Source organism: Janthinobacterium sp. AD80 (assembly GCF_002878455.1).
Classification (GTDB): Bacteria; Pseudomonadota; Gammaproteobacteria; order Burkholderiales; family Burkholderiaceae_D; genus Janthinobacterium.
Genome location: NZ_NRDQ01000062.1, coordinates 1 through 48,172 on the forward strand (window position 1 = coordinate 1; position 48,172 = coordinate 48,172).

Genomic DNA, 48,172 nt, shown 5'->3' on the forward strand with positions numbered 1-48,172 from the left:
AGCGCGCGCCGCGTGGCGGATGGCCTCGCGCATGGCGTGGATGGACGTCACGCCACGCACCTGCGCATCCTTGTGCTCGCGCGCCTGCTTGCGGGCAAGGGCCGCTTCGGGAGAGCTGAATTCGGCGGGCGGCCGGGGCGGCAAGGCGCGCGCCGGCATGGGGGCCGCCGCCAGCTGGGGCGGCAGATTTTTTTCTACGGGCATAAACCTTCTTTGCTAACAAGATGTCGCGCGGCATGGCGCGCCAGTGCGCTATTTTAAGCCAGCAAGGCCCGCTTGAGCAGCTCGGCCTGTTCGCCAGCCTCGCGCGCCTTGAGGCCATACTCGCTGGCCGTGCCCGGATGCAGCCAGGCCTGGGCCTTGGCGGCCAGGCTCAGGTACAGCTTTTCCTTTTCCTGCAGCGCCCGCACGGCGGCCCAGATGGCCTCTTCCGCCTTGTCATGCTGGAGTTCCCCAAGAATTTTTGCCGTGAAACTGTGGCCCGTATGGCAGCGAAAGCGCTGCGGCTGCTGGCCGTTCAACTCCCACAGGGTACCCTGGCATTCGGGACAGGTGAAGGTCGATGGCGTGGCGATCTTTTCCAGTTGTTCCATGTTTCCCACTCCCCTGGCAAAACGGTTTTCCACGGCGATCCAATGGGGGACAGGCTGTACCGGCTGTGCCTGCTGAAGGGCCAAAGGCTTGCCGCTGGCCAGCGCCAGCAGGGCCGGGGCGATTTCCGCCACCGGCAAACGCCAGTCCACCTCCACATGGTCGATCGCACTTTGCGGCATCGAGGGCGCGTGCGCCTCCTGCGGCTCCTGCACCAGTGCCTTGCCGCCGCAGGCCTTGATGGCCTGCAAGCCGGCCGTGCCATCGTCGAGATAGCCGCTGAGGATCACGCCCACCACCTTCGGGCCGAAAGCGGCGGCGGCACTGCGAAACAGGGGATCGATGGCGGGACGCGTATGGTTTTCCTTCGGCCCCCGCGTCAGTTCGATGCTGGGCTGGCCAGCCGTGTTGGCCACCAGCATATGCCGGTCCGGCGGTGCCAGCAGGATGCGCCCGGGACGCACGGGTTCGCGCTCCTCGGCGAAGCGCACGGGCAAGGCGGACGTCTTGCCGAGGATCTCGGGCAGCAGGCTCTTGCGCGCCCCCAGATGCGTCACCACCAGCACGGGCGCCGGCAAGCTGGCGGGCAGACCTGCAAAGATGGCGGACAAAACATCCATGCCGCCCGCCGAAGCACCAATCACTATCAACGCCTGCATCCCCGCCCCCGTCGCGCAAAGTCCCGCAACCATTCTGCGATGCAGCGCTGCACGCTTCCGTGCGCCGCTTAACATACGGCATCACTATGGCGCCGCGTCAAACATGCGCCGTATCGACACTTATCTTGTTGCGGCCGGCTCCATACGGTTATCGACACCTTGTTGCTGCATCAGACAGGCAACGTATCGACACCTGACAACACCGTAGCGAGCGGAAGGGAAAGCTGGCCGAGAAGCGCCTCCGTACTTGGTACGGAGGCGCCGAGCCAGTGCGCATCGCAGGCCGCCTATACCGACGCGCAGCAGCTTAGGCCATGCGTTCTCAGACAGGGGTTTTGAAGATGGGATCGACGATGAACTGCTGCGCCTTGATGCGCAAGGTGCGCTCCTCGTCCAGCTCGGCGCGCGTTTCGCCCAGCTCTTCGCGCTCCGCTTCCAGTTCCAGGCGCGCGGCGGCCAGTTCCGTTTCCACGCGCGTCAGGCTTTCCAGCTTCAGCTGGGCCTGGATCAATTCGGCACGCGCCGCTTCGGCAGCTTCTTCCAGGCGAGGAATGCCTTCGAGCTTGAATTGCGCCTTGGCCAGGTCCATGCGCGCCTGCTCGGCCGCCTCTTCCAGGCGCGGCAAGCCTTCCAGGCGCAGCTGCGCCTTGGCCAGGTCCGTGCGGGCCTGGTTCGCCACTTGACGCTCGCGCTCGAGTTCCTCGCGCAGGGTCTCCAGCTCGCCTGCCTGCAGGTCGAGCAGCTCTTGCTGGCGCTCGTTCTCGCTGGCCAGGTCCATCAATTCCTGTTGATTGTCATTCATCTCGGCTTCATGCGCGCTGTGGCTGGCGCTCAATTCCTGTCCTACATAATCGAGGATGGCTTGCTGCAGCACGGGCGACAGTTCGGCGGCAGCCGCGATCTGGCGCTGCGCACCGGCCTTGCGGCGTTGCAGGAGCTTGCTGATGGTGCCCAGGCAGGCGCCATTGCCCAGCCGCTCGCGCAGCGCGCGCACCGTGATGGCCAGGCCTTCGGCCGCCATCGCTTCCATTGCCGCATTGATCTGTTCCGCGCTTACTTTTGCCATGTTGTCTACTCTTGAATGTTGCCGGGGGCCATCTTGCTCAGGGGCATCATCTTATGCCAGCGGCGGCAAAGCGTAAAGTATTTCTCAATAGAAATTGCAATTACACAACGTGACATTGTGCAAACATGCGGCATGCACTGCTTCAGTCTTCCAGCAAGCCGTTTTCCGTCAGCATGTCCTGCACCAGTTCCAGGCGCAGCACGGGATTGTCCTGGCTCAGCAAAAGCTGCTTTTGCATGGCGTTCAGCGACAGCAGTTCGCACCAGCGGTTCGCCACCCAGCCGCACTCGTCGAGCCGGTATGGCGGCTGCAGCGGCATTTGCTCAGGCGGAATCTTTTGCTCCTGCAAGGTGCGTATCAGCGCGCCGAGCGCATCGGCCACGTTCTGCTGCTCCTGGGGAATGGGAATGGCCTTGTCGGGCGCCAAGGTTTCAATCTGCGCCGTCCACAGGCCGTGCTTCAGCTGTGCGCTGGAGACGATGTGAAAACGCTGCATGCCCATGCATTTGATTTGCAGCAAGCCCGACAGCGGCGCGGCCCAGTCGATGACGCGCGCCAGGGTGCCCACGGGTGCCAGCGTTTCCAGCTGGCCCGGCTTGCGCACTTCCGCGCCGTCCAGCAGCTGGACCACGCCGAACGGCTGCTCGCCCATGATGCACTTGCGTATCATGTCCAGGTAGCGCACCTCGAAGATCTGCAGGGGCAGATAGCCATCGGGATACAGCACCGTATTGAGCGGGAACAAAGGTATCGAGGTCATAGGCGCATGATGGCACGAATGGCATATCCGTGCTGCGCGCCTTGCACCTGCCGACTATTTGTAGAAGCGGCGCTTTTTCGCTCTCTCTGCCGCCTTCGGTGCCAGCACTTTCACGGCCTTCTTCTGGATGGTGCCGCCGGCCGACGTGCCCGGCACGCGGTGTTCCGCCTCGAAACCCGGTTCCTCATGGCGCTTGAGGGTTTGCCGCGTCAGCGCTTCCACGGCCGACAGCAATTCCACCTCGTCGGCGCAGACCAGCGATACCGCTTCGCCCGAGGCGCCCGCGCGGCCCGTGCGACCGATGCGGTGGATATAGTCTTCGGCCACCGTGGGCAAGTCGAAATTGACGACGATCGGCAACTGGTCGATATCCAGGCCGCGGGCGGCCACGTCGGTGGCCACCAGCACTTGCACCTCGGCCGCCTTGAAACGGGCCAGCGCGCGCAGGCGGTTGGGTTGTGTCTTGTCGCCGTGGATCGAATCGGTGCGCAGACCCTGCTCCAGCAAGGTCGCCACCAGTTGCTCGACGCCCTTGCGCGTCTTGACGAAGACCAGTACCTGGCCCCAGCGCTTCTTCTTCAGCAGGTGCAGGAACAATTCCGGCTTGCGTTTCTTGTCGCACACGATCACCGACTGCTTCACGGCTTTCACCGTGCTGTTGCGCGCGCTCACCTCCACGGAAACAGGGTCCTTGAGCATGGTTTTCGCCATGGCGCGGATGGCGTCCGAGAAGGTGGCCGAGAACAGCAGGGTCTGACGCTGCTTGGGCATGGTCATCAGCAGCAAATCGAGTTCGCGCTCGAAGCCCAGGTCGAGCATGCGGTCGGCTTCGTCCAGCACCAGGGTCTGCACCTGTTCGAACTTCACGGCGCCCTGCGTCTGCAAGTCCAGCAAGCGGCCCGGCGTGGCCACCAGCACGTCGAGGCCCTTGCGCAGTTTGCTGATCTGCGGCTCGATGGGCACGCCGCCATAAGCGACAAAACTGCGCAGCGGCAAGTTGCCGCCATAGCTGCGGAAGCTGGCATACACTTGCTCGGCCAGTTCGCGCGTGGGCACCAGCACCAGCACGCGCACGCACTGCGGCGCCACCACGCCTTCCAGGGTCAGGCGCTGCAACAGGGGCACGGCAAAGCCTGCCGTCTTGCCCGTGCCCGTCTGGGCGGCGGCCATCAGGTCGCGCCCGGCCAGCACGGCGGGAATCGCCTGCGCCTGCACGGGCGTGGGCTTGGCATAGCCAAGCTCATCGAGTTTGCGGACCAGGGGATCGATCAGGCCGAGGGAGGAAAACGTCATGGGAAAAGCAATCTTGGCAAAGTAAAAGGCGGCGCGCACGGACAGGCCGTGCGCGCGATTGCCGAGATTATAGGCCAGCGGGGGTGCCGGCCGGGATTTTCATCGGCAAGGCACGGCGCTCAGAACTTCATTTCCATGGTCGCGCGCGCCTGCGGCGAAGTGGGCGACACGCCCGTGCGGGCAATGGTGCCGCTGGCATCCGTGTAGTAGGTATTGCTTTCAAAATCTTGCGCCAGCAAATTCGACACGGCCACGCGCAACTGGTTCTTTGCATCGAATTTCCACACGGCATACAGGTCGAGGTCGCGGCGCGGCGACGTATAGGCGCTCTGGCGCTCCGTGATGCGCACGGGGCCGCCTGTACGGAAGTTGAAGCTGCCGCCCGTGCTCAGGACGCCATCGGGCGTCTTGTAGTCGAGCCCGACATTGCCGCTAAGGGGCGTCTGCTGGTCGAGCCGGTTGTTCGGCCCCGGCACATGCTCCACCTGCGACCAGTTGCGGCTGATGCTGGCCCGTAGGTCGAGCGCCGGCATGGGTGCGGCCAGCACGGCGCGCAAGGGGAACTTCGCTTCCAGTTCCAGTGTCTGAGTATTTGCGCGGCCATCGTTGATGGGCGTGGAGACCCAGCGTTCATCGATGAACAGCAAGCCTTGGCGCGTGTAGCCGTCAATGCGGCGGGCCGAGGCGCGCGCGCTGAGCAAGGCGCCTTCGGCCCAGTAATGTTCGTACGAGGCATCGAGGCCCAGCGCCAGCTCCGGTTTCAAGTTTGGATTGCCGACCCGGTCAGGATCCGTCTGGCTATTGTTCGTGGCAATACTACGGCGCGGGATCAGGTTGGACGTGGACGGCGACTTGTAGGTGCGCGTCAGGGCCAGGCGTACCTGGTCGCCCTTGGTATCGGGCAGCTTCCACAGGGTTTGCAGCAGCGGACTCCAGACGCTGCTGCGCTGCTGCACGGCGTCAAAGGTGTCGCCCGCGCTGCGCGTGTCAATGCCTTCCCAGCGCAGGCCCGCATACATGGACCAGCGCGGCGTGATATCCCATTCATCCTGCGCATACACGGCCAGGAGCTTGATATCGGCATCGAAATGCTCATCGCTGTTCACGGGTGGCTGGCCGCCCGGCAACGCTTGCTCGCGCTGGCGGCGCGCTTCCTCGCGCTGGCTGACGGTGCCATCCCAGCCCATGGACAGCGCGTGGCCCGGCATCCACGGCGTGGAATACTTGCCGGTGGACGACAGGCTGCTGTAGCTCGCCTTGACGCGCACCTTGCGGTCCAGCGCCAGCCCCGTGCCATCGATATAGCCGAGCGGATGGCTGTCGGCCGTGTTGCTGGTGGCGCTGGCCCGTACGCCCAGTTCCAGCCTGGCGCCGCCTTCAAGCTTGCGCACCCAGCTCAGGTCCGTCCGGCCAAAAACAAAGTCATTGCCCGACGTGCCATCATTGGTGTCGTATTCGGGCCGCGCGCCCAGCAGCGTCTCGGTCAGGTTATGGCTGCGGTTCTCGCTGCGTCCGGCATTCAGGAAAAACTGCGCCGTCAGGCTGTCGCCGTCCGCGTAGGCCCAGTTCAAGCGGGGCGACAGATTGATGCCCTCGGAACGGCCATGGCCCGTGCCGGTAATGCGGCGCAGCAGGTTTTGCCGGCCATCGGGCAAATAGCCGAGGTCCAGCGCCGGCTTGTCGGCGGGATTGTCGTACTGGTAATCGTAGCGGTAGAACGAGGCGGCCAGCGAATACGAAAAAATGCCGTCCTTGTCCGACCATTGCAGATTGCCATTGCTGGAAAACGCATCGCGGCCGCCGCCCGCGCCCAGTTTCACGTCGCGCTGCGCCGTCTTCACAGCTTTCTTCAGCACCACATTGATCGTGCCGGCGATCGACTGCGTGCTGTACTCGGCGCTGGCAGCATGCAGGATTTCGATGCGCTCGATGACGTCGGGCGACAGGGTATCGAGTGAAAAACCGGCCGGTGCCCGTTCGCCATTGAGCAGGATTTGCGTGTAGCCGCTGCCCAGGCCGCGCATGCGGATTTCCCCGCCCGGGCGCCCCGCCGCGCCCGTGACGGTAATGCCGGGCAGGCGCTTGAGCACGTCGGTGACATTCGTATCGCCATACTTGAGGATTTCCTCGCTGCTGACAATCATCTTGCTGGCCGTGTCGTCGCGGCGCGGGTCATAGCCGCCCTTCACTTCCACCGTCTGCATGGCTGGCGCGGCTGCCTTATCGGCCTTGGCTGGCGCGGCGCTCAGGCCATCGGCTGCGGACGTTTCGGACTGCTGGGCATGGACATGGCAGGCAAACAGGACGGCGGAGGCAACAACGGTGAGACGGAACGAACGGCGTGGCATCATGGCTGGGCTGAAAAGTGAACTGAATAAAAATAGCTAAAAAGCAAAAAATTGGCAGCTGTATTTTGCGGCAATTTTGCCCGTATGGCACGGCTTCCCGAAAATATTTCTTATGGAGAATTAAATTCGGCAAGAGCACAGGAAAGCTGTGTCTCGTGCGGTTCGTATCATTGCGCGCCACATCGCCGCTATAATGCGTTTTCGCCATTATTCCGATCATCCCGTCAAAGGCTTCCCATCGTGTCTGACCGTCTTGCCGTCCTGCCCCAATATCTGCTTCCAAAAGGAGCGTTGACCAACTTCGCCGGCCGCATCGCCGGCGCCAAGGGCGGTGCCATGACCACGCGGCTGATCCGCTGGTTCGTCGGCCGCTACAACGTCAACATGGATGAGGCGCTGGACCCGGACATCACGCACTACACCAGCTTCAACGACTTTTTCACGCGCGCGCTGCGCCCCGATGCCCGTCCGCTGGCCAGGGCCGACTACGTCTGCCCCGTCGACGGCCGCATCAGCCAGTTCGGCACGATCGACAAGGACCAGATCTTCCAGGCCAAGGGCCACAACTTCAGCACCACGGCCCTGGTCGGCGGCGATGCGGCCCTGGCGGCCCAGTTCGAGCACGGCAGCTTCGCCAACCTGTACCTGAGCCCGCGCGACTACCACCGCATCCACATGCCGTGCGACGGCCGTTTGACGCGCATGATTTATGTGCCCGGTGAACTGTTTTCCGTCAACCCGACGACGGCGCGCGGCATTCCCGGCCTGTTCGCCCGCAACGAGCGCGTCGTCTGCGTGTTCGACACGGCCAACGGCCCCTTCGTCATGACCCTGGTCGGCGCTACCATCGTCGGCAGCATGGCCACCGTCTGGCACGGCGTCGTCAATCCGCCCCGTACCGGTGAGATCCGCGACTGGAGCTATGCGAACGACAATGTCGTGCTGAAACAGGGCGAAGAACTGGGCCGCTTCCTGCTCGGTTCCACCGTCGTCATGCTGTTCCCGAAAGACACCGTGCAATTCAACGCCAATTGGCAACCAGCCGGCCCCGTGCAGCTGGGCGAAGTCATGGGCAACCTGCCCAGGTAAGCCAACGGGACGCGCCTACACGGGCGCGTCCGTTTTGTACATCTCCTCCATCAAGTCCAGGAACGCGCGCGTCTTGGCCGGCATCAAGCGCCGGCCGGGAAACACGGCCCAGCCCGTGACCAGCGGGAAACTCCATTCCGGCAACACGCGCACCAATTCCCCCGTCGCCACATAGGCCTTGGCAAAGCGGTCCGTGCTGGCCGCGATGCCCACACCCGTGCACGCCATGCGCACCAGCAATTCCGGCGAGTTGGCCAGCAGGCGCACGGGCAAGTCGCGCTCCCACGTCGTCTTGCCACGTATCAAAGTCCAGTGCACGAGGCCATGCACGGCCCTTGGCAAACTCAGCAGATCGTGGCCATACAGATCATCGGGATGCTCGGGCAAGCCGTGCACGCTCGTGTATTGCGGCGAGGCGTACAGGGCCAAGGTACTGAAGGCCACGCGGCGCGCCGACAGGCTGGCATCGTCAGGCAGGTTGCCCATGCGGATGGCCAGGTCGAAGTTCTCTTCCAGCAAATCCACCCGGCGCGCCGACAAGTCCAGTTCCAGCGAAATGGCCGGATAGCGGCGCACGAACTCGGCCAGCACCTGGCGCATCAGCGCGTCACCGAAGTCGGCCGGCATGGAAATGCGCAGCAAGCCGCTGGGGCCGGCCTGGCGGTGCTGCGCCAGTGCGCCAGCCGCCTCCGTTTCTTCCACCACCTTGCGCGCATGCTCGAGCAGGCTGGCGCCAAACTCCGTCAGCGCCAGCTTGCGCGTCGTGCGCAGCAGCAGGCGCTCGCCCAATTTGGCTTCCAGCTGCGAAATGCGCCGCGACAGGGTCGACTTGGGCAAGTCCACGCGCACGGCGGCACGACTGAAACTGCCGCATTCGACGACTCTGGCAAACAGCAGCAAATCTCCGGGATCGATATCCATACTTTTGATTGTTCCATGGGTGGATTAATGTTATCCATTTTAACGGCTTCCGCATCAATTTTGGAATTGCTATAGTTCATCCATCGCAAGACACCTCACAACGGAGAAAACAAGATGAACATCCTGCAAATCAATTCCAGCGCCCGCAGCACCGGCTCCGCCTCGACCCGCCTGGCTGACGCCATCGTCGCCCGCGTACAAGCAGCCAACCCTGGCGCCGCCCTCGTGCGCCGCGACCTGGCCGCCGCACCGCACCCCGTGCTCGACGAGCCGACCCTGCAAGCGCTGTTTACCCCAGCCGATAAACGCACGCCGGAGCAAGCGGCCCGCATCGCCCTGGACGACGCCCTGATTGCCCAAGTACAAGCAGCTGACGTGATCGTCATCGGCGCGCCGATGTACAACTTCGGCATCACCGTGCAACTGAAAAGCTGGTTCGACGCGATCGCCCGCGCCAACGTCACCTTCAAGTACACGGAAAACGGCCCAGTTGGCCTGCTGAGCGGCAAGAAAGTCTATGTGGGCCTGTCCCGCGGCGGCTTGCACCGCGACAGCGCCAACGACAGCCAGGTGCCTTACCTGAACACCATGTTCGGCTTCCTGGGCATGACCGACGTGCAATATGTGTATTCGGAAGGCATGGGCATGGGTCCGGAAGCCGTGGCCAAGGCGCAAGCCCAGGCGGACGCCGAGATCAACGCCATCCTGGTGTAATGCACGTACCAAGCTGCGGTCAGACGGAGACGCCGAGTTCCGGCGGGTCTGACCCCAAACAGGAGAAAACAATGAGCGATATCATCACCGTCAACAAGGCACGCGCCGTCGAGCGCGTGATCGCCGGCCAGGCCGTCATGGATGGCGCCGGCGTGAAGATCAACCGCGTGCTGACGCAGCAGCTGCAGCGCCGGCTCGACCCGTTCCTGATGCTTGACAATTTCGCCAGCGACAAGCCGAACGACTATATCGCCGGCTTCCCCGAGCATCCGCATCGTGGCTTCGAAACGGTCTCGTACATGATCACGGGGCGCATGCGCCACAAGGACAGCGCGGGCAACGAAGGCTTGCTGACCTCGGGCGGCGTGCAATGGATGACGGCCGGCAGCGGCGTGATCCATTCGGAAATGCCGGAGCAGGAAGAAGGCGTGATGGAAGGATTCCAGCTGTGGCTGAACCTGCCCGCGCGCGACAAGATGCGCACGCCGTGGTACCGCGATTTCACGAGCAGCGAGATTCCCCGCTACACGACGGACGCGGGTGTGGCCGTGCAAGTGATCGCCGGCGAGAGCCATGGCGTGACGGGCGCCGTACAGCGCGAGCTGACGGAACCGCTGTACCTGGATATCGACCTGCCGCCAGGCACCAGCTTCGAGCAGCCGCTGCCGGAAGGGCATAACGCTTTCATCTACACCTTCCGTGGCGAAGTGCAGGTCGACGGCAAGGCCGTGCCCGCCCTGCGCATGGCCATTTTCAGCAATACGCCAGGGGCCGACGGCGTGCGCATCGAAGCGCCCGCAGGCGGCCGCGTGATACTCATCGCCGGCAAGCCGCTGAACGAGCCGATCGCGCAGTACGGTCCGTTTGTCATGAATACCCAGGCGGAAGTGTTCCAGGCCGTGCAGGACTTCCGTGAAGGCAAGTTTGGTGAAACGGCCGCACAGTAACACCATGTGCTTCAAGAAAAACCTGCAGCGCCGCAAGGCCTGCAGGTTTTTTTATGCGCAGGCTGTTTTGTTGCTTTTCAATTACACTGACGGCAAGTTCATTTCACGAAGCATGCCATGCAGCCGACGCACGACAGTACCGAACACGACGCCGCCCATTTGCACGCGCATTTGAAAGGCGACGCCAAGCATACCCACTCGTTCGAGGGGCGCAGCCAGAGCATCCTCGCGTGGGCGCTGGGCCTGACCCTGTCATTCGCCGGCATCGAAGTCATCGCCGGCTTCATGTCCAATTCGCTGGCGCTGATTTCCGACGCGGGCCACATGGTCACGGACGCGGCCGCCTTGGGCCTGGCCCTGCTGGCGCAGCTCATCGCGCGCCGCCCGCCCTCGCCGCGCCACTCGTTCGGCTTTGGCCGCGCCGAAGCGCTGGCCGCCTTTGTCAACGGCCTGGCCATGCTGTGCGTGGTGGGCTGGATCTGCTATGAAGCCGTGCAGCGTTTTTCCACGCCGCAAACCGTGCAAGGCGGCATGGTCTTCGTCGTCGCCTTCATCGGCCTGGCCATCAACCTGGTGGTGGCGTGGGTCCTGTCGAAGGACAAGCAGAGCGTCAACACGCGCGCCGCCCTCGTCCACGTGATGGGCGACTTGCTCGGTTCCGTCGCCGCCATTGTCGCCGGCGCCGTGATTTACTTCACGGGCTGGATGCAGATCGACCCGCTGTTGTCGGTGCTGGTGTCCCTGCTGATCCTGAAGTCCACCTTCGGGGTATTGAAAGAGTCGTACCACTTCCTGATGGAAGGCGTGCCCATGCACATCGACTACCTCCAGGTGGGCGCGGACGTGGAGCAAGTGGACGGCGTGATTGCCGTGCACGACCTGCATGTGTGGGACATGTCGCCAGGCCAGCCGGCCCTGATCGGCCACGTGGAAATCGAACACCTCGACCATTGGCCGAAGGTCTTGCGGGCGATCAAGAAGATGTTACTGAGCAAGCATGGCATCGACCACATTACCTTGCAGCCGGAGACGGCCACGATGGCGGGCTTGCACGAAAACACCTGATCAAACCTACTGCGCGTCGCGCTTTGCGGCCGGCGATGCTCACCGTGCTTCAGCACGGTTGCGCTTCTCGGCCACAAATCACTGACGCTCGCTACGGTTTTATCAGGTGTTGTTACTCTGGACAACCCCAAAAGCGCTAGCTGCGACGGGCCTCAAGCACCCCGCTCACGTCTTTAATTACATTCAGCGCCTTCAACAGCTGCGCCGTCGAACTGATCTCGGCCGTAAACGTCATGCGGGCCTGGCCCTTGGCGCTTTGGGTGTTGACGCCGATAACGTTGATTTTCTCGCGCGAAAAGATTTCGGAGATGTCGCGCAGCAATCCCTGGCGGTCGCCGGCGAGAATGAAGATGTCGACCGGATACACCGTGTCGTGGCCGCCCGTGCTGCCCCACTCCGTGAAGATCACGCGTTCGGGCGCCTTGGCGCGCATTTCCTCGAAATTCTTGCAGGTGGCGCGGTGAATGGAGACGCCCTTGCCGCGCGTGACGAAGCCGACGATGCTGTCCGGCGGCGCCGGCTTGCAGCACTTGGCCAGCACCGTCATCAGGCCCTCGGTCCCCACCACCAGCACGCCGGACTTGGCGCCCTGCTCCACGCTGGAGGCGCGGCTCTTGCCCACCAGCACGGCGTCTTCCGGCACCACCACTTCGCCATTGTCGTGCAGCGCCTGCTCCACGTGGCGCAGGCTGAATTCATCCTTGCCCACCGACAGGAACAGCTCGTCTACCTTGGCAAAACCCAGCTTTTGCGCCAGCGCTTCGAGGTTGACGGCCGTCTTGCCTTCGCGCTGCAGGGATTTCTCCACCAGCGCGCGGCCGTGGGCCAGGGTTTCCTGCATGTCGATGGCGTGAAACCAGGCGCGGATCTTCGAGCGGGTGCGCGTGCTGACGGCGTAGCCGGCGCTGAGCCAGTCGCGCGACGGCCCGGCCGTGCCAGGCGCGCCCTTGGCCGTGATGATTTCGCAGGTCTGGCCGTTTTTCAGTTGCGTGTTCAGGGGCACCATGATGCCGTCGACCTTGGCGCCGCGGCAGCGGTGGCCCACGTCCGTATGCAGGTGGTAGGCAAAATCGACGGGCGTGGCGCCGACGGGCAACTCCAGCACGCGCGCTTGCGGCGTCATGACGAAGATGCGGTCGTCCAGGGTGGCGGATTTGAGCTTTTCCACCCATTCGCGCTGGATTTCTTCCTGGCCCACGACGGCGTCGGCCACCTCGGTTTTCCAGGCCAGCAACTGGCGCAGCCAGGCGATCTTTTCGTCGTACTTCTGGCCGGCAAAGTTCGAACCGCCCTCTTCCTTGTAGCGCCAGTGCGCGGCCACGCCGTATTCGGCAAAGCTGTGCATTTCATTCGTGCGGATTTGCACTTCCAGCGGCCGGCCATCCTCGGCCGTCACCACCGTGTGCAGCGACTGGTAACCGTTGGGTTTCGGCCGCGAAATGTAATCATCGAATTCTTTCGGGATGGGGGTCCAGATATTGTGGACCACGCCCAGCACCGTGTAGCAGGTTTTCACATCGGCAACGATGACGCGGAAGGCGCGCACATCGTACAGGGCCGTAAAGTCCAGCTCCTTGCCGCGCATCTTGTTCCAGATGCTGTAAATGTGTTTCGGGCGGCCAAACACTTCCGCCTGGATACCGGCCGAAGCCAGTTCCGTCTGCAGGCGCAAAATCGCCGAGGACACGAAGCCCTCGCGCATCATGCGCTTTTCTTCCAGCATCTTGGCGATGCGTTTATACGCTTCCGGCTCGATGAAGCGGAACGACAAATCCTCCAGTTCCCACTTCAGCTGCCAGATGCCGAGGCGGTTGGCCAGCGGCGCATACAGGTCGAGCGTTTCCTTGCCGTATTCACGCGTCATTTCATTGAAAAGTTTTAATTCAGCGAAATAACGCAAGGTCGTCACGCAGGCTGCCAGGCGCACCAGCACGACACGCATGTCGGAGGCCATCGCCAGCAGCATCTTGCGCAAGGTTTCCACCTGGGCCACGGCTTGCTGCGCCGCATTCTTGCCGCGTCCGCCAGCGCTGCCGTGCTGCGCCTGGGTCAGCGCGCGCAAACGGATCAGCTGGCGCACGCCGGTGGCCAGGTCGCACACCTGCTTGCCGAAGCGCGGCTCGATATCGGCCGCGGTGTCCGGCTCGAGCAGGGTCAGCTCGAACATCAGGCCAGCGATGCGCGTTTCCGCATCGCTGCGCAGGAATGCCAGGGTGGTGGCCACGCCGATGGCGAAGTCCAGCGCGGAGCGTCCGGCAAAGGTCAGCTTGTCGCCGTAGGCTTCGGTGGCATACGCAAGCGCGTCCAGCACGCGCGCGCTGTCCGGCGCACTCAGCCCCTCTACCAGTTGTTCCGAGGTGGCGCTGTTCGGGGCCGAGATGGAAACCATGTATTACCTTATCAACTAGAAAACTTAACTGCTTAACGCTCTGCAGCGATGATGACGATTTCAACCAGGCAAGCCGGATTGGCCAGCTTGGCTTCCACCGTGGCGCGCGGCGGCGTATGGCCGGAGGCGACCCAGTCGTCCCACACTTCATTCATGCCGGCAAAATCCTTCATGTCGGCGATGTAGATCTGGCAGGACAGGATGCAAGTCTTGTCGCTGCCCGCTTCCATCAGCAAACGGTCGACGTGGCCCAGCACTTCGCGCGTCTGGCCGACGATGCCCTGCGTGGTGTCTTCCGCGATCTGGCCAGCCAGGTAGATGGTGTTGTTGTGGATGGCTACTTCGGAGAGGCGTTTGCCTACGTGCAGTCGTGTAATTTCCATGCTTTTACTTTCGGTTGTTTCAAAATCTGTACAGCGGTATTTCTGATTACTTGCCCAGCAAAAACTTGCGCGCGATGGCGATCTGGTCGTCGTGGACGAAGGTGGGCGCGTGGCCCACGCCTTCGATTTCCACCAGCTGCGCCTTCGGCCCACGGCCCAGCATCAGCGTGGCCGTCTCGTGCGACAGCAGATCGGATTCCGACCCGCGCACCAGCAAGGTGGGGCAGCGCACGGCATCATACGCGGCCCACAGCATGGCTTCGTCGCTGGCCGCCGATTCCGGCGTGGCCGAGCGGAATGGCATGGCCAGTCCCATATCATAGTGGCGGCGCCAGTGGCCATCCTTATCCTGGCGCAGCACATCCACCGCCAGTTTATGCCATTCGGCGTCCGTGTGCGGGCCGAAGCTGGCGGACACGTCGCGCACAAACCTGGCACCCTGCTCGAACGTCTCGAAACGCAGGTCCTGGCCAATGTAGTCGCCGATGCGCTGCAGGGCTTCCGGCGCCAGGGTCGGGCCGATGTCGTTCAAGACCAGCTTGCTGATCGGGCTGTCCGGCAAGGACGCCAGGCCCAGGCCGATCAAGCCGCCCATCGAGGTGCCGAACCAGTCCACCGTCTGGCGTTCGCCATTGGCCAGCACGCGGGCCAGCAGGGTCACCATGTCGCTCACGTATTGCGGCACGCGGTAAAACTGCGGATTGGCCAGCCAGCCCGAGCGCCCGCGCCCCACCACATCCGGGCAGATGACGCGGTAATCGCTGGCCATGGCGCGCGCCAGGTTGTCGAAGTCGTCGGCCACGCGCGTCACGCCATGGGCGCAGACCAGCACGTTCGGATTATCGGCTGCGCCCCACTCCTTGTACGACATGCGGTGCAGGCCCGCCGGCGAGATGCATTGCACTGACTTGATGCTGGCTTCGATCATGCGATTCCTTAGCACGCCTGACAAAACCTGCTGCGCGCCGGTTTTGTCAGGCCTTGTATTTGGTAGTAAAAAACAAAGAAACCGGCAATTTGCCGGATGCCCCGCGCGTGACTCTTCGGCAGTGTAGCGCAGCGCGGGCAATGCTCCAAGCGCGCGGCTGAAATGCTGCGCCGCAGCACGCCACTGCCACGCCGCGCATGGCGCAATACCCGATATAGCGAAAATGCATATCTGCGGTTATCCACAATTGAGCCGGCCTGCCGATGGGCGGATGATCGCAGCATCAACCCGCAAGAGGAGACCACTCGTGAAAAAACCATTCTATAAAATCCTGTACGTGCAGGTGCTGTTCGCCATCGTGGCTGGCGTGCTGCTGGGGGTGTTCTACCCTTCGAACGCCGTCGACATGAAACCGCTGGGCGACGGCTTTATCAAACTCATCAAGATGATCATCGCCCCGGTCATCTTCTGTACCGTGGTCTCCGGCATCGCCGGCATGCAGGACGTCAAGAAAATCGGCCGCGTGGGCGGCAAGGCGCTGCTGTACTTTGAAGTGGTCTCCACCTTCGCGCTGGCCATCGGTTTGCTGGTTGCCAACATCCTGAAACCGGGCGCCGGCTTCAATGCCGATCCGGCCCACCTGGATGCCAAGTCGATCGCGCAATACACGCACGCCGAAGGCATGTCGACGGTGGACTTCGTGATGAACATCATCCCGAAGACCTTCGTCGATGCGTTCGCCAAGGGCGACATCCTGCAAGTGCTCCTGATCGCCATCCTGTTCGGCTTCTCGCTGTCCCTGCTGGGTGAGCGCGGCCGTCCCGTCACCAAGCTGATCGACGAGCTGTCGCATGCCATCTTCGGCATGGTCAACATCATCATGAAAGTCGCCCCGATCGGCGCGTTCGGCGCCATGGCCTTCACCATCGGCAAATACGGCCTGGCATCGCTGATCCCGCTGGCCAAACTGATGGGCTCGTTCTACCTGACCTGCTTCCTGTTCGTCTTCGTCGTGCTGGGCCTGATCGCCAAGTACACGGGCTTTTCCATCGGCCGCTTCCTGCTGTACATCAAGGAAGAACTGCTGATCGTGCTGGGCACGAGCTCGTCGGAATCGGCCCTGCCGGCCCTGATGAAAAAACTCGAGCGCCTGGGCTGCTCCAAGCCGGTCGTCGGCCTGGTCGTGCCTACCGGCTACTCGTTCAACCTGGACGGCACCAACATCTACATGACCATGGCCGCCCTGTTCGTGGCACAGGCCACCAACACGGAACTGACGATCTGGCAGGAACTGACCATCCTGGGCGTGGCGATGCTGACCTCGAAAGGCGCCTCCGGCATCACCGGCGCCGGCTTCATCACCCTGGCCGCCACCCTGGCGGTGGTACCGACGATCCCCGTAGCCGGCATGGCGCTGATCTTGGGCATTGACCGCTTCATGAGCGAATGCCGCGCGCTGACCAATTTTGTCGGCAACGGCGTGGCCACCATCGTCGTGTCGAAATGGGAAAAAGAACTGGACATGGACAAGCTGCACAGCGAGCTGGCCAATCCTACCCATCCCGCCGATGACGCGTTTGTTGCACCAGCCGTAAATATCGTCAAGTAAGCGATACCTGACAGCTGGCATCCTCCTGAAAGCCCCGCAGATCACTCTGCGGGGCTTTTTTCATGCGCGCAGACTGTTGTTGACATCATCAACAAACAGTAAATGATCCATCAATATTTAGCGCGATGATCAATGAATCAAAAATCATTACAGTACTGTCACCTGTTCGCCGCCAGGCTCCCGCATAATGACATTGCGTTAATGCAAGCCTGACACCGAACCATCCACTTTTTGAATGGAGTACGTCATGTCCCTCTCGCCCGCCGTCTACGCCACCTGGAGCCCACGCCTGCTGGGCGTGCTGCGCATCATCCTCGGCTTCCTCTTCCTGCAACACGGCACGGCCAAGCTGTTCGGCGCGCCGCACGTGGCCATGTTCGACGGCCTGCAACTGTTTTCCCTGATGGGCGCGGCCGGCGTCATCGAACTGGTGGGCGGCACCCTGCTGCTGCTCGGACTGTTCACCCGCCCCGTCGCCTTCATCCTCTCGGGCCAGATGGCGGCCGCCTATTTCATCGCGCATGCGCCTGCCGGCTTCCTGCCGATCCTGAACGGCGGCGAAATGGCCGTGATGTACTGCTTCACCTTCCTGTACTTCGCGGCGGCAGGCGCCGGCGCCTACAGCCTGGACGGCTTGCGCGGCAAGGCCGGCGCATAAAAAAAGGGCGGACATCGCTGTCCGCCCTGCTCCAATACGACGCTGCGCGTACTTACACGGCGGAAACATCCAGTTCAGCGCCCGTGGCCGCCTGCACCTGCTCCTTGGTCACGCCCGGCGCCAGCTCCACCAGCTTCAGGCCATTTTCCGTCACGTCGATCACGCCCAGGTCGCTGATGATGACATCGACCACGCCCACGCCCGTCAACGGCAGATCGCACTGTTTCAGCAGCTTGTGCGACGTCGTGCCATCCTTGGCCGTGGCCACGTGTTCCATCAGCACGACGACACGCTTGACGCCGGCGACCAGGTCCATCGCGCCGCCCATGCCCTTGACCATCTTGCCTGGAATCATCCAGTTCGCCAGGTCGCCCTTTTCCGACACTTGCATGGCGCCCAGGATGGCCAGGTTGATCTTGCCGCCACGAATCATGCCAAACGAGTCCGCCGAGCTGAAGTAGGCAGCACCGGGCAAGGCCGTCACGGTCTGCTTGCCCGCATTGATCAGGTCGGCATCGACTTCGTCATCGGTGGGAAACGGGCCGATGCCCAGCAAACCGTTTTCCGACTGCAGGAATACCTCGATATTGTCCGGCACATAGTTGGCGACCAGGGTCGGCAAGCCGATGCCCAGGTTCACATAAAAGCCATCCTGCAGCTCTTTCGCCGCACGGGCGGCCATTTCATCTCTCGTCCAAGCCATTATCATCTCCCTCAATTTTCGTGGAACGCCTGTCCAAACCTACTGCGCGGCGCGCTTTGCGGCCTGCGATGCTCACCGTACTAAAGTACGGTTGCGCTTCTTAGCCACAAATCACTGCCGCTCGCTACGGTTTTGCCATGCGTAATCTTCTATTTATTAGTCCGTGCGCACGGTGCGCTGCTCGATGCGTTTTTCCGGGTTCGCGTTGACCACGATGCGGTGGACGAAGATGCTCGGCGTGTGGACCTGGTCCGGGTCGACCTCGCCCACTTCCACCAGTTTTTCCACTTCGACGATGGTGATCTTGCCGGCCATGGCCACGTTCGGGTTGAAATTGCGCGCCGTCTTGCGATAGACCAAGTTGCCAGCGCGGTCAGCCATGTAGGCTTTCACCAGGGACACATCGGCCACCAGGCTGCGTTCCATCACATATTGTTCGCCGTCGAATTCGCGCAGTTCCTTGCCGTCGGCAACGATGGTGCCCACGCCCGTCTTGGTGAAGAAGGCGGGGATGCCGGCGCCACCGGCGCGCAGTTTTTCGGCCAGGGTGCCTTGCGGCGTGAATTCCAGTTCCAGTTCACCGGCCAGGTACTGGCGCGCGAATTCCTTGTTTTCACCCACGTAGGAGGCGATCATTTTCTTGATCTGGCGCGTGGTCAAGAGCTGGCCCAGGCCGAAGCCGTCCACGCCGGCATTATTTGAAATGGCCGTCAGGCCCGTCACGCCGGAATCGCGCAAGGCAGCGATCAGGGCTTCGGGAATGCCGCACAGGCCGAAGCCGCCGACGGCGATGGTCTGGCCATCTTGGACGATACCGGCCAGCGCCGAAGCGGCGTCAGGATAAACTTTATTCATGGGTGTCCCTCTATCTTTTGTTAAGCTTTGGTCTTGAGTCCATGACTCAGGCAGCGACTCAGCATAAAATACGCGAGTGGAAAGTACAATACCGTAGAACTACCGGCGCCGTGCCGGCAATCCCCCTGTGAGAGTGATACGCATCAGATGAACGCCGCGTCAGCCATCGATTATGAAAGCATCTTCCTGCACGCGCCCGTGGGCATGTGCATGTCGGAAAACCGCATCATGCGCAGCTGCAATGAAGCGCTGGCCGGCATGTTCGGTTACGCGCGCAGCGAACTCGACGGCCAGTCGTTCGAAGTACTCTACCCCACGCACGATGAATTCCTGCGCACCGGTGAACGCATTATCCCCATCATGAACGCCAAGGGGCGCTATTCGGACGAACGCATCATGCGCCGCGGTAATGGGGAACTGTTCTGGTGCCACGTCACGGGCCATGCCATGCTGTCGGCACAGCCGCTGGGCGCGGGCATCTGGACGTTCGAGGATGTCAGCGAGAAGCGTCCCGTGACGGCGGAACTGACGCCGCGCGAGCGCGAGATCGCCGCGCTGCTGGTGGAAGGCAAGACCAGCAAGCTGATCGCCCGCCAGATCGACCTCAGCCCCCGCACGGTGGAAATGCACCGCGCCAAGCTGATGCGAAAATTCGCCGCCTCGACGTCGTCCGAACTCGTGCACAAGCTGGTGGGACTGCAGCTGCCGCGCTAGGCGCAGCTGCCGCAGTGACTGCCTGGCTTAAAACGTGCTCATGCCGCCGTCCGCTGAAATGATGGCGCCATTGATGAAATGCGAATCCTCGCCCGCCAGCAGCAACAGCAGGCCGTCGAGGTCTTCCGGCTTGCCCGGACGTTTATTCGGCAGCATTTCGATCAGTTTCTTGCCCTGCTCGGTGGCGAAATAATCCTCGTTGATTTCCGTGGAAATATAGCCGGGGCAAATGGCGTTGGTATTGATGCCGTATTTGCCCCACTCCACCGCCATGGCGCGCGTCATGTGCACCATGCCCGCCTTGCTCATGCAGTACACGCCGATCTGCGGCAGCACCTGCAAACCCGCCATCGAGGCGATATTGATGATGCGGTGCTGTTTTTTCGGGTCGCCCTTGGCGCGCGCGATCATGCGCTTGGCCGTTTGCTGGGCCACGAAGAACGATCCGCGCAGGTTGGTGTCCATCACGAACGAGTAATCTTCGGGCGTGACGTCGACCAGGCGTTGCGTGGTGGACACACCGGAATTGTTGACGAGGATATCGATGGGGCCCGCTTCCGTTTCCGCATGCGCGATGGCCGACTTGATGCTGGCGAAGTCCGTCACGTCGAGCGACACCACGTGCGCGGCGCCGCCATCGGCTTCGATCTCGGCGCGCAACTCCTTCAGGCGTTCGGTGCGGCGCGAAGCCAGCACGACCTGGGCGCCCGCCTGGGCCAGCACTTTCGCAAAGCGCGCGCCGAGGCCGCTCGATGCGCCGGTAATCAGGGCAATCTTGCCCTCGAAATTGACTTCTATGCCCACGAGCTACTCCTGTTTTATTTTAGACAATACTTTACGCCGCGCCTATGGCACAGGGGCAAAATCGCCCGCGGCGCACTTGAGCAAAAGTAAACGCCATCATTACACAAAATGGCTGGATTTAGATTGCGGCGTGGGGCAATGTCACGCAAAATGGCGCCAAAGTTGCAATCCTCGCCAAAAACAAGCACACTCGTGCTTAAATTTCCCCGATGATGCTTTAATCCCTATCCTTGCTACCTAATTGAGTGACTATAAATCGAGACCATGACACAGCCTAATAACTTAGTTGAACAGTACGGACCGCGCGACACCATGGAGTATGACGTGGTGATCGTGGGCGGCGGCCCCGCAGGTCTGGCGGCGGCGATCCGCCTGAAACAGCTGGCCGCTGAAAAGAGCCAGGAAGTGTCCGTCTGCGTGCTGGAAAAAGGCGGCGAACTGGGCGCGCATATCCTGTCGGGCGCCATCATGGACCCGAAAGCCCTGACCGAACTGATCCCGAACTGGAAAGAACTGGGCGCGCCGCTGAACACGGAAGTGACGGAAGACCGCATCCTGTTCCTGACCGAAACGAAAGCCTATAAAACGCCGAACTTCGCCGTGCCGGCCTGCTTTGAAAACCATGGCAACTATATTGTCTCGCTGGGCAATGTGGTGCGCTGGATGGGCCAGCAGGCGGAAAACCTGGGCGTGGAAATCTTCCCCGGCTTCCCTGCCGCGGAAATCCTCTACAACGACGACGGCTCCGTAAAGGGCGTGGCGACCGGCAACATGGGCGTCAAGCGCGACGGCGAGCCGGGCCCCGACTTCCAGCTGGGCATGGAATTGCACGCCAAGTACACCTTGTTCGCCGAAGGCGCGCGCGGTCACCTGGGCAAGCAATTGATGGCCAAGTATGACTTGAACGCCGGCAAGGACCCGCAATCGTACGGCATCGGCATCAAGGAATTGTGGGAAATCGACCCGGCGCAGCACAAGCCGGGCCTGGTGATTCACTCGAGCGGCTGGCCGCTGGACACGAAAACCTACGGCGGCTCCTTCCTGTACCACCTGGAAAACAACCAGGTGATGGTCGGCTACGTCGTGGGCCTGAACTACGAGAACCCTTACCTGTCGCCGTACGAGGAATTCCAGCGCTACAAGACGCATCCGGAAATCCGCAAGTTCTTCGAAGGCGGCAAGCGCATCTCGTACGGCGCGCGCGCGATCGCGGCCGGCGGCCTGCAATCGTTGCCGAAACTGGTATTCGCCGGCGGCGCGCTGATCGGCTGCGATGCGGGCTTCCTGAACATGAGCCGCATCAAGGGCAGCCACGCAGCCATCAAGAGCGGCATGCTGGCGGCCGACGCGGCCTTCGGCGCGCTGGGCGAATCGCGCCAGCACGACGAACTGGCGAGCTACCCTGCCGCCTTCGAGAAATCCTGGCTGCATGAAGAGTTGCACGTGGCGCGCAACGTCAAGCCATGGCTGTCGAAGGGCTTGTACCTGGGCAGCCTGATGACGGGTATCGACCAGCTGATCTTCCGCGGCAAGGCGCCGTGGACCCTGCACCACTCGCATGGCGACCACGAATGCCTGAAGCCGGCGGCCCAGTCGAAAAAGATCGTGTATCCGAAACCCGATGGCAAGCTGACGTTCGACAAGATGTCCTCCGTCTTCATCTCGAACACGAATCACGCGGAAGACCAGCCCATCCACCTGACCTTGAAGAACGCCAGCGTGCCCGTCGACGTCAACCTGGCCACGTATGCGGGTCCGGAAGCGCGTTACTGTCCCGCCGGCGTGTACGAGTTCGTGAAGAACGACGACGGCGCCGAACGCCTGCAGATCAATGCACAGAACTGCGTGCACTGTAAAACCTGCGACATCAAGGACCCGACGCAAAACATCGTCTGGGTCACGCCGGAAGGCGGCGGCGGTCCCAACTATCCGAACATGTAAGGCCGCAGGCAGCGCCGTGCGCGCTGACCGCCACGCACCACAGCGCGCTCGCCCCTGGCAGCGCGCTGTTTTTTTTGACATAAGCACCATGCTTTCCGCCGTACTTTGGTGCTCCAGCAACACCGCACACGCAACGCAACGCTATTCGCCATCAAAAACCGCCCACAAAGTTTCCCATGGGCACTTTCAGCAGTTACAATTCCCGTTGCTAAACATTTCCACACCCCCGCCATGAACGCCAACGTTCCTCCAGAAGTCCCCCTCGATACCGAATTGCAGCAAGCGCTTGCCGCGCACCAGGCTGGCCAATACGCCGAAGCCGAAGCGCTGTACCTGGCCATTCTGCAGGCGCAGCCCTACCACGCGATTGCCAATCACAATCTCGGTTTGCTGGCGGGCCAGCTGGGCCAGCCCGCTGCCGGCTTGCCATATCTGCACAAGGCACTGTCGGTCAATCCCGACGAAGGGCAGTTCTGGCTGTCGTACGCGAATGGCTTGCTGCAGGCGGAGCGGCCCGACGAGGCGCTGGAGATTGTCGAGACGGCGATAGGCCGCGGGCTCGACAACGCCGCCTCGCAAGCGCTGCGCCAGCAGGCGCGCGATGCCATCGCGCTGGCGGCGCTGTCGCCCACGCAGGAGGAAGCGGCGCCCATCGTGGCCCTGTACCAGAGCGGCGAATTTGCGCAGATGGAAGATGCCAGCCGCACGCTGCTGCTGCAATATCCGCAAGCGCCATGGGTGTGGAGCGTGCTGGGCACTGCCCTGCAGGCACAAGGCAAGGATGCGTTCGCCGTACTGAAGCGCACGGTGGAACTGGCGCCGCACGACGCCCAGGCGCATGGCAACCTGGGCAACGCCTGGCAGACGGCCGGCAAGCTCGATGAAGCAATGGCCAGCTATCTGCGGGCACTGGAAATTGATCCGGATTTCCCGGAAGCGCACAACAATCTGGGCAGCGTGCTGCGCGTGCTGGACCGTCCGGAGGAAGCGCAGGACAGCTTCCGCAAGGCGATCGCGCTGCGGCCCGACTATGCCAAAGCCCGCTTCAACCTGGGCAATGTGCTGAAAGACGCGAAACAGTATGCGCAGGCGGTGGAAGAATACCGCGCCGCCAGCCTGTTGCTGCCGGACGACGCGGAAATCCAGAATAGCCTGGGCAGTGCCTTGCGCATGGACAAGGCCTATGACGAAGCCATCGACTGCTTCGCGCAGGCCGTGGCCTTGAAGCCCGATTATGCCGACGCGCATTTCAACCTGGGCACCACCATGCTGGCCGCGCAGCGCGACGCCGAGGCCGTCGTCGCCCTGGGCAAGGCGGTTGAAAACGAGCCGGACAACCATGAGCTGCACTTTTATCTGGGCAATGCGCTGAGAAACACGACACAGCCGGAAAAAGCCATGGCGAGCTTTCGCCAGGCGCTGGCGCTGAAAGAGGACTTTATCTCGGCGGAAATCAACCTGTGCTCGATGCTGCAGATCCACGGCGCGCTGGAAGACGCCATCGCCAGCGCCTACCGCGCGCGCAAGATCGGCCCGAAGCACCCCACCGGCCATACCAGCCTGCTGTTTTGCCTCAGCCACAGTGACGAGCTGGACGCGGCGGCGCTGTTTGCCGAACACCGCAAGTTCGGCGAGGAGTTCGAACCCGCATTGCGGCCGCACTGGCCCGAGCATGGCAACACGCGCGATCCGCAGCGCCGCCTGCGGGTCGGTTTTGTCTCGGGCGACTTCAATGAACACGTAGTGGCCAATTTCGTCGTGCCCGTCATCTCGAAACTGGCAGAAAGCGCGCAGCTGTCGCTGTATGGCTACTATAACAATTCGCGCTTCGACAGCGCCACCGAGCGCCTGAAGCAATACCTCGTACATTGGAACGACATCGTGGAAATGTCGGATCAGGAAGCCTTCGCCCGCATACGCGAAGATGAAATCGATATCCTCATCGACCTGTCGGGCCACACGGCGTTCAACCGCCTGATGCTGTTTGCCATGAAACCGGCGCCGATCCAGGCCAGCTGGATCGGCTATCCGGGCTCGACTGGCCTGCAAGCCATGGATTACTACATTGCCGACCGCTACTTCACGCCGCCGGACATCGTCGGCCCCTACATGACGGAAAAGCTGGCGCTGCTGCCCGCCTGCCTGCCGTTCCTGCCGTCGGCGCTGTCGCCGGCCATCGAGCAGGCGCCGGCACTGTCGAACGGCTACCTCACGTTCGGCAGCTTCAATCGCTTGAGCAAGCTCAATCGCGGTGTCGTCAGGCGCTGGGCCAAGCTGCTGCATGCCTTGCCGACCGCCAAAATGCTGCTGGGCGCCATGCACAAGCAAAGCGACCACGACACCTTGGCGCAATGGTTCGCCGAAGACGGCATTCCGTTGGAGCGGCTGAGCTTCCACCAGCGCACGCACCTGGGCAATTACCTGGCGTTGCACCAGCAGATCGACGTGTGCCTCGATACCTACCCGTACACGGGCGGCACCACCACCATGCATGCGCTGTGGATGGGCGTGCCAACGCTGACCTTGGCCGGGGACACGGTTGCCAGCCGGGCCGGTGCCTGCATCCTCGAACACGTCGGCCTGGGCTCGTTTGTCGCCACAGATGACGACGATTTCGTGAACAAGGGGAAATTCCTTTCAAATAACATCGTGCAACTGGCCGCCTTGCGCGCCACCATGCGCCAGCGCCTGGAAGAGTCGGCCATTGGCCAGCCGGCACTGATCGCGGAAGGGTTCGAGCAAGCCCTGCGGGCCATGTGGCAGCGCTGGTGCGACGGCCTGCCGGCGCAGACCTTCGAGATCGAACGCCTGGCGGGCGGCGCGCCGGATGCCATGAAGTAAGCAGCGCCGCGGCACACCGGATACCGGCCAGGCGCAGCACGCGCCTGGCTGCCCTTGCTTTCCCATTTACCAGAAGAACATCATCCCGATGGACATTTCCACTGATCTCGATTTTGCCGGCACCAGCGACAGCCACCCCTGGGCGGCGCAATTTACCGTGCTCACCTATGCTGGCGGCGGCTACAGCCTGATCCCCCTGCGCTTCTTCCGCGACTGGCTCGACCTTCCCGTCGAGCACTGCCACTTCCAGATCGGCCGCTGCTCGGCGCTGGGCGTCGATTCCATCGCCAAATATGACGGCACGACACAGTCGCTGCGCATCGGGCGCTTTGTCTCGGGTGGCTCGCGCCTGCGCTTCATCCTCAATGGCCAGCACGAGACACGCACCATCTCCACGTATATGTTCACCATCGCCGGCAAGGACCTTGTCCATCCAAATCCGCCGCAGTATGGCGACAGCATCATCAAGAACGACGTCTGGATCGGCGACGAAGTCATGATGCTGGGCGGCGGCATCATTGAAAACGGCTGCATCATCGCCGCCCGCTCCGTACTGCCGCCGAACTTCCGCTCCGAGCCGTATGGCATCTACGCCGGCGCGCCGGCAAAGCTCGTGCGCTTCCGTTTTTCGGAAGCCGTGCGCGCCGTCCTGCTGGAACTGGCCTGGTGGGACATGCCCTTGAGCTGGATACGCGACAACAACACCGCCTTCCTGCAAGACCTGACGGCCGATGAACCCGCCGCCCTGGCCACGCTGGCGCAACTGCTCGCCAGCCGCAAGCAGGCCGCTGCCGCGTAAGCGGCGCCATAGACGGGATTTACAGGTACTTTTCGCCGATGACGCGGCTGCGGATGGTACGTGCCGGTGCGCCATAACTAACGCACAAGTCGCCCACGGGCCGCGTCACCACGGCGCCGGCGCCGACCACACTGTGTTCGCCCACCCGCATGCGCTGCAGCAGCAAGGCGCCCATGCCGAGCGCACTGCAGCTGCCCAGCGAGGCATTACCGCCGGTGGCCGCCGCAGGCGCCAGGCTGGAAAAAGCGGCCATCACCGAATCATGGTCCAGCGAGGCGCGCGTATTGACGATGCAGCCCTGCCCCACTTCGCACTGCGGATTGATCACCGCGCCGGCCATCACCACGCTGCCGGCTCCCAGGCGCACCGCCTTGCCGATGCTCGCCTGCGGATGCACCGCCGTGACGAACTGCAGCTGCGGGCACAAGGCCGCCACCACCGCCGTCACCCTGGCGCGCACGTGGTTGTCACCGATGGCTACCAGCACGCCACCCAGGGCATGCTGGTCCGCCAGCGCCGGCAGATCCGCCTCGGCGCCCAGCACACGATAAGCGAGCGTTTCTTCGCCAACGGCGCGGAACGCGTCGATCAGGCCCACGATCGTGTGCAATCCCTCGCGTTCGACCACGTCAATGACCACCTTCGCATGGCCCGACGAGCCAACAATTACAATATTCATATCACTACCCCGAGTAAGGCGTGGTCCGTTCGACAACGGCACGCGTGTGGAGTATGCGGCATTTCACCGGCCCCTTACCAGCCCCGGCGCGCAAAAAAAAGGCCGTTTCCCGGTGCCGGCCACGGGGCAATCATAAAAAAAACGCATAAAGATAAAAGAATTTCTCAAAAGCATTTAATTTCGGCCTGCATGGCGTCGCCTTGTCATGGGGAGAGCACCTGTCGGTCGCTCCGAACCAATACCACTGGAGTTACCCTATGCTGAGCCTTCACACCAACAACGCATCGCTGTCCGCACAGAACTCGATCGCCAAGACCCAATCGCAACTGTCGACCTCGATGACCCGCCTGAGCACCGGCTACCGCATCAACTCGGCCATGGATGACGCAGCCGGCCTGCAGATCGCCACCCGCCTGAAAGCACAAACCAGCGGCATGACCGTTGCCATGAGCAACACGCAAAACAGCACCTCGCTGCTGCAAACGGCTGAAGGCGCGTTCGCCGAAGTCACCAACATGCTGGTACGCATGAAGGATCTGGCCACGCAAGCTGCCGATGCCTCGTCGAACAGCGCCGACAAGACCGCCATGCAGGCGGAATACGACGCACTGGGCCTGGAACTGTCCAACGTCATGAACAACACCACCTTCGGCGGCCAGAAACTGCTGACCGGCGGCACCATCGCCAGCTCGATGACCTTCCAGATCGGCGCCGCCAAATCGGAAACCATGAGCATCAACCTGTCGTCGGCCATGAGCGCCGTCGGTTCGGCACTGAGCTCGGCCGCCGCCAACTTCAACGCCGCCGCCGTCGGCACGGAACTGACGTCGAACGCCAACGCCGCCATCGGCAGCCTGGTATCGGCCATCGACAGCATCAGCACCGTGCGTTCCGCACTGGGCGCCGCCGCCAACCGCCTTGACCACGTCAACAGCAACCTGTCGAACATCGCCACCAACACCAAAGCCGCTACCGGCCGCATCATGGACGTTGACTTCGCCACCGAAAGCTCGAATATGACGTCGTCGCAAATGCTGCTGCAAGCTGGCACCGCGATGCTGAAACAAAGCAACAGCATGTCCTCGATGGTCATGTCCTTGCTGCAATAATACTGAACGGCGCCACGCGCCCGCCAGACAGCCCCGGCAAGCGACTGCCGGGGCTTTTTTATGGCCAGACGGAAAAATTTCCTTGCGGCATTTAATGAAGCGCTCAGCAGGGTCGCCTTGTAGTGCTGAGGGCATGAAATCACTGCCCCTCGACGAATTTACCTAACAGGAGCAATACCATGCTGAGCCTTCACACCAACAACGCATCGCTGTCCGCACAGAACTCGATCGCCAAGACCCAATCGCAACTGTCGACCTCGATGACCCGCCTGAGCACCGGCTACCGCATCAACTCTGCCATGGATGACGCAGCCGGCCTGCAGATCGCCACCCGCCTGAAAGCACAAACCAGCGGCATGACCGTTGCCATGAGCAACACGCAAAACAGCACCTCGCTGCTGCAAACGGCTGAAGGCGCATTCGCCGAAGTCACCAACATGCTGGTGCGCATGAAGGATCTGGCCACGCAAGCTGCCGATGCCTCGTCGAATGCCGCCGACAAGACCGCCATGCAGGCGGAATATGACGCACTGGGCCTGGAACTGTCCAACGTCATGAACAACACCACCTTCGGCGGCCAGAAGCTGCTGACCGGCGGCACCATCGCCACCTCGATGACCTTCCAGATCGGCGCCGCCAAATCGGAAACCATGAGCATCAACCTGTCGACCGCCATGAGCAGCGTCGGCTCGGCACTGAGCGCGGCCGCCGCCAACTTCAGCGCGGCCGCCGTCGGCACCGAACTGACAGCCAACGCCAACGCCGCCATCGGCAGCCTGGTATCGGCCATCGACAGCATCAGCACCGTGCGTTCGGCACTGGGCGCCGCCGCCAACCGCCTTGACCACGTCAACAGCAACCTGTCGAACATCGCCACCAACACCAAGGCCGCGACCGGCCGCATCATGGACGTTGACTTCGCCACTGAAAGCTCGAACATGACGTCGTCGCAAATGCTGCTGCAAGCCGGCACCGCGATGCTGAAACAAAGCAACAGCATGTCCTCGATGGTCATGTCCTTGCTGCAATAATATTGCCGTACCCAGCTTAGCCTGGCCGCTTGCGGCCGGCGGCACGAAGCCAGACTGCGGTCTGGCTTTTTTTATGCCCGCCTGTTTGTATCGTGTGCGCATAAGTAAATAAGAAAATTTCCATACGGCATTTAATAACAGGCAAGAAATAGTCGTCTTGTACTGATGAGGGCAAGAAATCGCTGCCCCTCGACGAACCTACCTAAACAGGAGCAACACCATGCTGAGCCTTCACACCAACAACGCATCGCTGTCCGCACAGAATTCGATCTCGAAGACCCAATCGCAACTGTCGACCTCGATGACCCGCCTGAGCACCGGCTACCGCATCAATTCGGCCATGGACGACGCAGCCGGCCTGCAGATCGCCACGCGCCTGAAAGCGCAGACCAGCGGCATGACCGTTGCCATGAGCAACACGCAAAACAGCACCTCGCTGCTGCAAACGGCTGAAGGCGCGTTTGCCGAAGTCACCAACATGCTGGTGCGCATGAAGGATCTGGCCACGCAAGCTGCCGATGCCTCGTCGAACACCGCCGACAAAGACGCCATGCAAGCCGAATACGACGCACTGGGCCTGGAACTGGCCAACGTCATGAACAACTCGACCTTCGGCGGCCAGAAACTGCTGACGGGCGGCACCATCGCCAGCGCGATGACCTTCCAGATCGGTGCCGCGCAATCGGAAACCATGACCATCAACCTGGGCACGTCGATGACCAGCGTGGCCACGGCCCTGGGTTCGGCTACCGCCAACTTCGCCGGCACCGCAGGCGGCACGGAACTGAAAACGCTGGCCAACACGGCCATCGGCAGCCTGATTTCGGCCATCGACAGCATCAGCACCGTGCGTTCCGCACTGGGCGCCGCCGCCAACCGCCTTGACCACGTCAACAGCAACCTGTCGAACATCGCCACCAACACCAAGGCCGCTACCGGCCGCATCATGGACGTCGACTTCGCCACCGAAAGCTCGAACATGACGTCGTCGCAAATGCTGCTGCAAGCTGGCACCGCGATGCTGAAGCAAAGCAACAGCATGTCCTCGATGGTCATGTCCTTGCTGCAATAATATTGCCGTACCCAGCTCAGCCTGGCCGCTTGCGGCCGGCGGCACGAAGCCAGACCGCGGTCTGGCTTTTTTTTCGCCGCATTATTTGTTTAAATTATTTCCGCGAAGAATTTAACATTTCCAGCCTGCCGGTCGCCTGGCATGTATGAGGACGAAAAATACCGCGTCCTGCAATGCATTTACCAACAGGAGTTACCACATGCTGAGCCTACACACCAACAACGCATCGCTGTCCGCACAGAACTCGATCGCCAAGACCCAATCGCAACTGTCGACCTCGATGACACGCTTGTCCACAGGCTACCGCATCAATTCGGCCATGGATGACGCAGCCGGCCTGCAGATCGCCACGCGCCTGAAAGCACAAACCAGCGGCATGGCCGTTGCCATGAGCAACACACAAAACAGCACCTCGATGCTGCAAACGGCCGAAGGCGCTTTCGCCGAAGTCACCAACATGCTGGTGCGCATGAAAGACCTGGCCACGCAAGCGGCCGATGCTTCCTCGAACCAGGCTGACCGTACGGCCATGCAAGCTGAATACGATGCGCTGGGCACCGAGCTGTACAACGTCATGACCAACACCACCTACGGCGGCAGCCTGCTGCTGGGCGATGGCTCGGCCGCTGCCAAAGGCACGCTGTCGGCAGCGATGACGTTCCAGATCGGCGCCAGCGCGTCGGAAAAAATGGGCTTCACGGTGGCAACCGACATGGGTACGCTAAACACCACGCTGACCGGTGTTTCCGCCAACTTCGCCGCCACCGCCCCGGGCGGCGCGGAACTGACCACCAACGCCGCGGCCAACGCCACCATCGACAAGCTGGCCACCGCCATCGGCAACGTCAGCACCGTGCGTTCCGCACTGGGCGCCGCCGCCAACCGTCTCGACCACGTCAACAGCAACCTGTCGAACATCGCCACCAACACCAAGGCCGCGACCGGCCGCATCATGGACGTTGATTTCGCCACCGAAAGCTCGAACATGACGTCGTCGCAGATGCTGCTGCAAGCGGGCACCGCGATGCTGAAGCAAAGCAACAGCATGTCCTCGATGGTCATGTCCCTGCTGCAATAATATTGCCGTACACAGCTCAGCCTGGCCGCTTGCGGCCGGCGGCACGAAGCCAGACCGCGGTCTGGCTTTTTTTTGGCAAACATATTTTTTTAACTATATTTTCATCGTACTTAACAATGTTGCCGCAATGGTCGCCTATACAAGGTAGAACGCCATTCAACCCTAGACGAAAGCCGCCACGTGCTGAGCATCCATACCAATCTCGCCGCACTGTACGCCCAGAGCGCCGCTTCCAGCGCGCAAAGCCGGCTGTCGACGTCGATGACACGCCTGAGCACGGGCTTTCGCATCAACTCGGCCATGGATGACGCGGCGGGCCTGCAGATCGCCACGCGCCTGAGCGCGCAGGTGAGCGGCATGACGGTAGCCATGCGCAACACGCAGAACAGCACCTCGCTGCTGCAAACGGCCGAAGGCGCGTTCGGCGAAGTGACGGACATGCTGATGCGCATGAAGGACATGGCGACGCAGGCGGCGGATGCATCCTCCAACCAGCTCGACCGCGATGCCATGCAGGCCGAATACGACGCGCTGGGCCTGGAACTGTACAACGTCATGACCAACACGACCTACGGCGGCAGCTTGTTGCTGGGTAATGGCACGGCCGGCAAAGGCACCCTGTCGCAGACACTGACCTTCCAGATTGGCGCCAGCAGCAGCGAAACGATGCAGATGAGCGTGGAAGGCAAGATGAGTGACCTCGACATCGCCCTGAAAGCGCTGTCGGCCAACTTTGCGCCTACAGGCACGGCAGGCACGGAATTTGGCAGCAACAGCAGCGCCAACAGCATGATCGACCTGCTGTCCAAGGCGCTCGACCAGGTGGGCGGCGTGCGCTCGGCCCTGGGCGCCACCGCCAACCGCCTCGAACACGTGCACAGCAACCTGGCCAACATGGTCACTAACACCAAGGCCGCCATCGGCCGCATCATGGATGTCGACTATGCGGCCGAAAGCGCCAACATGGCGTCGGCGCAGATGCAGTTACAGGCCAGCACGGCCATGATCAAGCAAAGCCAGAGCATGCAGAAAATGATACTGTCTCTGCTGCAACCGTAAGGGCTGGCATGGCCTGAGCGGCCAGCTTTATTGATAGACTTTCACCTGGAAGCAGTGGCATGGCGATAGACCGCATTTCCTCGGGCAACCCGGTTCCCCTGATTACCCAGCGCTTCGACGTCAGCCCGGCCACGCCGATGGTGCCGGGCGTGGTGCAGCCGCTGGTGCCCGTCGGCCCCTACATGGCGCCCGCCCCCGATGCGGGCACCCTGCCCGCCCAGCTGCAGCAAAAAGGCCAGGACAGCCTGGCGGCCCTGATCAAGCCGAACGCCGATGGCTTGGGTGCCACGCCGCGCGACAGCAGCGCCATGCAGGTCAATCAACTGTTCTTTACGCGCCAGCTCGTGTGGCAGCCGCCCGACGCGGCCCAGCTGGCAGCCTCCTGGCGCGTGATGGTCAAGACCTATGGCGAGCAGTATGCCGCCCTGCAGGAGCAGGCGCGCGGCCAGCATGTGCCGGGCAACCTGTTCATGGCCGACCAGCAGCCGGCCCTGCTGCGCGAAGGTCCGCGTCCGCCATTGACGGTCGATAGCGAAGCCTGGCGCTTTGCCGTGTACGGCTGGGGCGGCCAGCGCCTGCTGCTGCGCGTGCTGGCCAGCGACGAGGACGAGCAAGCATCGCAGCCCAAACGCCGCGGCAAGGTGGCGCTGCGCGTGGAACTGATCATCATCGGCATCGGCAGGGTCGTCATCCAGATGGAACCGGCCGGCGACGGCGTGCTGCTGGAACTGGCCGCCGACGAGGAAAGCGCCCTGCACCACCTGCGAATGGCCCTGCCCGAGATCGCCGACGCCGTGCGGCGCGCCGGCCTGCGCGTGGTGCGCTGCCGCCTGAACCGCCAGCTGCACGCCCAGCGCGTGCACGGCAACTACCCGATGCAGGCGGCTGCCGCCGCGCTGTCGCTGCCGCTGTTCCGCGCCATGGCCGAAGTGGCGCTGCTGCTGACGCAGCCGGAAGCGGAAACGGCCGCCGCACCCGACGAGCCCGCCCAGCCGGCCGCCGAGGCGGAAGAAGAGATTATCGTCTCGAAGGAAGTGGCAGCGCCGCTCGATTACGACTATGGCGACGAGGACGATGAAACGGCGCCAGGCGCCAGCGTGCTGCTGCTGGCTGACGGCCAGGAACACGCGCTGCTGCCGCCGATCGACGAGCAGGATTGATGCGGCAGGTTTGCTGCGGCAGGATTGATGCAGCAGGTTTGATGCAGCAGGATTGATGCGGCAAAAAAAACGGCGCCCGCAGCGCCGTTTTTTCATTTTTCCGGTTTACCCCACCGTGCCGATGATGCTCACTTCACGGTTTTCCGGGATCTCGTTATACGACAGCACGTGCAGGCCCGGCGCGAACAGGCGCGCGTAGCGGGCCAGCAGCGGACGGATCTGCGGCAGCACCAGCAGCAGCGGCGGCGTGGCCTGCTGCTTCATCTGCTCGCGCGCCACCGGCATGTTCACTTGCAGCTGCGACAGCAGGTGCGGGTCGATCGGATAGTTATCCAAGGTCACCTTGCCCGACTGGCGCGCCTGGTTCAGGGAACCGAGCAGCATGTTTTCCAGCTCGCCGCCCAGGTTAAACGCCTGCATTTCCATCTTCTGGCCGAACAGGCCGCTGACGATCTGGCGCCGCAGCGCGCAGCGCACTTCGGCCGCCAGCAGGATCGGGTCCTTGGTGGTCTCCGAACTGTCGAGCAAGGTGGTGGCGATCGGCACGATATCCTTCAAGGACACGTTCTCGGCCAGCAAGACACGGAACACGCGCAGCATCTGCGTGTGCGTCAGGGCCTTGTCCAGCGCGCCCGCCAGCTTCGGCGACAGGGCCGTCAGGCGTTCCATCATGTTGGTGACATCTTCGTGGCGGAACAGTTCCGGCAGGTACTCGCGCACCATCTTCGACAAGTGCGTGGCGATCACGCTGGGCGCCTCGATGACCTGGTAGCCCAGGCCCAGCGCATGCGCCTTCTCGCTCGGCTCGATCCAGGTGACGGGCATGCCATACGCGGGTTCGATGCCGGGAATGCCGTCAAGCTGGCCATACACGTTCGGCGACGGGATCGCCATCAGGCGCTCGGCCTGCACTTCCGCCTGCGCCACCACGGTGCCCGACAGCACGATCGCGTATTGCGACGGCTTCAGCGACAGGTCGTCGCGCACGCCGATATTCGGCAGCAGCAAGCCCATGGCTTCGGACAGGCTCTGGCGCACGCCCTTGACGCGCTTGGTCAGCGGTTCGCCTTGCGTCTTGTCGACCATGCCGACCAGCTTGTAGCCGAGCATCACCATCAGGGGCTGCACGGCAGGCAATTGCTGCCACTCCAGTTCAGCAGGCTTGTCGTCGCGCAAGGCCGCCTCGATGGCCGCGATGCCGGCCGCGTCCGGCCCCTTCACGCGCTTGGTCAATCGCCAGGCCACAAAGGCCAGTACGCCCGCAAAGGTCATGAACATGAACCACGGCATGCCCGGGATCAGGGCCAGCGCCACCATCATGCCCGCCGCGCTGAAGATCACCGTCGGCGAGGTCAGCACCTGGCCTGCCACCTGCTGCTCGAAATCGCCCGAATCGCTGATACGCGTGACCAGGATCGCAGCGGCGGCCGACAGCAGCAGCGCGGGGATCTGCGCCACCAGGCCATCACCGATGGTCAGCAGCGCGTACTGGCGGAAAGCATCGCCGAACGACAGGTCGTGCATCAGCGAGCCGATGGCCACGCCGCCGACCATGTTGATGATCAAAATCAAAATACTGGCGACAGCATCGCCGCGCACGAACTTCGAGGCACCGTCCATGGCGCCGTAGAAATCCGCTTCGGCGGCCACGTCCTTGCGGCGGATCTGGGCTTTTTCCTGGTTGATCAGGCCGGCGTTCAGGTCGGCGTCGATCGCCATCTGCTTGCCCGGCAAGGCATCCAGCGTGAAGCGCGCGGACACTTCGGAAATACGTTCGGCGCCCTTGGTGACGACGGCGAAGTTGATGATCATCAAGATCACGAAGACCACGATACCGACAACGAAGTTGCCACCGATGACCACGTTACCGAAGGCCTCGATCACCTTACCGGCCGCGTCCGCGCCCGTATGGCCGTGCAGCAGCACCACGCGCGTGGACGCCACGTTGAGCGTCAGCCTGAGCATGGTGGTGGCCAGGATCACCGTCGGGAAGACGGAGAAGTCGAGCGGCCGCTTGGCCGAGACGCTGACCAGGATGATGATCAGGGCCAGCACGATATTGAAGGTGAACAAGATATCGAGCAGCACCGGCGGCAGCGGCAAGATGATCATCGCCAGGATCACCAGCAGGAACAGCGGCGTGGCGAACTTGTGGCGGCGCATTTCGGCAACCAGTCGGTTCAGGAAATTCATGAAGGTACTACCTCGCTCAAATGAGATGGCACGACCACCTCGGTGGGGAATGGGGGCTGGGCGGCACGCTGCCCAGAACGAAATGCTTTCAGCTGCAGTATGTAATTGAGCACCTGCGACACGGCCTGGTACAGCTGCACGGGAATCTGCTGCTGCACCTGGCTGGTGTTGTAGATGGCGCGCGCCAGCGGCGGCAGTTCCAGCGTCTCGATATGGTGCTCCTTCGCCACTTGCCGGATGTACAGCGCCATCTCGTCGACGCCCTTGGCGACGACAAACGGCGCCTCGGCGCGGTCCTGGTCATATTTCAATGCGACGGCGTAATGCTCGGGATTGACGATCACCACGTCGGCGCCGGGCACGGTCTTGCGCACGCTGCGCCGGCCGATCTGCTGCTGCAGCTGGCGGATGCGCTGGCGCACTTCCGGGCGCCCTTCGCTGCTTTTATGTTCTTCCTTGACATCCTGCTTGCTCATGCGCTGGTTGCGGGCAAAGAAAAACGCCTGCGCCGGCACGTCGATGATGGCGAACAGGATGAAGACGGAAATCAGGGCCATCAGGCCGTCGAGCATCAGCGAGGAGCCGTCGAGCATGGCCTGGGTCAGCGGGCGGTGCTGCAAATCCACGTATTGCGCCAGGCTGGAGCGGCTGACATGCACCAGCACCATGCACAGCACCACGGCCTTAGCAATCGAGATGACAAACTCGAACGCATGCTTGGGCGCGAACAGGCGCCCCAGGTTCTTGGCCGGGCTCAGGCGTTCCATCTTCGGCATCCAGTTTTTCGTGCTGATGACCCAGCCGCCGGGCACCAGCGAGCCGAGCACGACGAACAGGGGCACGCAGAACAGCGGCACGACCATCTTGATCAGCAGGCTGACCGAGGTGGTAAACGCCATCGACATGGCATTTTCCAGCGCGCCCTTGCTGTCGAGCGGCATGAAGGCCATGGCGAACAGTTCGCGGAACGATTCCAGGTAACCGGGCAGCAGGTAGATGAAGACCTTCATGCTGATCAGGATGCCCAGCGCCGTCGACAGGTCGCGCGAGCGCACCACCTGCCCTTCCTGGCGCGACTTCTTCAGCTTTTGCTGTGACGCCTTTTCTGTTTTGTCGCCATTGCTGCTATCCGCCATGGGCCACCCGCATCTGTTCGGCGATCATGTCCAGCACGCGGTTGGTCATGGCGATATAGTGTTCCGGCACGAAACGCACGATCTGCGTCAGCATCAGCAGGCCGAACACGGTAATCATGGAAAAACCCAGCGAAAACAGGTTCAGCGACGGCGCCACCCGGTTCAGGAAGCCAAAGCCCAGCTGCACCACCATGGTGGAAAAGACGATCGGCATGGCCAGCAGCATGGCGGCGGCGAAAATCCACGCCACGTTGTAGGCCACCGTCTGCAGCAGCAGCGGGCCATAGCCCTGCCCCACGGGCCAGGCCTTGAAGCTGGCGCCGATCACGCCTGTCAGCACCAGGTGGCCGTCGACGGCGAAAAACACGATCATGCACATGATGGTGAGCAAGCCCGAGACGACGTCCGAGGAGGTGCCGTTGAGCGGGTCATTCATGACGGCCATGGAAAAGCCCGCCTGGCTGGAGATCAGGTAGCCGAGCACCGACATCACCGACATGGCAAAGTGAAACGCCAGGCCCAGCACGAAGCCGACGACGGCCTGCTCCAGGGTGGCGACGATGGCGTGCAGCGAAAAGGGATCGATCTTCAGCAATTCCTGCGAGGCGCCCGACGCTTGCATGACGGGCAGCATGAGGATGGCCAGGATCAGCGACAGCAGGATGCGCACGGGCGGCGGCACCATGGCGTCGCCGATCACGGGCGAGGCGCTGAGCATGGCCAGGATGCGGCAGAACGGCCACCACACGGCCAGCAGAAACGGCAGCACCTGATTGAAAATCTGATCCATGGGCGCGCGGCGCTATCCGACCAGGGTGGCCGCGCGCTGAAAAATGGAAACGCAATAATCCATCAGGTAGCCCGACATCCAGCGCCCGGCCAGGATCAGGGCCAGCAAGGTGACCAGCAAACGCGGCAGGAAGCTCAGCGTCTGCTCATTGATCTGCGTGGCGGCCTGCACCAGCGCCACCACCAGGCCCATGAGCAGGCCCGGCACGACCAGGATCACCACCAGCAGCATGACGATATGCAGCGCTTCGATGATCAGGTCGACGGCGACTTCAGGGGTAAACATCGGTCAGTAGCCCTGTATGCTGGTTACTAGGGTGTTGACGGTCAGGGTCCAGCCGTCGACGAGCACGAACAGCAGCAGCTTGAACGGCAAGGAAATGACCAGCGGCGAGAGCATCATCATGCCCATGGCCATCAGCACGGACGCCACCACCAGATCGATGATGAGAAACGGTATGAACAGCATGCAGCCGATCTGGAACGCCGTCTTGAGTTCGGACAACACGAACGCCGCCAGCTTGACGGTAAAACTGTGGTCTTGCGGGCGCGTGGTGGTCGGTTCGCCGGCCAGGTGGGCGATCTGCGCCAGCGCCGCCTTGCTGGTCTGCGCCAGCATGAAGCGCGAAATCGGCACTTCGGCGATCTTCAGCGCTTCCTGCATGCCGATCTGGTCGCGGTCATAGGGCACGAACGCCTCCTTCCACACCTGGTCGCCGATGGGACGCATGACCAGCAGGGTCAGGATGAGGGCGATGCCGGTGACGATACGGTTTGGCAAGCCCTGCTGCAGGCCCAGGGCCTGGCGCAGCAGCGACAGCACGATGACGAAACGGGTAAAGCTGGTCATCATCATGACCATCACGGGCAGCAGCCCGAGCAGGGTCATGACGACGAGGATCTGCATCTTGACCGACAGGTCGGTCTTCGCGCCCGGCACCACGCCGGACAGCAAATCCTGCGCGCCGGCGGCGCTGCAGCACAGCATCAGAACTGGAACGGCCAGCGCGGCGGCCAGCGTGCCGCGACGCCGGCCTACACCGGGTACCGCCAGCTTCATGCTGTCATCAGGTCGAGATTGAGGCCGTCGAGGTCGATGACCTTCAAGCCGTAATTCTCGCCAGCCACCACTACTTCGGCGCGGCCGATCGGGGTGCCGTTGACCTTGATCACCAGCGGTTCGCCGGCCAGCATGTCGAGTTCGATCACGCTTTCCGGGCCGATGGCCATCAACTCTTCCAGCGAAATGCGGGCCGAGCCCACTTCCAGGGTCAGGGTGACGGGGATCTTGCGCATCATTTGCGGAATATCGCGGCGCGCGCGGGTGCTGGAGACGTCGGCAACGTCGCCCTGGTCGATGATCATATCGTCGCCCAGGTCTTCCAGCAGGGTTTCGCTCTGGTTGGTATCGGTCATATTCATATTATTCGACATCTTCAAATGAGGTTAAACAGAGCTTGCCCTTGTGTTCGGAAACGGCTGCTGTAAATAAACGGGAATCGTCGAGCATGACGTCGGTGCGGCTCAGGCTGACGGGAATCACGTCGCCCACGCGCAAGTCGAACAGGGCACCGAGCTGGACTTGCTTGCTGACCAGGCGGCCTTCCAGAGTGACCTGCAGGCGCGAGGCCAGCGGGCGCACGCTGCCGCGCAGGGCTTTCTTGGCTTGCGCCCGTTCGGGCAGCAGGCCGCGCAGCACATCGGCCATCAGGCGCTTGTCCAGCGAGAACCAGAAGTTGCCGCTCTGGCCAGCCTCGACGTCGCTCAGCGCGACCGTGACGATCCAGCTGCCGCGCGCCGGGTGCACGCCGGACTGCACGGCCACCTCGGCAGCCGTGTCGATGGCACTGGTCTTGCCCAGGGTTTGCAGGTTTTTGTGGATGCGCGTGAACAAACTGTTAACCAACTGTTGTCCCAGCACCACAGCGAGGCGTTCTTCCGTTGCCGTCACGCGCACTTGCGCCGGATCCGGCAGGACGCCCTTGGCGCCCGCACTACCATAGCGATAGTTCAGTACGCTTAAAAGTATCTGGCGCTCGAGGGCGAATCCGCTCTGCCCGGCGGGCGTGGAAAAGCTCAGCCAGCGGTTCACGCTATCTTCGTTCTCGACGCGCGACAAGGTGACGGCATCGACCTGAAAGTTACCCCAGTAGCGCCGGCTCATCGGTTGACGCAAGGCCACGGCCAGGTCGTCGCGCAGCTGCGCGCCGAACACATGCAGCAGGTGGACGGGACGTCCGAGCAGACAGGAATCGAGGACTTGATGGCGCACAGTTTGATCTGTCTTAGTGGTTATCATGTGAGTCATGTCGTATTGCGGTGGCAGAACAAATTATACGGATCGCCCGAAATTAAATACAGCATCATCTTGATCTTGCCGACAGGTACGCAAGCAAACGATTGCGCATCGTATCGCATGCTAGATGACTACGGTGCTGAACAATACATGAAAAACCTAAATATTGCCATGTATCAATATTCCTTGAGCCATTCCTCTCTTTACTTTATAGTTGCCGCGAGGTAAGCTTATAGCGACAAAATTCAGATTTGCAGTGCGCCATTCCGCTTACCTGATTCCGGTTTTTATGGCAGTGTCCAGTCCCTCATATTGCCGCCACTAGAAACTTTTATCAGCTATATATTGGTTGTCATGGCCGTGTAAATCGAAGCGTGATTTGCTGGGTTTGTTTAAGTCTGCTTGCAGCGGATGGTGTGGCAACTGATAAAACTGATGGGCCCTGGGAATCGGGCCGGGGCGCGGGCATTACGATGCTGCCGCGCCGGCATGGCAACACCAGTATTTCTGATTGATACGTCACCGCATATTGAAAGTAGAGGGCAAGATGAGCAACGAACTCGCAGGTCTGATCAAGGCCGATCTGGCAGCACTGAGCAACGACGCGCGCGCCCTGGGCGCCAGCATCATGCCGGCCGCCCAATTCGGCGCACCGGAACAATCCGGCTTCTCGTTTGCGCAAAGCATAAAAGACGCCGTCGGCAAGGTCAACAGCGACGACCGCCTGGCCGCGCAGAAAATGAGCGACGTCGACAGCGGCAAGAGCGACGACCTGGTCGGCGCCATGCTGGCCAGCCAGGAAGCCAGCCTGTCCTTCTCCATGTTGATGCAAGTGCGCAATAAGGTCATGGGCGCCGTCGACGAACTGATCAAACTGCCTTTGTAAGCCCTACGCCCAGATCCACGCCCAGCCTCCCAGCGAAAGTTACCCCAAGTGATTACCACCATGAAGTCCGCATTTGCGCGCTGGCGCCTTGGCGCCCAGCCCGCCATCCCGCCCGCCCTGCTGAAAAACCTGGTTCCCATCGTCGTGCTGGCCATCGGCATCACCGCCATGGTCACCATGTATTTCTGGCGCGACCAGGCCAACTACAAGCCCGTCTTCGGCGCGCGCGAAAAAGTGGCCGTGACGGACATGATGGCAACCCTGGACGCCGAACACATCCCCTACCGCCTGCATCCTGACAGCGGCCAGGTGCTGGTGCCCGACGCCATGCTGGGCAAGGTGCGCATGCTGCTGGCCTCGAAAGGCGTGACGGCGCAGCTGCCGGCCGGCCTGGAGCTGATGGACAAGAACGATCCGCTGGGCGTGTCCCAGTTCGTGCAGGACGTGCGCTTCCGCCGCGGCCTGGAAGGCGAGCTGGCGCAAAGCATCATGACGATGGACGCGATCGCTTCGGCCCGCGTCCATTTGTCGATTGCCAAGTCGACTTCGTTTGTTGCCAGCGATGGCGACAAATCCTCGGCCTCGGTGGTCGTGGCCCTGAAGCCGGGCCGCACCCTGGCGCCGGAACAGATCGCCGCCGTCATCAACATGGTGGCCGGCAGCGTGGCCAGCCTGGCGCCAACGCGCGTGAGCCTGGTCGACCAGGGCGGCAACCTGCTGTCCGCGCATGTCGACCTGACGGATGGCTTCGACGCCTCGGCGGCCGGCAACGAAGGCGCCAAGCGCTTCCAGGATGAGATCCGCCACAATGTCATGGGCCTGCTGGGTCCGGTCATCGGCGAAGACAACTTCAAGCTCAGCGTGACGGCCGCCGTGAACAACGACCGCGTCGACGAAACGCTGGAAAAATACGGCGAAGCCCCGAAAGTGACGAGCGAAGCCATGCGTGAAGAGCAGGAACGCAACCGCACCGTGGCCGGCATTCCCGGCAGCCTGTCGAACCGTCCGCCCGCCGCCGCCGTGCCCGCACCGGCCGACGCCGCCGGCGCCGCGCCTGCCGATGGCGCACCGAAGCCATCGGACGATGGCACGGCCCGCAAGAACGCCACCACGCGCCAGTACGCCTATGACCGCAGCATCACGCAGATCAAGCGCAGCCGCGGCCGCCTGGAAAAACTCAGCGTCGCCGTCGTCCTCAACAGCGCCGCCGCACCGAATCCGAAAACCGGCTGGACTCCTGCCGAACTGGGCAATATTGAAAAAATGCTCAATAGCGGCCTGGGCATCAACGCCCAGCGCGGCGACAGCCTGAGCCTGACGGCCCTGCCCTTCCCCGCCAAGCCGCCTGTGGCGCAATGGTGGGAAGAGCGCGACACCGTCGTTGATTTCAGCAGCTGGCTGCTGTATGCGCTGGGTGCCGTGCTCGGCTACTTCCTGATCCTGCGCCCCCTGATGCGCCTGCTGACGGCGCGCCTGGCGCCGCCAACGCTCAAGCAGATCGATCCCGCCATGGCCCTGGCCGGCGGCAGCACGGCAGCGGCAAATGGCGTCACCGCCGCCGGCGCGCCGGCGCTGGGCGTGAATGGCTTGCCGGCCCTGGAAGGCGCAGCCGCCGCCACGGGCGCCAGCATGCCGGTCGTGCCGCTGCTGGAAAATTACGACCTGCCACCACCTGGCTCGGCCGTCGACGTGATGGTCGACCACCTGAAAGTGCTGGCAGAAAAAGAACCCGAGCGTGTCGCCGAAGTCGTCAAACAATGGATGCAGAAAAATGGCCGAACTCAACAACAATAATTTCCCTGACGACGCAGACATCGAGAGCGTCAGCCTGAACCCCGTGGAGCAGGCCGCCATTGTGCTGCTGAGCATAGGCGAAGAGCAGGCGGCCAATGTGCTGCGCTGCCTGTCGCGCGAAGAGTTGCTGGAAGTCACGCAAGTGATGTCGCGCATGAGCGGCATCAAGGTCGAAGCCGTGAAAACGGCCATGCAAACCTTCTTCGACGACTACCGCCAGCAAAGCGGCGTGCACGGCGCTTCGCGCAGCTACCTGAAGCGCTCGCTGGACATGGCGCTGGGCAGCGATATCGCAAATAGCGTGCTGAACAACATTTACGGCGATGCCATCCGTCCGAAAATGGCGCGCCTGCAGTGGGCTTCGCCAAAATGGCTGGCCGAATACATCGTCAACGAACACGTGCAGATGCAAGCCGTCTTCCTGGCCTTTTTGCCGCCCGCGCTGGCCGGCCAGATCCTCGACGCCCTGCCCGTCGAAGGCCGCGACCTGGTCTTGCTGAACCTGGCGCGCCTGGACGAAATCGACCGCGACCTGCTGGTCGAGCTTGATGAACTGGTGGGCCGCTGCCTGGGCACGCTCGACACGCAAAGCACCAGCGTGGAAGGCATCCGCCAGGCCGCCGAGATCCTCAACCGCATGCCGGGCAACCGCGCCGCGCTGGTCGAACTGCTGCGCGCCCACGATCCGGAAGTGGTGTCGGAAATCGAACTGAGCATGTACGACTTCCTGATCCTCGCCACGCAGAGCGATGTCACGCTCACGCGCATCCTGGAAGACGTGCCGATGGAACAGTGGGCCATCGCCCTGAAGGGCGCGGAACCGTCGATCCGCGATGCCGTGCTGAAAACCATGCCGCGCCGCCAGGCCCAGAGCTTCGAAGACATGATGCGCCGTTCCGGCCCCGTGCCGCTGTCGCGCATCGAACAGACGCGCCAGGAAATCATGGCCACCGTCAAGGGCCTCGCCGATGCGGGCGAGATCGAAGTGCAACTGTTTGCCGAAGCGGTGATCGAATGAAGCACTTCCGCTCATACCGTTTTCCGCCGCTGTCGCAATTCATCGCCGCCGGCCAGCGTGCCGCCAGCGAAGACACGGATGGCCAATGGCAGGCGTCCGTCTCGGAAGGCTTCGAGCAGGGCCAGCGCGACGGCTATGAAGTGGGCCTGGTGCAAGGCCAGCAGGACGGCTACGACGCCGGACGCAGCGATGGCATCGCGCATGGCCGCGAAGAAGGCCGCAATGAAACCCTGGTGGCGCTGGACCGCCTGGCGCGCCCTGTCGATGCGATCCTGCGCGACCTGAAAAAAGTGCGCGCCGACTACCGCGCAGCGCAGCGCAAGGAAGTGGTCGACCTGGTGGCCAAGGTGGCGCGCCAGGTGATCCGCGCCGAACTGGCGCTGCAGCCCGTGCAATTGCTGGCCCTGGTCGACGAGACCCTGGCTTCGATGCCGCCGACGCGCGAGGAAATCGACGTCTTCCTCAATCCGGAAGAATTGAAACGCATCAGCGAACTCGATCCGAAGCGCGCCAAGCGCTGGAACCTGATCGCCGACGCCCGCCTCGACGCGGGTGAATGCCGCATCAAGGCGGGCGACAATGAAGTCGACGCCGGCTGCCATCAGCGCCTGTCGGCCTGCATGGAACAAGTCAGCAGCCACCTGGCGCTGGCCGCCGAACACGCCGACCAGGGCGCGCCTGCATGATCGCCGACACGCTGCGCAGTTTCGAGATCGGCGATATTCCGGTCGCGACACCCACCGGCCGCCTGGTCGGCGCTTCCGGCTTGCTGCTGGAAAGCGCCGGCTGCCGCCTGCACACGGGCCAGCGTTGTCAGATTGAAACTGTGAATGGCGAATGGCTGGACGCGCAAGTCGTCGGTTTCCGCGAAAAACTGTCCTACCTGATGCCCTTCAAGAAAGCCACGGGCCTGACCACGGGCGCGCGCGTGCTGCCCCTGCCCGACAAGGCCAGCCTGCAGATCGGCCCGTCGTGGCTGGGCCGCATGGTCAATGGCCTGGGCGAGCCGATCGACGACCTGGGCCGCCTCGGTGGCGAACACATCCTGGAAGTGACGCCACCGAAGGTCAATCCCCTCAAGAAACAACCGGTAGCCGAGCCGCTGGACGTGGGCGTACGCGCCATCAACAGCATGCTGACCCTGGGCAAGGGGCAGCGCGTGGGCCTGATGGCCGGTTCCGGCGTCGGCAAGAGCGTGCTGCTGGGCCTGATCACGCGCCAGACGGTGGCCGATGTGGTCGTCGTCGGCCTGATCGGCGAACGGGGCCGCGAAGTGCGCGAATTCGTCGAAAAGTCGCTGGGCGCCGAAGGCTTGAAAAAGGCCGTGCTGGTGATCGCGCCAGCCGACGAGTCGCCGCTGATGCGCATCATGGCCACCGAACTGTGCCATTCCATCGCCGCGCATTTCCGCGACCAGGGCAAGCACGTGCTGCTGCTGGTCGACTCGCTGACGCGCTACGCCATGGCCTTGCGCGAAGTGGCGCTGGCCCTGGGCGAGCCGCCGGCCACGCGCGGCTATCCGCCGTCCGTCTTCTCGAATCTGCCGCAACTGGTCGAGAGCGCCGGCAATGGCGCCCACGCCGAGGGCAGCATGAGCGCCATCTACACGGTGCTGGCCGAAGGCGATGACCAGCAAGACCCTGTCGTCGACACGGCGCGCGCGATTCTCGACGGCCACATCGTGCTCACGCGCGAACTGGCCGAACGGGGCCACTACCCCGCCATCGACATCGCCGCCTCGATCAGCCGCTGCATGGCGCAGGTGATCACGCCAGGACACATGCTGGCGGCGCGCGCGCTGAAAGCGTCGATGGCGCGCCATGCGCGCGTGCGCGACCTGATCCCCCTGGGCGCCTACGTGCCCGGCGCCGACCCCATCACCGACCGCGCCGTGCAACTGCACGGACCGATCGAGGCATTCCTGTGCCAGGGCACCAAGGAAGAGGCGCCGATGGCGCCTTGCATCGAACAACTTGAACAGATCATGGCCTAGGAGCATTTGTGAGCGACGCGCATACGATACGCAACCTGACCACCCTGGTCGGCCTGCGCAGCACCGAGGTGGAACGCCTGCAAGGCGAAATGGCGGCGCAGACGGCCGTGCGCGAGCGCTACCAGAAAAACCTGGAGCGCCTGACGGGCCTGTACACGGATAGCGGCCCCAGCGGCGCCCTGCCCCTGGCCCTGTCCGTCAATTGCGGCGACTTCAAGCAGGCCGTCATGCAGATGGCCGACCAGCACCGTACCGACTTGCACTTGCATGAAGCCACCATGGCCATTTCGCAGCGGGCCCTGAACACGGCGTGGGCCAAACGCGAAGTGCTGGACCAGGTGCTGACGCAAAAACAGAAGCGTGTTGCAAATGAGCAACAACGTACCGATGCCAAGCGCCAGGACGAGCTGGCAACGCAATTCTGGTTCCGCGGGCAGGTAAAATGAAACTTGTGTAAGTTTCTTTCAGGAAAACTTCACAAAACGGGAATGGGGGTCGCCTTGTACCGGTATATCCCTTTATTCAGGAGTCTGGCATGGCAAGCGTAATTACTTCACCGGTCTACGACCCGATCACCACCGCAAAAAATCTGGCCACCAAGGAAATTGCGGCGCAGCAGGCAGCATTGACGGCGAAAAATACGCTGGCCAACAACACCAGCACGGCGCTGAACAACCTGAAGTCGGCCATTTCGACTTTCCAGCTGGCGATGTCGTCGATGACCAGCAGCAAATCGGTGCTGAGCCAGTCGGCCACCTTCCCGGCCGCGGGCTTCGGTTCGGCCACCGCCGGCGTGAATGCCGCGCCCGGCACGTACACCTTCTTCGTCGAAAAACTGGCCACGGCCAGCCAGGTGTCGTATGGCGGCATAACGCCGGTCGACCCGGCTGACGGCACGGGCGTGCTGAAAGTGAAGATCGGCGATGGCGTGGGCGACAACACCCTCGACATCGACCTGGCGGCCGCCAACAAGGATGGCAACGCCAGCCTGACGCCGCAGGAAATCGCCGCTGCCATCAATAGCAACAGCAAGAACAACGGCCGTGTCACCGCCTCCATCGTGACCATCAACGGCACCGCGCAAATGGTCCTGACCTCGAATGTGACGGGTGTCGCCAACGCCGCCACGCTCGACGCCAGCGGCGTCACCAACGTCGCGCTGAAAGGCGCGCTGATCGCACCGGCCAACATCAAGGAAGTGGTGAAGGCCGACGACGCCATCGTCTGGCTGGGCGGCAAACCGGGTGGCACGGCCATCACGCAAGCGTCGAACACCTTCACCAACATCCAGGACGTGAAAGTGACCTTCACGCGCGCCATGTCGGCGGCCGAATCACCCGTCACGCTGACCGTGGCCACCGACAGCGCCGGCACCATCGCCAACGTGCAAACCTTCGTCGACGCCTACAACAAGCTGAAAAGCCTGCTGGACGGCCTGGCCAGCCCCGGCGATCCGGCCAAGGATGTGGCCGCCGGCATCTTCGCCCACGATTCGGGCCTGAACGCGCTGCGCACCAGCATGGGCAATGCCCTGCGCCTGAGCATCGGCGGCGATTCGCTGGTGTCGTACGGCATCACGGCACAGCGCGATGGCTCGATCAGCCTGAACAGCGCCAAGCTGACGGCCAAGCTGGCCACCAACCCGACGGGCCTGGACCAGCTGTTCGGCAACAACAGCCTGTCCGCGCCGGCCGGTGTGCTGGGAGGCCTGGACAAGGTCCTGGGCCAGTGGAGCAACATCACCAAGGGCCAGATCAAGCAGCGCCTGGAAGCGACCGATACCCTGCAGAAAAACCTGAACAAGAGCATGGACCGCCTGAATACGCAGTATGACAACTCGTACAAGCGCTACCTCGACCAATTTACGCGCCTGCAGATCCTGCAGGAACAGATGAACAAGAACGTCGACATGTTCGACGCCATGTTTGGCAACGACAAATCCTAAGGCGAGCGTGCCTGCCGCGCCGCCGCAAGTTTAGACAGTGAGAAATAGACATGTTAAACAATGAAGCTTACGGCAACTATCATGCAGTCAACCTGGATGCCCAGACCTCGCGCGCCTCGCCCGTGGAACTGGTGCTGGTCCTGACGGATGGCCTGCTGGAAGAACTGGCGCGCGCGCGCGGGCATATCGTGGGCAAGCGCTACGAACAGAAGGCGATCAGCCTGGATAAATGCACGCAGATCATCAACGGTTTGTCGAGCTCGCTCGATTTCGACAATGGCGGCGAGGTGGTGGTCAACCTGGCGCGCCTGTACGACTACTGCGTGGCGCGCCTGTATACGGCCGGCATCAAGCTTGATCCGAGCCTGATCGATGAAGTGACGACCTTGATGACCACCATCAAGCGCGGCTGGGTGGGTGTCCAGGCAAACAATGCCTAGGCGCCCCGCGCTGCAGCAGCTGAACCGTCAACTGGGCGCCGCCGTGGCGCGCTCGGACTGGGAAGCGCTGGAAAAACTCACGGCCAGCCTGGCGAAGAACATTCCCTTGCTGGCCGAACGCGGCGCCTGGAATGCGCTGGAACAAACAGAATTGTTGCAATTGCGCAAAATTCACGCGCAAGCGGTTAAAATTTGCTCTGAGGAAAAAGAACGCCTGGGTTTGCACCTGGGTGCATTACAGGCAAATAAGGAAGGTTGGGTCGCCTACGCCGCGCTCGGCGAATTCGACTCGGACGGGAATCAAGCATGATCATGAACTTCAATACAGCACCTGCCGCCCCTGCGGCGGCAATCACGGCAGCGCCTGCGGCGGCAGCGGCACCGGCACAACTGCCCCTGCCGCCCGGCGCGCCCGGC

45 protein-coding genes and 1 pseudogene are annotated in these 48,172 nt (G+C 62.5%); 25 read left to right on the forward strand and 21 right to left on the reverse strand.

All coding sequences use genetic code 11. From position 1 onward, the window contains the following. The 6 genes and pseudogenes from JaAD80_RS13455 to JaAD80_RS13480 form a co-directional block, all read right to left on the reverse strand. Positions 1-204, reverse strand: a pseudogene (locus JaAD80_RS13455) (cupin-like domain-containing protein); the annotation flags it as partial. A gap of 53 nt (positions 205-257) precedes the next feature. After that, on the reverse strand, positions 258-1,283 hold the full coding sequence (locus JaAD80_RS13460) for a chemotaxis protein CheB (protein ID WP_308410601.1): 1,026 nt from the start codon (positions 1,281-1,283) through the stop codon (positions 258-260). A gap of 289 nt (positions 1,284-1,572) precedes the next feature. Then, the gene (locus tag JaAD80_RS13465) at positions 1,573-2,316 is read right to left on the reverse strand and encodes a DNA-binding protein (RefSeq protein ID WP_102294706.1); all 744 of its coding nucleotides are present in this window, start codon (positions 2,314-2,316) and stop codon (positions 1,573-1,575) included. 142 nt (positions 2,317-2,458) lie between these two features. Further along, the gene (locus tag JaAD80_RS13470; protein WP_102294707.1) at positions 2,459-3,076 is read right to left on the reverse strand and encodes an LON peptidase substrate-binding domain-containing protein; all 618 of its coding nucleotides are present in this window, start codon (positions 3,074-3,076) and stop codon (positions 2,459-2,461) included. Positions 3,077-3,130: 54 nt separating this feature from the next. After that, a complete protein-coding gene (locus JaAD80_RS13475) occupies positions 3,131-4,369 on the reverse strand; it encodes a DEAD/DEAH box helicase (protein ID WP_102294773.1) in 1,239 nt (412 codons plus the stop codon). Between the two features lie 119 nt (positions 4,370-4,488). Continuing rightward, positions 4,489-6,720, reverse strand: a complete 2,232-nt coding sequence (locus tag JaAD80_RS13480; RefSeq protein WP_258002981.1) for a TonB-dependent siderophore receptor — start codon at positions 6,718-6,720, stop codon at positions 4,489-4,491. Positions 6,721-6,957: 237 nt separating this feature from the next. Between JaAD80_RS13480 and asd the strand changes: the two genes are divergently transcribed. Then, positions 6,958-7,806: an archaetidylserine decarboxylase gene (asd, locus tag JaAD80_RS13485; protein WP_102294709.1), complete on the forward strand. Its 849-nt coding sequence runs from the start codon at positions 6,958-6,960 to the stop codon at positions 7,804-7,806. A gap of 15 nt (positions 7,807-7,821) precedes the next feature. Here asd and JaAD80_RS13490 read toward each other — a convergent pair whose 3' ends face one another. After that, positions 7,822-8,727 (reverse strand): LysR family transcriptional regulator, encoded by a 906-nt coding sequence (locus tag JaAD80_RS13490; RefSeq protein ID WP_102294711.1) that lies wholly within the window; start codon positions 8,725-8,727, stop codon positions 7,822-7,824. Between the two features lie 114 nt (positions 8,728-8,841). Between JaAD80_RS13490 and JaAD80_RS13495 the strand changes: the two genes are divergently transcribed. The 3 genes from JaAD80_RS13495 (at position 8,842) to JaAD80_RS13505 (ending at position 11,453) form a co-directional block, all read left to right on the forward strand. Then, the gene (locus tag JaAD80_RS13495; protein ID WP_102294713.1) at positions 8,842-9,441 is read left to right on the forward strand and encodes an FMN-dependent NADH-azoreductase; all 600 of its coding nucleotides are present in this window, start codon (positions 8,842-8,844) and stop codon (positions 9,439-9,441) included. A gap of 71 nt (positions 9,442-9,512) precedes the next feature. Next, complete coding sequence (locus JaAD80_RS13500) at positions 9,513-10,388, forward strand: pirin family protein (RefSeq protein ID WP_102294715.1); 876 nt, start codon at positions 9,513-9,515, stop codon at positions 10,386-10,388. 117 nt (positions 10,389-10,505) lie between these two features. Continuing rightward, positions 10,506-11,453: a cation diffusion facilitator family transporter gene (locus JaAD80_RS13505; RefSeq protein ID WP_102294716.1), complete on the forward strand. Its 948-nt coding sequence runs from the start codon at positions 10,506-10,508 to the stop codon at positions 11,451-11,453. 136 nt (positions 11,454-11,589) lie between these two features. On the opposite strand, the gene JaAD80_RS13510 is transcribed toward JaAD80_RS13505, so the two are convergent. From JaAD80_RS13510 to JaAD80_RS13520, 3 genes are read right to left on the reverse strand one after another with little or no spacing between them, the layout of a single operon-like run. Further along, a complete protein-coding gene (locus JaAD80_RS13510) occupies positions 11,590-13,842 on the reverse strand; it encodes a bifunctional (p)ppGpp synthetase/guanosine-3',5'-bis(diphosphate) 3'-pyrophosphohydrolase (protein ID WP_102294718.1) in 2,253 nt (750 codons plus the stop codon). Positions 13,843-13,874: 32 nt separating this feature from the next. Further along, positions 13,875-14,225: a RidA family protein gene (locus JaAD80_RS13515; RefSeq protein WP_102294719.1), complete on the reverse strand. Its 351-nt coding sequence runs from the start codon at positions 14,223-14,225 to the stop codon at positions 13,875-13,877. 46 nt (positions 14,226-14,271) lie between these two features. Then, positions 14,272-15,153 carry an alpha/beta fold hydrolase gene (locus JaAD80_RS13520; protein WP_102294721.1) on the reverse strand — a complete coding sequence of 294 codons (882 nt, stop codon included), beginning with the start codon at positions 15,151-15,153 and terminating at the stop codon, positions 14,272-14,274. A 271-nt stretch (positions 15,154-15,424) separates the two neighbouring features. Between JaAD80_RS13520 and JaAD80_RS13525 the strand changes: the two genes are divergently transcribed. Together JaAD80_RS13525 and JaAD80_RS13530 are read left to right on the forward strand one after the other, a co-directional pair. Next, positions 15,425-16,762: a dicarboxylate/amino acid:cation symporter gene (locus JaAD80_RS13525; RefSeq protein WP_258002983.1), complete on the forward strand. Its 1,338-nt coding sequence runs from the start codon at positions 15,425-15,427 to the stop codon at positions 16,760-16,762. A 247-nt stretch (positions 16,763-17,009) separates the two neighbouring features. Beyond that, positions 17,010-17,420, forward strand: a complete 411-nt coding sequence (locus JaAD80_RS13530; protein ID WP_102294777.1) for a DoxX family protein — start codon at positions 17,010-17,012, stop codon at positions 17,418-17,420. Positions 17,421-17,472: 52 nt separating this feature from the next. Here the strand turns inward: JaAD80_RS13530 and JaAD80_RS13535 are convergent, their stop codons facing one another. Next, positions 17,473-18,123 carry a CoA transferase subunit B gene (locus JaAD80_RS13535; RefSeq protein WP_102294725.1) on the reverse strand — a complete coding sequence of 217 codons (651 nt, stop codon included), beginning with the start codon at positions 18,121-18,123 and terminating at the stop codon, positions 17,473-17,475. A 156-nt stretch (positions 18,124-18,279) separates the two neighbouring features. Beyond that, complete coding sequence (locus JaAD80_RS13540) at positions 18,280-18,978, reverse strand: CoA transferase subunit A (RefSeq protein WP_102294726.1); 699 nt, start codon at positions 18,976-18,978, stop codon at positions 18,280-18,282. 147 nt (positions 18,979-19,125) lie between these two features. Between JaAD80_RS13540 and JaAD80_RS13545 the strand changes: the two genes are divergently transcribed. Then, complete coding sequence (locus tag JaAD80_RS13545; RefSeq protein ID WP_102294728.1) at positions 19,126-19,692, forward strand: PAS and helix-turn-helix domain-containing protein; 567 nt, start codon at positions 19,126-19,128, stop codon at positions 19,690-19,692. Positions 19,693-19,719: 27 nt separating this feature from the next. Here the strand turns inward: JaAD80_RS13545 and JaAD80_RS13550 are convergent, their stop codons facing one another. Further along, positions 19,720-20,496, reverse strand: coding sequence for an SDR family oxidoreductase (locus tag JaAD80_RS13550; protein WP_034752351.1), 777 nt, complete (start codon positions 20,494-20,496; stop codon positions 19,720-19,722). Between the two features lie 264 nt (positions 20,497-20,760). Between JaAD80_RS13550 and JaAD80_RS13555 the strand changes: the two genes are divergently transcribed. The 3 genes from JaAD80_RS13555 to JaAD80_RS13565 all read left to right on the forward strand — a co-directional run bounded on the left by JaAD80_RS13555 (position 20,761) and on the right by JaAD80_RS13565 (position 26,077). After that, complete coding sequence (locus JaAD80_RS13555; RefSeq protein ID WP_180979411.1) at positions 20,761-22,437, forward strand: electron transfer flavoprotein-ubiquinone oxidoreductase; 1,677 nt, start codon at positions 20,761-20,763, stop codon at positions 22,435-22,437. A 231-nt stretch (positions 22,438-22,668) separates the two neighbouring features. After that, entirely contained in the window at positions 22,669-25,278 is a 2,610-nt protein-coding gene (locus JaAD80_RS13560) for a tetratricopeptide repeat protein (protein WP_102294731.1), read from the forward strand. 88 nt (positions 25,279-25,366) lie between these two features. Continuing rightward, complete coding sequence (locus JaAD80_RS13565) at positions 25,367-26,077, forward strand: acetyltransferase (RefSeq protein WP_102294733.1); 711 nt, start codon at positions 25,367-25,369, stop codon at positions 26,075-26,077. A 19-nt stretch (positions 26,078-26,096) separates the two neighbouring features. Here JaAD80_RS13565 and JaAD80_RS13570 read toward each other — a convergent pair whose 3' ends face one another. After that, the gene (locus JaAD80_RS13570; protein ID WP_102294734.1) at positions 26,097-26,756 is read right to left on the reverse strand and encodes a NeuD/PglB/VioB family sugar acetyltransferase; all 660 of its coding nucleotides are present in this window, start codon (positions 26,754-26,756) and stop codon (positions 26,097-26,099) included. Positions 26,757-27,013: 257 nt separating this feature from the next. Between JaAD80_RS13570 and JaAD80_RS13575 the strand changes: the two genes are divergently transcribed. From JaAD80_RS13575 to JaAD80_RS13600, 6 genes are all read left to right on the forward strand, one after another. After that, positions 27,014-27,865 (forward strand): flagellin, encoded by an 852-nt coding sequence (locus JaAD80_RS13575; RefSeq protein WP_102294736.1) that lies wholly within the window; start codon positions 27,014-27,016, stop codon positions 27,863-27,865. Between the two features lie 179 nt (positions 27,866-28,044). Further along, positions 28,045-28,896: a flagellin gene (locus tag JaAD80_RS13580; RefSeq protein WP_102294738.1), complete on the forward strand. Its 852-nt coding sequence runs from the start codon at positions 28,045-28,047 to the stop codon at positions 28,894-28,896. Between the two features lie 220 nt (positions 28,897-29,116). Then, positions 29,117-29,968: a flagellin gene (locus tag JaAD80_RS13585; protein ID WP_102294740.1), complete on the forward strand. Its 852-nt coding sequence runs from the start codon at positions 29,117-29,119 to the stop codon at positions 29,966-29,968. A 199-nt stretch (positions 29,969-30,167) separates the two neighbouring features. After that, positions 30,168-31,046: a flagellin gene (locus JaAD80_RS13590; RefSeq protein WP_102294741.1), complete on the forward strand. Its 879-nt coding sequence runs from the start codon at positions 30,168-30,170 to the stop codon at positions 31,044-31,046. A gap of 180 nt (positions 31,047-31,226) precedes the next feature. Beyond that, complete coding sequence (locus tag JaAD80_RS13595; protein ID WP_102294743.1) at positions 31,227-32,105, forward strand: flagellin; 879 nt, start codon at positions 31,227-31,229, stop codon at positions 32,103-32,105. Positions 32,106-32,164: 59 nt separating this feature from the next. Continuing rightward, positions 32,165-33,265 carry a hypothetical protein gene (locus JaAD80_RS13600; protein WP_102294745.1) on the forward strand — a complete coding sequence of 367 codons (1,101 nt, stop codon included), beginning with the start codon at positions 32,165-32,167 and terminating at the stop codon, positions 33,263-33,265. A 105-nt stretch (positions 33,266-33,370) separates the two neighbouring features. On the opposite strand, the gene JaAD80_RS13605 is transcribed toward JaAD80_RS13600, so the two are convergent. Genes JaAD80_RS13605 through JaAD80_RS13635 form a run of 7 tightly spaced genes read right to left on the reverse strand, consistent with a single transcriptional unit; the run spans position 33,371 to position 39,655 of the window. Beyond that, on the reverse strand, positions 33,371-35,458 hold the full coding sequence (locus JaAD80_RS13605) for a flagellar biosynthesis protein FlhA (RefSeq protein ID WP_102294747.1): 2,088 nt from the start codon (positions 35,456-35,458) through the stop codon (positions 33,371-33,373). Beyond that, positions 35,455-36,594 (reverse strand): flagellar biosynthesis protein FlhB, encoded by a 1,140-nt coding sequence (locus JaAD80_RS13610; protein ID WP_102294748.1) that lies wholly within the window; start codon positions 36,592-36,594, stop codon positions 35,455-35,457. The genes JaAD80_RS13605 and JaAD80_RS13610 overlap by 4 nt, the downstream gene beginning before the upstream one ends. Continuing rightward, positions 36,584-37,384, reverse strand: a complete 801-nt coding sequence (locus tag JaAD80_RS13615) for a flagellar biosynthetic protein FliR (protein ID WP_102294750.1) — start codon at positions 37,382-37,384, stop codon at positions 36,584-36,586. Before JaAD80_RS13615 ends, JaAD80_RS13610 begins: the two co-directional genes overlap by 11 nt. Positions 37,385-37,396: 12 nt before the next feature. Further along, the gene (locus JaAD80_RS13620; RefSeq protein ID WP_102294752.1) at positions 37,397-37,669 is read right to left on the reverse strand and encodes a flagellar biosynthetic protein FliQ; all 273 of its coding nucleotides are present in this window, start codon (positions 37,667-37,669) and stop codon (positions 37,397-37,399) included. 3 nt (positions 37,670-37,672) lie between these two features. After that, positions 37,673-38,443: a flagellar type III secretion system pore protein FliP gene (gene fliP / locus JaAD80_RS13625; RefSeq protein WP_102294753.1), complete on the reverse strand. Its 771-nt coding sequence runs from the start codon at positions 38,441-38,443 to the stop codon at positions 37,673-37,675. Beyond that, a complete protein-coding gene (locus tag JaAD80_RS13630; protein WP_102294755.1) occupies positions 38,440-38,805 on the reverse strand; it encodes a FliM/FliN family flagellar motor switch protein in 366 nt (121 codons plus the stop codon). The genes fliP and JaAD80_RS13630 overlap by 4 nt, the downstream gene beginning before the upstream one ends. A gap of 1 nt (position 38,806) precedes the next feature. Continuing rightward, positions 38,807-39,655 carry a FliM/FliN family flagellar motor switch protein gene (locus JaAD80_RS13635; RefSeq protein WP_308410602.1) on the reverse strand — a complete coding sequence of 283 codons (849 nt, stop codon included), beginning with the start codon at positions 39,653-39,655 and terminating at the stop codon, positions 38,807-38,809. 571 nt (positions 39,656-40,226) lie between these two features. Here JaAD80_RS13635 and JaAD80_RS13645 point away from each other — a divergent pair. From JaAD80_RS13645 to JaAD80_RS13685, 9 genes are all read left to right on the forward strand, one after another. Next, on the forward strand, positions 40,227-40,565 hold the full coding sequence (locus JaAD80_RS13645) for a flagellar hook-basal body complex protein FliE (RefSeq protein WP_102294758.1): 339 nt from the start codon (positions 40,227-40,229) through the stop codon (positions 40,563-40,565). A 60-nt stretch (positions 40,566-40,625) separates the two neighbouring features. Then, positions 40,626-42,359 carry a flagellar basal-body MS-ring/collar protein FliF gene (fliF, locus tag JaAD80_RS13650; RefSeq protein WP_102294759.1) on the forward strand — a complete coding sequence of 578 codons (1,734 nt, stop codon included), beginning with the start codon at positions 40,626-40,628 and terminating at the stop codon, positions 42,357-42,359. Further along, on the forward strand, positions 42,337-43,377 hold the full coding sequence (locus tag JaAD80_RS13655) for a flagellar motor switch protein FliG (RefSeq protein ID WP_102294761.1): 1,041 nt from the start codon (positions 42,337-42,339) through the stop codon (positions 43,375-43,377). The genes fliF and JaAD80_RS13655 overlap by 23 nt, the downstream gene beginning before the upstream one ends. Next, complete coding sequence (fliH, locus tag JaAD80_RS13660) at positions 43,374-44,063, forward strand: flagellar assembly protein FliH (RefSeq protein ID WP_102294762.1); 690 nt, start codon at positions 43,374-43,376, stop codon at positions 44,061-44,063. The genes JaAD80_RS13655 and fliH overlap by 4 nt, the downstream gene beginning before the upstream one ends. After that, a complete protein-coding gene (gene fliI / locus JaAD80_RS13665; protein ID WP_102294764.1) occupies positions 44,060-45,370 on the forward strand; it encodes a flagellar protein export ATPase FliI in 1,311 nt (436 codons plus the stop codon). The genes fliH and fliI overlap by 4 nt, the downstream gene beginning before the upstream one ends. Positions 45,371-45,378: 8 nt before the next feature. Then, positions 45,379-45,816: a flagellar export protein FliJ gene (fliJ, locus tag JaAD80_RS13670; RefSeq protein WP_102294766.1), complete on the forward strand. Its 438-nt coding sequence runs from the start codon at positions 45,379-45,381 to the stop codon at positions 45,814-45,816. 89 nt (positions 45,817-45,905) lie between these two features. Beyond that, positions 45,906-47,315: a flagellar filament capping protein FliD gene (gene fliD / locus JaAD80_RS13675; RefSeq protein WP_102294768.1), complete on the forward strand. Its 1,410-nt coding sequence runs from the start codon at positions 45,906-45,908 to the stop codon at positions 47,313-47,315. A 50-nt stretch (positions 47,316-47,365) separates the two neighbouring features. Beyond that, positions 47,366-47,755, forward strand: coding sequence for a flagellar export chaperone FliS (gene fliS / locus JaAD80_RS13680; RefSeq protein WP_102294770.1), 390 nt, complete (start codon positions 47,366-47,368; stop codon positions 47,753-47,755). 43 nt (positions 47,756-47,798) lie between these two features. Then, a complete protein-coding gene (locus tag JaAD80_RS13685) occupies positions 47,799-48,065 on the forward strand; it encodes a hypothetical protein (RefSeq protein ID WP_258002985.1) in 267 nt (88 codons plus the stop codon). The last annotated feature ends 107 nt before the right edge of the window (positions 48,066-48,172 follow it).

What these genes read in the sequence shown, in the direction of transcription:
- JaAD80_RS13460 (WP_308410601.1), bottom strand. Translation starts at nt 1,283, where the DNA reads ATGGTTGCGGGACTTTGCGCGACGGGGGCGGGGATGCAGGCGTTGATA.
- JaAD80_RS13465 (WP_102294706.1), bottom strand. Translation starts at nt 2,316, where the DNA reads ATGGCAAAAGTAAGCGCGGAACAGATCAATGCGGCAATGGAAGCGATG.
- JaAD80_RS13470 (WP_102294707.1), bottom strand. Translation starts at nt 3,076, where the DNA reads ATGACCTCGATACCTTTGTTCCCGCTCAATACGGTGCTGTATCCCGAT.
- JaAD80_RS13475 (WP_102294773.1), bottom strand. Translation starts at nt 4,369, where the DNA reads ATGACGTTTTCCTCCCTCGGCCTGATCGATCCCCTGGTCCGCAAACTC.
- JaAD80_RS13480 (WP_258002981.1), bottom strand. Translation starts at nt 6,720, where the DNA reads ATGATGCCACGCCGTTCGTTCCGTCTCACCGTTGTTGCCTCCGCCGTC.
- JaAD80_RS13490 (WP_102294711.1), bottom strand. Translation starts at nt 8,727, where the DNA reads ATGGATATCGATCCCGGAGATTTGCTGCTGTTTGCCAGAGTCGTCGAA.
- JaAD80_RS13495 (WP_102294713.1), top strand. Translation starts at nt 8,842, where the DNA reads ATGAACATCCTGCAAATCAATTCCAGCGCCCGCAGCACCGGCTCCGCC.
- JaAD80_RS13500 (WP_102294715.1), top strand. Translation starts at nt 9,513, where the DNA reads ATGAGCGATATCATCACCGTCAACAAGGCACGCGCCGTCGAGCGCGTG.
- JaAD80_RS13505 (WP_102294716.1), top strand. Translation starts at nt 10,506, where the DNA reads ATGCAGCCGACGCACGACAGTACCGAACACGACGCCGCCCATTTGCAC.
- JaAD80_RS13510 (WP_102294718.1), bottom strand. Translation starts at nt 13,842, where the DNA reads ATGGTTTCCATCTCGGCCCCGAACAGCGCCACCTCGGAACAACTGGTA.
- JaAD80_RS13515 (WP_102294719.1), bottom strand. Translation starts at nt 14,225, where the DNA reads ATGGAAATTACACGACTGCACGTAGGCAAACGCCTCTCCGAAGTAGCC.
- JaAD80_RS13520 (WP_102294721.1), bottom strand. Translation starts at nt 15,153, where the DNA reads ATGATCGAAGCCAGCATCAAGTCAGTGCAATGCATCTCGCCGGCGGGC.
- JaAD80_RS13525 (WP_258002983.1), top strand. Translation starts at nt 15,425, where the DNA reads ATGATCGCAGCATCAACCCGCAAGAGGAGACCACTCGTGAAAAAACCA.
- JaAD80_RS13530 (WP_102294777.1), top strand. Translation starts at nt 17,010, where the DNA reads ATGTCCCTCTCGCCCGCCGTCTACGCCACCTGGAGCCCACGCCTGCTG.
- JaAD80_RS13535 (WP_102294725.1), bottom strand. Translation starts at nt 18,123, where the DNA reads ATGGCTTGGACGAGAGATGAAATGGCCGCCCGTGCGGCGAAAGAGCTG.
- JaAD80_RS13540 (WP_102294726.1), bottom strand. Translation starts at nt 18,978, where the DNA reads ATGAATAAAGTTTATCCTGACGCCGCTTCGGCGCTGGCCGGTATCGTC.
- JaAD80_RS13545 (WP_102294728.1), top strand. Translation starts at nt 19,126, where the DNA reads ATGAACGCCGCGTCAGCCATCGATTATGAAAGCATCTTCCTGCACGCG.
- JaAD80_RS13555 (WP_180979411.1), top strand. Translation starts at nt 20,761, where the DNA reads ATGACACAGCCTAATAACTTAGTTGAACAGTACGGACCGCGCGACACC.
- JaAD80_RS13560 (WP_102294731.1), top strand. Translation starts at nt 22,669, where the DNA reads ATGAACGCCAACGTTCCTCCAGAAGTCCCCCTCGATACCGAATTGCAG.
- JaAD80_RS13565 (WP_102294733.1), top strand. Translation starts at nt 25,367, where the DNA reads ATGGACATTTCCACTGATCTCGATTTTGCCGGCACCAGCGACAGCCAC.
- JaAD80_RS13570 (WP_102294734.1), bottom strand. Translation starts at nt 26,756, where the DNA reads ATGAATATTGTAATTGTTGGCTCGTCGGGCCATGCGAAGGTGGTCATT.
- JaAD80_RS13575 (WP_102294736.1), top strand. Translation starts at nt 27,014, where the DNA reads ATGCTGAGCCTTCACACCAACAACGCATCGCTGTCCGCACAGAACTCG.
- JaAD80_RS13580 (WP_102294738.1), top strand. Translation starts at nt 28,045, where the DNA reads ATGCTGAGCCTTCACACCAACAACGCATCGCTGTCCGCACAGAACTCG.
- JaAD80_RS13585 (WP_102294740.1), top strand. Translation starts at nt 29,117, where the DNA reads ATGCTGAGCCTTCACACCAACAACGCATCGCTGTCCGCACAGAATTCG.
- JaAD80_RS13590 (WP_102294741.1), top strand. Translation starts at nt 30,168, where the DNA reads ATGCTGAGCCTACACACCAACAACGCATCGCTGTCCGCACAGAACTCG.
- JaAD80_RS13600 (WP_102294745.1), top strand. Translation starts at nt 32,165, where the DNA reads ATGGCGATAGACCGCATTTCCTCGGGCAACCCGGTTCCCCTGATTACC.
- JaAD80_RS13605 (WP_102294747.1), bottom strand. Translation starts at nt 35,458, where the DNA reads ATGAATTTCCTGAACCGACTGGTTGCCGAAATGCGCCGCCACAAGTTC.
- JaAD80_RS13610 (WP_102294748.1), bottom strand. Translation starts at nt 36,594, where the DNA reads ATGGCGGATAGCAGCAATGGCGACAAAACAGAAAAGGCGTCACAGCAA.
- JaAD80_RS13615 (WP_102294750.1), bottom strand. Translation starts at nt 37,384, where the DNA reads ATGGATCAGATTTTCAATCAGGTGCTGCCGTTTCTGCTGGCCGTGTGG.
- JaAD80_RS13620 (WP_102294752.1), bottom strand. Translation starts at nt 37,669, where the DNA reads ATGTTTACCCCTGAAGTCGCCGTCGACCTGATCATCGAAGCGCTGCAT.
- fliP (WP_102294753.1), bottom strand. Translation starts at nt 38,443, where the DNA reads ATGAAGCTGGCGGTACCCGGTGTAGGCCGGCGTCGCGGCACGCTGGCC.
- JaAD80_RS13630 (WP_102294755.1), bottom strand. Translation starts at nt 38,805, where the DNA reads ATGAATATGACCGATACCAACCAGAGCGAAACCCTGCTGGAAGACCTG.
- JaAD80_RS13645 (WP_102294758.1), top strand. Translation starts at nt 40,227, where the DNA reads ATGAGCAACGAACTCGCAGGTCTGATCAAGGCCGATCTGGCAGCACTG.
- fliF (WP_102294759.1), top strand. Translation starts at nt 40,626, where the DNA reads ATGAAGTCCGCATTTGCGCGCTGGCGCCTTGGCGCCCAGCCCGCCATC.
- JaAD80_RS13655 (WP_102294761.1), top strand. Translation starts at nt 42,337, where the DNA reads ATGGCCGAACTCAACAACAATAATTTCCCTGACGACGCAGACATCGAG.
- fliH (WP_102294762.1), top strand. Translation starts at nt 43,374, where the DNA reads ATGAAGCACTTCCGCTCATACCGTTTTCCGCCGCTGTCGCAATTCATC.
- fliI (WP_102294764.1), top strand. Translation starts at nt 44,060, where the DNA reads ATGATCGCCGACACGCTGCGCAGTTTCGAGATCGGCGATATTCCGGTC.
- fliD (WP_102294768.1), top strand. Translation starts at nt 45,906, where the DNA reads ATGGCAAGCGTAATTACTTCACCGGTCTACGACCCGATCACCACCGCA.
- fliS (WP_102294770.1), top strand. Translation starts at nt 47,366, where the DNA reads ATGTTAAACAATGAAGCTTACGGCAACTATCATGCAGTCAACCTGGAT.